The organism is Acinetobacter sp. YH12043, from assembly GCF_013419915.1.
In the GTDB taxonomy this organism is placed as follows: Bacteria; Pseudomonadota; Gammaproteobacteria; order Pseudomonadales; family Moraxellaceae; genus Acinetobacter.
In genome coordinates this window covers 1-57,168 of sequence record NZ_VOZD01000009.1, presented here as the reverse complement: position 1 = coordinate 57,168, position 57,168 = coordinate 1, and the positions used below count along the sequence as shown (strand labels likewise).

Here is a 57,168-nt window from a genome sequence, read left to right as displayed (position 1 = left end):
CGTTTTAGCTCGTGCTTTTACTTCGACAAAGACCAGTTCCTGCTCACGCTGCATGACCAGATCAAGTTCACCATAGCGGCTATGCCAGTTTCTGGCAATGAGCTGAAAGTCTTGTTGCTGCATCAGTTGGGCAGCCTGTTGTTCTGCCCATGCACCTAATTGTTTCTGCATCACTGACCCTTATAGTGCCTTAAGACCTTTGGCACTCTGCTGAAAACAGGATGGTGTACGTTGTATGCCCTGATCCGATACCCGAATCATTCCAGTACGACCCTGGAATTCAATATTGCGTATTTTTTTATTGTTCAAATAATACTGGGTGATTTGCCAGGCATCGCCACCAAAAGCAATCAAGCGCTGATAGGCCATATTCACCGGTGCATGATGATAAGCCTGCATCACATCAGGCCAGTTAGCAAAATAAAGTACCGGCACATCGCAGAACTTGATGCCTCTTGGCGGAGCATGCTGCTCATTAATTGCATTCGCGACTGTATAAATCCGTTTATGTCCCAAACCCTGTAAGGATGCCAGCCAGTCCGCATTGCCAAGCAATAATATCCCCTGCTTGCTCTTCAGAAAAAATGGTGGCTTCTGGATCATTTCCAGTTGCAGCTCACTCTGACTAAGTAGTGACATTAGCAGAAGTTCATGTTCTGACTCACTACCCGGTTGGCGCATCACAAACAGTTGCTGAATCCCATCTTGCGCAATCTGCTTCTGTAAGGCAGCCGCATCTTCTTTTTTCGACAGACTAAATTGCCAGATATTTGGCGCTGTAAGACTACTTTCATTCAAACTCAGTGTACGAATCTTGGGTTTAGTTTGCACCAGTTGCTCTACATCCTGACGTGCCAAAGGACCAATCACCATTTGCGTCTTTTTACTGACATGTTGTTTGAGTAGTTGAGAGATTTTTTTCTGATCTGAATTGACCCATTTCAATGGTACTTTCTGTCCGGACGCTGTATATGCACTGAGAAATCCTTGCTTGATACTCGAAGCGGCTCGCGCCAAGGGGCCGCTTTCAGGTAGAATAATCAGCACTTCTGCTTGTACGCTGCTGACGCAGGCCAGTAACCCCAAGCCCAAAATTTTATTTTGAATCTTCCATTTTTTATTATTCGATTTATTCCACATGGAGAAACCTATGAGTGCTCAGTTATTTGTTGTTGCGACTCCAATCGGGCACTTAGATGATATTAGTTATCGTGCAATTAATGTATTGAAATCGGTGAGTCTTATTGCAGCTGAGGATACACGAACTTCTGCACAATTACTTAAACACTTTAATATTCAAACACCTTTGACAGCCTGTCATGAACATAATGAAAGCAACAAGATTGATCAGTTGATTCAACGCCTGCTCAATGGTGAAGATATGGCATTGATCAGTGATGCAGGCACGCCACTGATTAGCGATCCAGGATTCAAGTTTGTCCGTGCTGCCCAAGAACATAATATTCATGTGGTTCCTGTACCGGGTGCATGTGCTGCAATTGCCGCTTTAAGCGCAGTAGGTTTACCAAGTGACCGTTTCAGCTTTGAAGGTTTTTTGCCGTCTAAACAAAGCCAGCGGCTCTTGACTCTGGAAAAACTGAAAGATGAAACCCAGACCTTAATTTTCTATGAAGCGCCGCACCGCATTTTGGAATGTGTCAAAGATCTGGCAGCGGTATTCGGTGCAGAGCGTCCTGTCGGTTTTGCCCGTGAAATTACCAAGACCTTTGAAACCATCAAGAAAATGACACTGGGTGAACTGGTTGAATTTGTTGCCAATGATCATAACCAGCAAAAAGGTGAAATCGTACTGGTGATTGGCGGTTCTATCGAAGAAAAAGATCTGGATCAGGAAAAACTGGATAAATTGTTACTGCGTTTATTACAAGACCTGTCTGTCAAAGCAGCTTCACAGCTGGCTGCTGATTTGACCGGGATTAAGAAAAAAATCGCCTATCAACGTGCTTTGGAACTAACCTCTGCCAACGATTAATTTTTCTTTACCCATAAAAAACACCACAATCAATGTGGTGTTTTTTTATTTAATAATATTGAGTGCAATTATTCTCTTGCAACGGATTCATCAGCTGGAACTTCAGTAATACGGCCACCGCTTGCCAGGAAAGCCGCAATTTCATCTTCAAGTGCCTGACGTTTTTTCTGCTTAGCAGTTACAGTTAAAGTTTCAGCTTCTAATACGTCTGTATCATTCACAACTTCTTCGCTACTTGCAGCACCTTTTTCTGCTGCTTTTGCTTCATCGTCGTCGATTACAGGATCTTCTACATCATCATAATCATTTACGTCTGTCATTTTGCTCTCCCCACAAATGGCTTCGCTTTTATCTATTAAACCAAGCTTTAAATTAACTGAAATTTAGCAATCTCTTTGGTCTTCGCCTAGCCCTAATTTTCAAAAAATCGTATCTTTTTTAAACAAAATGGTTACTCTTTATAGATGTTTGTTTAAAAAATTTACATTCGGCCGCTAGGCTGAATAACGTGTATCTTTGAGTAAACTTAAACCATTCGCCTGAGCCATAAATGCATCTTTCAGGACTGTCTGTTGCTCGACCTGTTTCAGCCCGAAATTACGTGCCCACACCACTGGGAAAAGCTCTGTAGTTTCCATCCAGCCAATCGCCGACATGCTATGCATCATCGCATCATTCTGGCCTTTACGGCGATGCTCATAACGTTTCAAGGTCTGTTCATGGGCCCACACTCCACGCGCTTTGTCATGCAGCAACACGTCACAGAGTACGGCAGCATCCAGACAGCCGATATTAACCCCTTGTCCAGCGAGCGGATGAATCACATGCGCAGCGTCACCAATTAGTGCCAAGCCATCTTGTACATACTGCTGTGCAGCACGAGCTTTGAGTGGGAATTTCGCTCGTGCTGTCGCTTCCAGCACTTCACCCAGCATATGATAGCTTTCACGGGTCAATAGTTGAGTGAAGTCAGCATCTGATAGCGCTGCATACTCATCGGCATAATCATCAGGTAATGTCCAGACTATGGATTGCCAGTGGCCTTGCTCTTCTTCTTTAAGACTCGCCATTGGCAGATAAGCCAAAGGACCAGTTTCCAGAAAAATCTGACGGGCCACATGCTGATGTGGCTGGGCTGTTCTAATTGCGCAGCTGATTCCGGCCTGTTTATAGTCCAGTACATCGATATCGATAAAGGCTTGCTCGCGCACAAAGGAGTTCGCGCCATCTGCGCCAATGACCAACTTAGTTTTGAGCTGGGTGCCATCTGCCAGATGAATGATCCAAACATCTACTCCACGTTCAACCCGGTTAACTTTGACCTGTGTGCGGTAATCTTGCACCTCTTCAAGCATCTTTTGCTGGATGGCCAGATTCAGAATACTCGGTTCCACCATTGAGCCTAGCGCCTGCTCTACAGAAGGTGTTCTTTCTGAAGAATGACCAAAGTTAATTTCACCATAGCCATTTTTATTCCAGACCTGCATTCCAGTATATGGCTGCTGGCGTGCAAGTTTTTCCCACACACCTACGGTTTTTAATAAATGAATAGTCGCCTGACTTAGCGCCAAAACCCGCGGATTGGCTACACTTAAAGTTTTGTCTGCATCCAGAATAGGCGCAGCATCCAGAACAGTCGCTTGCACACCACCTTGAGCGAGTAATAAAGCCGTTAGACCGCCTACCAGACCGCCACCAACAATCACGACATCTAATACATCAGAACTTGGATTCAGACTCATGCTTTTAACCCCATGGCATAGTTAGCGACCAGTGGCTTGATACCAGGAATGGTATCAAAAGCAATCAGTCCGGTATTACGGATCAGTTTCAAGAATGGATTCTGGTTACTAAATCCACGTACGACTGAATCACAGAACTTAATCACTCTTTGCTGGTCATTCAAACGGGATTTTTCATAATCCTGTAATACTGCTGCATCACCTAAGTCTGCACCTTGTGACTGCTGTTCTTTCAGGTAGCGCACCAATACATGCGCATCTCGCATACACAGGTTAAAACCCTGACCCGCTACTGGATGAATTGTATGTGCAGCATTACCCATCAAGACCACGCGGCCCACAGCCTGTTTTTCTGCTAATACTTGGGACAATGGAAAACTGAAGCGCTTACCTGTTTTCTGGAATTTACCGGCACGATCGCCATAGGTTTCTTGTAAGGCGTTCAGGAAATGCTGGTCATTTTCTTCACCCAGCCATTCTCCTTCCGTTCCTTTTTTCACAGGCCAGACTACAGAACGACGATATTCACCTGGAAGTGGTAATAAGGCTAATGGGCCTAAGTGGCTAAACCGTTCAAAGCCAACATGATTATGTGGCTTAGAAGTTTGAACGGTAGTGACAATGGCGACCTGATCATAGTCATGTTCTGAAGCCTCAATACCGAGCGCTTTACGACAGAAAGAATCACGCCCATCAGCAGCAATCACCAGTTTGGATTGGAGTTTCAATAAAGCATCACCACGTTGTGCTTCAAGATAAGCAAACTCAGCATCTTGAGTCAGAGAGCTGACCTGAACCTCATCAATCAGTTCAATTAAAGGTTCTTTTTTGACTTGAGTTAATAGCACACGACCTAGCCAGGCATTTTCAATGACCTGACCAAAACTTTCGACTTTTTCCTGTTCTGCAATTAAGCGCGCCTTACCAAAACTGCCCTGCTCAGTAATATTCACTTCAAGAATCGGAGTTGCATGTTCCTGCAAGGCATCCCAAAGCCCAAGTTCCTGATAAATCTGTACACTACGGCGTGATAAGGCACTATTACGTGCATCAAAACTGGAATGATAGGGTGCAAGATTTACATCATCATAATCTGGATATTTGATCGCTTCCAAAAGTTTGACTGCAATATTGGTTTTGGCCAACATCAGCGCGAGACTCAAGCCGACCATACCACCACCGACAATGATGACTTCTTGTTGCATGCTGTAATCCTTTCAATGGCGTACCTATATATAGATACTTATAATCATGATGAATTTTATATTAGCCTAAAAAATTTCTTTTTTATAATAAATTAGGTTGCGGTTTCGAAGCGAAGTCTGCTTGTGGTTAATTTATAGCTCACCTCAACGTCCTACTTAAATTTTTCAAAATACAGAAGTATCATCTGCCTGATAAAAAGCAGAAGAATTTTGGCACTGATTGTTAGGTTTAAAAGCTTGGCTTGGTATGAAATGATGAAGATGGGATCTGGATATAATTTTTTGAATTAACAATATTTATGTTTTTGAATTTATATAATATTTTTTATTTAACTTATTTAAAGTAAATACTCATTTTAAAAAATCATGCGATACGTAGCTTTAGCTTATATCGCATGATGATGTAAGGATTAACTTGCTTTCAATGTATAGGCATGGTCATTCAAACTTGCCAATATCTGTATAAATTGAGGAATGGTCTCGGCATTCAAGGTATAAGGATTGAATTCATCCAGATTATGTTCGGCAAAGAATCCAAGAATATCCTGATGGATATTGGCATATTTCATATGCCAGTCTGAGAAGAGACGGTCATTCACATCTTCAAAATACAGAACTTCACAATTTTTATGTCGAGGATCTTTCAAGATTTTTTTATAGAACAGATCTTCAATCTTGTTCCTATCTCCTTCCAGACATTGAACAAAGTAACCATTTCCATAATACAGAGCCCCAAAAATCGCATTACGTGAATTGAAATTCAACGCTTCTGTCAGAATATTGAATAGATCATTCATTGGATCTTCGCAATCATACAACTTACTAACATATAAAAGTCTTGCGTCGCTCATTGTCTACCTCAATATTTTAGATTATGTACATTACTCAATATTTTTCTGTTTAATATATATAACTGATTTTATAAAAATTTTCTATGATTAGATACAAAATAATTTATCGAATAGTAAAATAACTTGAAAAATAAAATAAATTTTTATATAAATTCAGCTACTTGCTTTTAACACGCATTTTCCAAATATTTCTATATTAAAAAGCTTCAAAATTTTGCTATTTGAGATCTGCCATCAAGTATCAGTTTTTTACTTTCTAAATGCTCATGTAATTTGAGCACCAGTTATCTTTGCCAGAACATCAGCAAGCCAGCAAAAATGTAAATCAGCGATTTGTTCTCAATCAATAGTGCAAGTGCTACGAATACGATAGCAAAGATGAAGGAACGGATTAAAGTCGCGATGTTTAATTTAGAAACGACAGTCTAAGTCGAGCTCAAGCAACTTATTAAGTATGTACTTTCTTACACCTCTCTTCTTATAATATTTTTAAAAGGTAATTGTTTTTAATTTGGCGGATTCAAGCGGCAAGTGCAACAGTATAAAAACCAGCCATAACTTCACTCGGTGTATACCAACCTAGTGTTTTTCTAGGACGATGGTTGAGTGCAAATTCTATCTGCTCTATTTGTTCGTTTGACACGCCATCAAACGATGATGATTTTGGTAGATATTGACGGATTAAACCATTCGTATTTTCATTTCTAGCTCGCTGAATAGACTTGTAAGGATCAGCAAAATACGTCTCTATGCCAGCATCAGTAATTCTTTTGTGTTCGGAAAATTCTTTGCCATTATCAAATGTCACACTATAAGCATGGCTCATTTGTAAACGATCTAATGCACAAGTAATCGTTTGAGAGGATGCTCTTATTGGCCCTAAATGAACAATATGTACATACAGGCTCTTTCGATCAACGAGAGTCAATAAAGCACCTTTATGATGTTTACCAATCACCGTGTCACCTTCGAAATCTCCTAAACGTTGTCGTTGATCAATGACCTAGTCTCGGCAGTGAATACTTGTTTTATCAATGATTTGACCCCTACGATCCGTGTTTTTGTAACCGCGTTTTCGATATTTCTTCTGATGCCTTAAATGTAGATGAAGTTTACCGCCTTTTGATTTATCTTGATAAATGTACTGGTAAATCCACTCATGTGAAGGTACATCCAGCCAACCGCGTTGTGTTAAAGCACCTGAAATTTGTTCGGGTGACCAGTCCAAACCAATCAAATAATCAATATAAGCGAAGGCAAATGCTGTCATTGATGATGAAGGACGGTACTGTCTTTGACTTGCAAATTTAGCTGCCTGTTGAGCTCTATATCCACGTTGCCCAGTATTTCTTTTTAATTCACGGTAGATGGTTGATCGTGAACGTCCTAATTCCCGAGCAAGGGTAGCGATTGAACTTTTACTTTTCAAAGTAGCATAAATTTCGTATCTTTCATCTTGAGAAAGTTGGGTGTATTTCTTCATTGTGTGCTTTCCAATTGCGAGTTGAAAAAGTCTAATGATTCTATGAATACACCTAACTTTTTCAACTAACTACAAATGTGTTGCACTTGGGATTTGAATCTGCGTTTCTAAATGATACAAAAACATGCTTATTTAATAATCAATCTTGTACTCTTTGACTTACAGCTATTCAAGTCCTTTACCCCTATTTTAGTTAAATGAATTTTCATATGATGATTACATCAGGAACAGGGAGTTCCACATAAGAATAACAATAGATAAGCACAAGGACAGTAAGGTACGACAGGAGTTATACCAAGCTAACCAATACGAAAAACCCCGGCAGGATGCCGGGGTTTTTTATTATTTAATGATTAAAAATTTGAAGATGATACTGAAGTTTCTAAACAGAAATCTTAGCAATCACTACTACCTATATCTTTCATCTACTTATAGAAAATTCCCAAATTTTGGTGTGAAGTTAATAATGTATACGTGATCTTTGAATTAATTCATCAATGGTTTCTGGAATTTCTTTTATTAAGCTGAGTACTTTTACTTTTTATTAAAATTTTGAAACATATTTTAAGCCGGTTAATAAATAATAATAATTAATAAAAAATTCATTTTTTACCAGTTTCTAAACTCTAGTGAATATTTGAGTTCCCATAAAATACGGCTACTTTTATATAAAACCAACCGTAATGATTTTAGATTAAATAATTAGTAATATTCACGGTCTTTCACTAGGTATATTTGTTAGACAAACATTGAGTATGGTAGTTTAAATTAAATACTTTAATAAAATAATAACTATGCTTTATTCAGTGCAATTTCTTAGGGGGATTGCTGCCTTAATGGTAGTTATAAGTCATACCTCCTTTAAAGGACAACAATACAGTGTTGATACGCTTCAGTGGTATCACATAGGTGGTTCTGGCGTTGATTTATTTTTCATAATATCTGGCTTTATTATGTGTTATACAACATATAATAAAAAAGTTAATTTTCTAAATTTCATGAGAAACCGATTCATCCGAATCATTCCTCTTTATTGGGTTCTCAGTTTTTTTGCTTTAATCGTATTTCTGATTTCTCCAAATCTTATAAATTCATCCGGTGGTGAAACAGGAATTTTCGAATCTTTCTTTTTAATTCCGAATGGCAGTAAATTTTTAATTAATAATGGATGGACTTTAAGCTACGAATTTTATTATTATTTTATATTTTCTTTTTTCCTAATCTTTTTATTAAAAGACTTATATAAATATCTTTTTATCATTCTATATTTTTCAGTTGTTGTGGCTATAGGTTTAATACTCCAACCAAAATCTGAATTTCTGATGTTTTTAACCCATAATCTTTTGCTTGAATTCGCTTTAGGCGTTCTGGCATTTATCATTATAAAAAATACTAGTCTTTCCCGATTAATGTCTTTATTTATGATTCTTGTCGGTGCTTCCCTATTAGCCTATCAAAACTTTTATAAACTACCTGATTTCATCACCTTGAGATCATTAAAAATCGGGATCCCAATGTTTTTCATTTTTGTTGGATGCGTAGCTTTAGAAGACTTAATCACAGAAACTAAATCACTAATTTTAAGATTCTTTAATCATCTTGGAGATTCATCTTACTCTTTATATTTGATTCATCCTTTTACTTTAAGCCCAGTTGCTATGGTTTTAAATAAACTCAATATATTAAACCCTTACCTATTTAGCTCTATACTTATTACCTCTTCGATCTTGGCAGGCTCTATTACGTATCTAGTTTTAGAAAAAAGGTTAATTAAATTAGGCAAAGAACCATTTAACTTCTTTAGGTATTTTTATCCGGTCGATAGAAAAAACTTATAGATATTTTTTGATCTCTTTAGGCATTATCAAAAATTTAAATACTAAAAACGGAGCTTAAGCTCCGTTTCTGTTAAATGTCCTTTATATCTTTTAGATTAACTAATCTGTTATAGAAATCAGTTAATTAAAAAAATATCAATGACTTCAATTAATTTTTAGTCAGTTAACGTACTACTCGAGCTTGAGACTCATGATGTACATCGCGTCGACCCAATTTTGTACCAGTATAGATCAGATACAAGGCAGACAAACCAACCAATACATAGATAATTCGAGATAGTGCACTCATTTCACCAAAGATGGCAGCGACTAAATCAAAGTTAAATGCACCAACCAGACCCCAGTTGATGCCACCAATAATCGCTAAAGCATAAGCAATCCAGTCAAGCGTATTTAGTCTCATCATTTTTCTCCTGCTCTTCTTTGAGTTTATTTAAGGAACAGGTCAAGTATGAGAACGAAATCGGAATTAATATGTTGCTTTGATGCTAAAAACTCAATTGCTGTGTTGAATTCCTGTCATCTTATAATTCTCAATTTTAACAAAGTTAATTTTATTTGAATAAGTCGCGATTAACGTAAGTAAAAGTCTTGCATGTTTCTTGATAGTATCTTTGTTTTATGTAGCCATTGGATAACTTATTGCCTAAGAAATTAATCCATTTTTTCTTAAAATTTTATAAATATTCATTTTAATATCAATAAATTAAAAAATTACTATCATTCACGAATACATTTTTAACTTTCTACTATATAAAAAAGCCGGTGAGATCACCGGCTTTTTTATATCTTTCATTTAAGCAGCATGGGCTTTGGCCATTAAGGCTTCAATATCTTCCACGGTTTTCACAACTTTTGCAGTTAGCACTAGTGGGCCATTTTTGGTAGCAACCACATCATCTTCAATCCGGATTCCGATACCACGCCATTTAACATCTACAGTTTCATCATCTGGCGCAATATAAAGACCCGGCTCAACTGTCACGACCATACCTTCTTCATATGCACGCCATTCACCGTTGGCTTTATAAGTACCTACATCATGTACATCCATACCCAGCCAATGTCCAGTACCGTGCATATAGAACTGGCGGAAACTTTCCGTCTGGATAATTTCTTCAAGATCTCCCTGCATAATCCCCAGATCAAGTAAACCTTGAACCAGAATGCGAACCGCCACATTATGCGGCTCTTTATAAGAGTTCCCGATTTGAACTGCATTGATGGCAGCAATCTGTGCATCCAGTACGACATTATATAAAGCTTTTTGTTCCGGACTGAATTTACCATTCACCGGGAAAGTACGGGTAATGTCCGAAGCATAAAACTGATATTCACATGCAGCATCAATCAGAACCAGATCACCATCTTTCAGTTCTTTGTCATTCTCTACATAATGCAGAATACAGGCATTTTCACCGCCACCAACAATACTGTTGTACGATGGTACACAGCCATTTTTACCAAAAACATAATTTAATTCTGCTTCTAAAGCATATTCCATCATGCCTGGACGAACTTTCTGCATAGCCAGTGTATGCGCTTCTGCAGAAATATCTGATGCAAGCTGCATCAGTTCAATTTCATTTTCATCTTTATGCAGACGCATTTCATCAATGATACGATCCAGCTGCATGATCTGTGCCGGTGCAGAAGTACCACGGCGGCTTTCACCACTGGCTGTTACGATCCATTTGGCTACACGTGCATCAAATTCGGAATTGTGTCCAATCCGGTAGAAAAGCTTGTCTTTGTTCTGAAGCTTGGTGAGGATTTCCTCATCCAGTAGATCAATCGCATAAGCTTCGTCTGCTTCATAATCATCAACGGCGCCATCTACTCCGGCACGGTAGCCGTTCCAGATTTCCATTTCACGATCACGTTCACGGCAGAACAGGCTATAGGTATAGCCTTCTTCTTCAGTATCGAAAGTTTCAATGACTGCAACTGCTTCAGGCTCAGCAAATCCGGTCAGGTAAAAGAAACTGCTGTCCGCGCGGTATTTATAATCTGCATCACGGTTACGCAGGGCAACCGGGCTGGTGGCAATAATCGCGATACTACGTAATCCCATTTCCCCTGCGAGGATGTCACGACGTTCCTGAAAATCGGCTTGAGTCAGTTTCTTCATTACACCTTACTTCTTATCAATTGCTACTGTTATTTAAAATTTGTTCCTGAAAACAGGTCAGATTAATTTACTATCATCATGAGAAGGATCAGCAAAAAATATGCCGGTTTTCAGAACCGTTTTTTAATTTGTGTTTAGAACCGCTTGAACTTAACTCGGACGTTTCGGCGAGAAAATTTCAACTACAGATTGCGCTTCAGTTGCAGAAGCTGGAGTAGGTGCTTTTTGCGTGAATTTCTGCAATAAAGGTGTTTCTTCAACTTCTAATTTCTTACGGCCGACGGACAGGCTTACCGGAATCAGACGAACAAACTCATACAGCTCCTGATAGCTTTCTTCGCCTTCGGCATCGTCATCAGAATCTTCAAACTCGACTGCTGCAACATCTTGTAAATGTTCAATCAGTTCCATTTCATCATTGCGGATATGCCCTGAAGCCAGACCGAAACCAAGCACTACGCCTGCACACCAGTCAGCCAATGCCTGAACGCGTTCAGCCAAGCTATGCTCATCATCTGGTAGTAATGGCAGATAATCCAGCTCATCTTCAGACAGCGCATGAAATATGTCTTCTGCCTCACCCGTTAACAATTCTAATGTTTCAGGGTTCAGTTCAGGAACATCTAGCGTTTTTAGAATCTGTACCCATTCATCATTTGAAGGTGCCTGAGTGACACAGACAATTCCGGTAAGCAAACCATGCAGTTCGCTTGGGCTAGAAATTTCTTCAATTGAGGAAAAATTGCGGTACCATTCTGACCAACCTGAAATATCGTCTTGCATTCGTTTATCCAATCTCTATACTGCTTTATATATTACCTTTGTTTGCAACACTGTGCGACCTCGATATGTTAGAAGAATTACAGCGTCTACAAGTGCATATTGGCGTTTTAAAAACGCGACTTGCACAACTTGAAAGTGAGAATACCAGTTTACGGGAGAAGCAAGAGGCTTCAAGCGTGCAACATGAAACTCAAATTGAACAAAAAAATAGCTTTATTGCGCAAAAACAACAAGAAATCCAGAATCTCAATCAGCAACTGACAGAATCACGTAACCAGTTTCAGCATTTAAACCAGGATGCTACAGCACTGGCAGATCGTTATAGCCGTCTGGAAAAAAGTTGTACTGATCTAAAGAACCGTTTTCAGGAAATTCTGGCTGAACGCAATGAGTTACGCGTGCTGAAAGAAAAGTTATTGCTGGAACAGCGTCATGCCCAGCAGGAAATTCAGCGGCTGAATCAGGAATCTGAACGTCTTACCCAGAAAAATGAAAATGCCAAAGCTAAAGTTGAAGCCATTATTCAACGTCTGGCAATTTTGGGAACAGCCCAGGATCAAAATGCACAGGAAATTCAGCAATTGGCCCATCCTACTGAAGTGACTGAGGAAGCTTCATCATGAGTGAACAAATCGCAATCGACTTAAAGGTATTGGGTCACAGTTTCCGTCTGGCCTCCACTGCGGATCAGCAGGATGAACTACAACGTGCAGCGCAATTACTCAATGAAAAATACGATGAATTTCGCCGTAAAGCACCTCGTATGGAACCAAGTAAACTGATCATTATGGTGGCACTGGAACTGATGCAGGAAGTATTGACGATGAATAAATCCCTGCAACAATATGCACACTGCGAACGTTTGTTACAAACTATTTTGGAAGAAGTTGAAGAACTAACTGAATAATCGAGTTTTTTGTTTAAACTTCGGTCGTTCGACTAAACTGTTTACAGTTCACGAACAGCATAGAGTTGCCACATCAACATTATCGTTTATACTTAGTCTAACTCTGAGATGTTCGCCAGCGGGTCAGATTCCCCTGAGCCGATATTTAAATCTTAGGATTGAGTTCTGCATATTTAGAGTGTATGCCCATCCGGTATGGGAAACCCAGCAAGTATGCGTCTCGTCCACCTTGAACTTTAGGGTTCAAGGGTAATGACATGCAGCGGCATCCTCGGAGTGCTTCTATTTTTCTCAAAATATTTCATCATTTATCTTCTTTTCTAAATCTTAAATTCATTGCATTTTTCTTGGTTTAGCGTCCTATACTCGTACCTTTTTCGTCTTTTAAAAAATTGCCTAGATCTAAATATAGTTCGATTAATTCATCATAAATGTTTCATTATTTTTAAAATTTAATCAAAAATTCATACTGATGCCTATAATACTCGCTATGTTGCTACCCTCTATTTAAGCTATGGCATTTTATTAATCTAATGCCCTAAAATCCTGAAGACCATATTTATGACGACGATGAATCTTTCCGAACTTCGCAAACAGCTACGTAAACAGCGCCGTCAACTCTCTCGATTTACCCAGAAACAGACTCAACAACGTATCCTGAATATGATTCGGACTTTGCCAGAATTTCATGCAAGCAAATCTGTTGGGGTTTATCTGGATGCTTTCGGTGAGGTTCGGACTCAGGCGCTGATTGAATACTGCTTTAAGCATCATAAACGGGTTTATCTCCCCAATATTTGCAATATGAACCAGCAACTCACTTGGGTAGAAATCAGCCAGAATCAATATCGTTCCCAGCGTTTTGCTCATCATCGGTTGGGAATGCGTGAACCCATGGCTACACGTGGTCTGCATGTCTCAAAACTAGATCTTTTAGTTATGCCACTATTAGCCTGTGATCAATATGGCACCCGAATTGGTATGGGTGGTGGCTATTATGATCGTACGCTGGCAACAGCACCGCACCGTCCTTTTCGTCTGGGGTTAGCACATGACTTTCAGCTGATCCCACAGCCTTTAACCCGAGAAGTTTGGGACCAGCCTCTAGATGCCCTGCTTACGCCTACACTTTTACAACGTTTTAAGCGTTAAACAATGTATTTCCAAATACATAAGTACTTTAAAATCACATAATTAGTCATTTTTTATACAATTTAGTCGCTATAGCCCTTGTAATTTTTAAATTACCCATCACTATTAAAAACATGGCAACACCGTTGTCACTCATTAGGAGTGCCCATGTCTGAAATTATTATGAATCAAGAAACCTTAGAGCCTCAGGTTCCAAGTGTATTACCACTTTTGGCGCTACGTGATGTGGTGGTGTACCCACACATGCAAATTGCGCTATTTGTCGGTCGTGAAAAATCGATCAATGCAGTTGATGTGGCTCGTAACAGTGACAATCTAGTATTTGTAGTTGCGCAAAAAGATTCGCTTACAGAAGAAATTGATCACGACAACTTATATCAATACGGTACTGTCGCGAAGATTGTGCAAGTTGTGAATCACGAAAATGATGAAAACTGTATTAAAGTCCTGATTGAGGGACTGTATCGTGCCAAGCTCAAAACCATCATTGATGAAAATGAGTATTTGACTGCTGAGCATGAACTTAGTCCAATGACTGTATCAGTCGATGAAACAACTCAAGCTACGCGCTTGCAGGAGCTGCGTGCCCTGTTCGCTCAGTATGCTGAAGCAAAACTTCGTAATGCTCGTGAGCTGATTTCAGCTGCGAATAAAATCGAAGACTTGTTGCAATTGTTATTCTTCGTAGCGACCCGTGTTCCTTTGAATATCGAAGTGAAACAGAAATTCCTGGAATACGACGAGTTCGATGCACATTTAACTGAGTTGATGACTTATTTATTGCAACAGTCTGAAGAACAGCAGATCGAACAGACTTTGCATGACTCTGTTAAACGCCAGATGGAAAAAAACCAGCGTGAATACTTCCTGAATGAAAAAATGAAAGTCATTCAGCGCGAGCTTTCCGATATGAATGGCGGTGCGGAAGATGACGTTGCGGAAATCGAAAAACGTCTGGCTGAAGCTGATCTGCCTGAGCATGTGCGTAAAAAAGCGGAATCTGAGTTCCGTAAACTCAAAGCAATGCAACCAGCCTCTAGCGAAGCTGCGGTAGTTCGCAACTATCTAGAAGTGATTCTAGATACGCCATGGAACAAAGCCAGCAAAGTTAGCATTAACTTGAATAAAGCTCAGGAAATCCTGGATGCCGATCACTATGGTCTGGACGATGTCAAAGACCGTATTGTGGAATATCTGGCGGTTCAGTCTCGCGTGAAAAAATTACGCGGTCCAATCCTGTGTCTAGTTGGTCCTCCAGGTGTAGGTAAAACTTCCTTGGGTGAATCGATTGCCAAAGCGACTGGCCGTGAGTTTGTCCGTATGGCCCTAGGTGGTGTACGTGACGAAGCAGAAATTCGTGGTCACCGTCGTACCTACATTGGTGCGATGCCAGGTAAGATCGTGCAGTCATTGACCAAAGTTGGCGTGAAAAATCCGCTGTTCTTGCTCGATGAGATTGACAAGATGGCTCAAGACTACCGCGGTGATCCAGCTTCTGCGATGCTTGAAGTACTTGATCCATCACAGAACAACAAGTTCAATGATCACTATCTTGATTTGGACCTTGACCTGTCAGAAGTGATGTTCATCTGTACTGCCAACAGCATGAATATTCCTGAAGCCCTCTTGGACCGTATGGAAGTGATTCGTCTGCCTGGCTATACCGAAGAAGAGAAAGTTAACATTGCTGACCGTTACCTTGTTCCTAAAGCAATCAAGAACAATGGTTTACGTGCTAAAGAGTTGACTGTGCATGAAGAAGCGATTCGTGACATCGTGCGTCGTTATACTCGTGAAGCCGGTGTTCGTAACCTTGAACGTGAAGTGTCTAAAATTGCACGTAAGGTAGTGAAAGAAGCAGTTAGCAAGAAAGCTAAAAATCTTCAGGTTGAAGTGAATGCGGGTAATCTTCCAGATTACTTAGGTCCACACAAATTTGACTACGGTATGGCGGAAGAAGAGGCTCAAATCGGCCGTGTAAATGGCTTGGCTTGGACTTCAGTGGGTGGCGAGTTACTGACTATTGAAGTTGCAGCAGTACCCGGTAAAGGTAAATTCATTACCACCGGTTCACTTGGTGATGTAATGAAAGAATCAATTACCGCTGCCATGACTGTGGTTCGTACCCGTGCGGCTGAATTAGGTATCGAAGCTTCCCGCTTTGAAGAAACTGATGTGCACGTGCATTTACCAGAAGGTGCGACTCCGAAAGATGGTCCATCTGCAGGTTTGGCACTGACCACTGCTCTAGTTTCTGCATTCACTGGTATTGCGATTCGTCCAGATATTGCGATGACAGGTGAAACCAGCTTAAGTGGCCGTGCAATGCGTATCGGTGGCCTGAAAGAGAAACTGCTTGCTGCGCACCGTGGTGGCATTAAACTGGTGTTCATTCCACAGGAAAACGTTCGCGACCTTGCGGAAATTCCTGAAAATGTAAAAGAAGGCTTAGAAATCAAAGCTGTGAAATCGATTGATGAGATTTTACCTCTGGCTTTGATCGATATGCCGAAAGCACTGGTGAAACCACCAATTGTGAAAGCAAGTGAAGAAGCTAAAGCTGCACGTCATTAAGACCTAAAGGCTTTGAAAAACACCCTGCTCTGGCAGGGTGTTTTTGTATTTAGGCGAGGATAATTTTAAAGACGAATCACCATATCGACCAAGCCATTCACGACCTGAGCCATCTTGGTCAGATCCAGTTTATCTAAGGTATCCTGCTCGGTATTGTAGTAAGGATTACGATAATGCGCTGTGTCTGTAATCAGCATAGTTGAATAGTTAAACTTGGCATAATTCAGATAACCAGAAAAATTCATGTCCTGAGCGAATGCCGGACTGACAAAACGCTGACAGTCCAGACGCTTGAAACGTTGCATGGACGCACAGTAATCTCCTGTCAAACCGGCCGATGCCAAATGTCCAATCGCAGCAATAAAGTTTCCATGTCGGGGATAGATCCATTTCAATCCTGTCGGATAGGTCTGCACCAGATTTTCATCATAATAACCAATAGAATCCAGAATAATGACACCTTTCACTTTTTGTTTCTGGGCCTTTAATGCTTTGGCATGTAGATAGCTTCCCATATGTTCAGTCTTGAAATAGGGTGGCTCCTCCAGTGTATAGAAAGCAAACTCGATATTATGTTTGAGTTTTGACTTTTGTAAGGCCAATAATCGAGCTGTTTCCAGTACCCCTGCTACACCGGAAGCATTGTTATCTGCTCCATACAGATCACTAAAGACATCATAATGCGCACCAATAACCAGTTTGGTTTTGGCTTTAGCATTAAGCTGACATACCACATTTCTATAGCTTAGGCTATTTACGATATAATTTTGGAACTGACATGGGATGCCAAGCAGATGCATCTGTTCTTTGAGCCATGCTGAGACCCGGTTTAATTCACTGGTATTTTTAAAATTCCGGTATTCATCTACACTGATAATTTGTTTGATAAACAGTTCCAGATGTTCTGTCTGTGCCTGTTTGGAGGAAAAATTTGCAGGTGCAGCAAAGCTCATGCCTGAACTGGTTAAACCGAGAATAATTAGTAGAAAAGTACAATATCTTTTAATAATGAGACTGGTCCGCATTTCTTATTATCCATTCCTTTATTATCAAGCGGATACTTGAATTATGGATATTAAAGCAACATTAAATTCATGATTTCAATTTCAATTTGTTTCCCTAGCTCAACTTCGTGTTGTTTGATCGTTATAATGAAGTATCTAATTATTGATCCAGTTCTATGAAAATCCGTATCTTAACCATCGGCCAGAAAATGCCGGCTTGGGTGCTGACAGGCTTTGAAGACTATTTCAAACGTATTCAGCCTTTTGTACAGACTCAGGTGGTTGAATTGCCAATGGCAAAACGGGGCAAAAACGATTCTGAAGCCGATATTCTGAAATACCGAAATATTGAAGGTGACAGTATTTTAAATGCCTTAAAACAGAATGAAGTCCTGATTGCACTAGAAGTCGGTGGCCGTGAGTTTAGTACAGAAAAATTGGCTGAAACTATGAAAGGCTGGATGTTGGAAGGTCATGATATTGCTTTGGCGATTGGTGGGCCAGATGGCCATTCTGAAGCAGTCCGAAAAGCAGCAGCCTGGCATTGGTCCCTGTCTAAACTCACCTTGCCACATCCGCTAGTCCGTGTAATGCTGATTGAACAACTGTATCGCGCTATGAGCATCAACCATAATCATCCTTATCACCGTGCAGGCTGATCTGTTGATGCGTTCTGATTATGCAACGTTTTGTTGAACAATTCCCCCTGCCTTTGCTTTCCTTTTTATTGCATGATTAAAACATTGAATTAATGTGGTTTGACTTATGAACTTACAGACTTTGCCCGGCTTATTTATTTCTCATGGTTCTCCCATGCTCGCACTCAATCCTGAGCAGGTTGGCCCGGCATTGCATCGTTTAAGCCTGAATCTGCCACGTCCAACTGCCATTATTGTTATGTCGGCACATTGGGAAAGTGAAGCTCTGGAAGTCAATACAGGTATTCGTCCTGAAACTTGGCATGATTTCCGTGGCTTTCCACCTGAGTTATATGAGTTACGCTATCCTGCTCCCGGCAATCCAGAGCTGGCTGAGCAAGTCTTGGGCTTATTGGCCAATGCCGGGTTCTCTGCACATGCCAACAGCACCCGTCCGCGTGATCATGGCGTCTGGATGCCGCTCTTACATATGTATCCGGAAGCAGATATCCCGGTAATTGAAATTTCTTTACCAATGTCGATGAGTGCAGAAGAGATTTACAAGATTGGCCAGACGTTGGCGCCACTTCGTGAGCAGCAGGTTTTCCTGATTGGGTCAGGGAGCATTACTCATAATTTGCGTGAATTGTCTTGGCAAGGAAATAGCGATGAAGTTCCGGAATGGGCATCAACCTTCCGCAACTATGTAGCCAATAAATTAACTCATAGCGATTTTGATGCCGTTCTGGACTGGCAGTCTATTCCTCAGTTAAAACGTAATCACCCAACGCTGGAACACTTTGCTCCACTGTTCTTTGCTATGGGTACCGGCAACCGTTTCAGTATCGTGCATAGCAGTTTTACGATGGGCGCTTTGGGAATGGATATTTACCGTTTTGACTGACAGTAAACTTCAACCATTTAACATCCGACTTTTTAATTTGGATACATTTTGTTAGCAAAAGCTACGATTTGTATCCATATTTTTTGTTAATCTCTTGATTATAATCACGTTGAAACTTTAGCACATAGAATATAAACCAATGAAATTCAGTATTTTTGCGCTTGCCCTGCTCCCTTTAGCTTTAACTGCATGTCAATCTTCTCATCTTCCTGCCACTTCAGGAGATCCGGCTATTTCTACTCTATCCACTACATTAAAAACGCCTACACAAATTTTGCCCGCTTATACTTGGGAACTTGATCGTGGGCTGCAACGCCCGATTGTTCTGAGCTTTGATCAGCAAGGTAGACTGAGTGTAGCTTCTGGCTGTAATGGCCTTGGCACGAGCTGGACTGTTAAAGATAATACCCTGAGTACGGGTGACATGATGGGCACCATGATGGCATGTGATGCACCATTAATGGAACAGGAACGTTTTATCAGCCAGCTTCTGCAAAAGCGTGATATTCCGTTTAGCCTGGATCTAAGTGATGCCAATCAGCCGAAACTGAGTATTACTGCAGCTGATAGTCAAAAATATGTCTTTACCGGAAAAATGACACCGGAAACCAAATACCAAGGTCAGGCAGAAACCATTTTCCTGGAAGTTTCGCCACAGACTAAAGCCTGTACGGGTGTAGCTCAGCAAACCTGCTTACAGGTGAAAGAAATCAAATATGATGAAAAAGGTTTAAAGACTCAAGTAGATAAAGACTGGACTTTATTTTACGATCAGATTGAAGGTTTTCAGCATACACCGAATGAGCGTCAGATTATTCGGGTAAAACGTTATGAAATCAAAAATCCGGCAGCTGACCAGTCTAAATATGCCTATATATTCGACATGGCTGTAGAGCGTGAAACAGTCAAAGGCACTCTTTAAAGATAAAATCTGAACATAAAAAAACCGAGGCATTCACCTCGGTTTTTTTAAGCTTAAACTAAGTCAGACTTAGAATACGCCTTGAGAAAGCATTGCATCAGCAACTTTTACGAAGCCAGCGATGTTTGCGCCGTCTACATAGTTTACAGTACCGTCTTCTTTAGTACCGTATTTCACACAGTTGCGGTGAATTTCTTTCATGATCGCATGCAGACGTTCGTCAACTTCTTCGAAAGTCCAGCCTAAACGCAATGCGTTTTGAGACATTTCAAGACCAGAAGTTGCTACACCACCGGCGTTAGATGCTTTACCTGGAGCATAAAGGATTTTCGCTTCAACGAATTTCTCAACTGCTTCAAGTGTAGAAGGCATGTTCGCGCCTTCAGCAACACAAATTACGCCGTTTGCAAGAAGCGCTGCTGCATCATTCGCATCAAGTTCGTTTTGAGTCGCACATGGAAGCGCGATATCACATTTGATACCCCAAGGACGTTGACCTTCAAGGTATTCAAAACCGTGTTTAGATGCAAATTCAGAGATACGGCCACGTTTAATGTTTTTCAGTTCCATCACTTCAGCAAGAAGCTCTTCAGTGAAACCGTCTTTAACGTGAACAGTACCCGCAGAGTCAGATAGAGAAACAACTTTAGCACCCAGGAACATTGCTTTTTCAGCAGCGTACTGGGCAACGTTACCAGAACCAGAGATTGTTACCACTTTATCTTTGAAGCTTTCGCCACGAGTTTTCAGCATCTCTTCAGCGAAATACACTGTACCGTAACCAGTTGCTTCTGGACGAGCCAGAGAACCACCGAAAGTCAGGCCTTTACCAGTGAATACACATGAAGTGTCATTGCTGAGTTTTTTCATCATACCAGCCATGTAACCAACTTCACGGCCACCCACACCGATATCACCCGCTGGGATATCTGTATTAGAACCAAGATGACGATAAAGCTCGATGATTAACGCTTGGCAGAAACGCATGATTTCGCCTTCTGATTTGCCTTTAGGGTCAAAATCAGAACCGCCTTTACCACCACCCATAGGCAATGTAGTTAGGGCATTTTTGAAAGTTTGCTCGAAACCGAGGAATTTCAAAATAGAAAGGTTCACTGACGGGTGGAAACGCATACCACCTTTGAATGGACCAATCGCTGAGTTGTACTGTACGCGGAACGCACGGTTAACCTGTGTTTGACCTTGGTCATCTACCCAAGCAACACGGAACTGGATCGCACGCTCAGGTTCAACTAGACGTTCTAGTAAACCATGTGCTGCGTATTGTGGATTCTTTTCAATGAATGGCCACAAACTGGTCATCACTTCTTCTACAGCTTGAAGAAATTCGGGTTGATGTGCATCACGTGATTTTACGTAATCTAGGAACTCATTAAGTGTGTTGTATTTCAACGCTTAATCCTCAGCAGAAAATGGATCAAAATTGGTCAAATTTACAATCAATGTTAAATTTTGGCGCAAAATATTAAATATCTTTTGTAACTAATCTACAATACTTTTTTGAAAAATAGTTTAAATTTAATTTGATAACAATTATTTATATTGATTATGAATATTTTTTCTGTGTGCTTAAATGCCAATTGAATCAATGCTTAATTGTTAATTTATGCCTGATAATAATGCACAAAGTGACCTTTAATCGTGCATAACTTAGTTCCTTAAAAACATGTTAAAATTGTTAAATTGACATATTTTGTTTCATTCACTCTAAGGCTCAGCCCGAGCAGCCTAGGTTATTCATGAATTCGCAGATCTCTCTAGTCCAGTCTATTGATGCTTTATTGCCCCAAACCCAGTGCGGTTTATGTGGTCATCGTGATGGCTGCTTGCCCTATGCTCAATCCATTGCTGAGGGCGAAGATGCCAATAAATGTGTACCGGGTGGACAGCCAGTCGCTGATGCTCTGGCAGCATTGTTAAATCGTTCTAAACTGCCCACTGAAGAAAGTGTCTGGCCAATTCAGGCTGATGGTCGTCCTCAGCGCATGAAAGCCATCATTCGTGAAGATGAATGTATTGGCTGTACCAAATGCATCAGTGCTTGCCCGGTCGATGCGATTATTGGCTCAGGCAAATTGATGCATACTGTGCTCACTGACTTGTGTACCGGCTGTGAACTCTGCATTCCGCCTTGCCCGGTAGACTGTATTGATCTGGTCGAAGATCTTCAGCCTTTGTCAACTGAATCTCAACGTATTGCTGAACAGGATGACTTGCGCAAACGTTACTACGCGCATATTCAACGCGAAGAAAAACGTCGCATCGACCGTAAGGGACCTGTCGTTCGTGCCGAGATTAATACAGCCCTATTTGCCCAGTTCTCTGCTCAGGTCGATCAGGTTCCTGTCATTGAAATCGTGCAAAAACCAGCTGATGAAGTGGTTACACTTGATGCCAAAACCACGATTGAGCTTGCCAAATTACGCACACAAATCAAAAAGTTAGAAAAACAGCTTTCGGTCCGTGAGGATGTACGCAAACGTCTGCAACTTGAAGAACTGACCCAGCAATTACAGGCTTTACAGGGATAAGATCATGACAACAGCAACAGCCAAGCCTGTAAAAAACATGACTAAAAAACAGATTCAGACTTTCTTTGAGCGCCTGCGCGAGCAGCGTCCGAATCCAAAAACTGAATTGAATTATTCAAGTCCATTTGAATTATTGGTTGCAGTGACCCTGTCTGCCCAAGCTACGGATGTGAGCGTGAATAAAGCCACCGATAAACTGTTTCCTGTCGCCAATACACCGGAAGCGATTTATGCACTCGGTGTGGATGGGCTGAAGGAATATATCAAAACGATTGGTCTGTATAATTCCAAAGCTGTGAACGTCATTAAAGCTTGTGAAATGCTCATCAAGAAGCATAACAGCGTAGTACCGGACAATCGTGCAGATCTGGAAGCTTTACCGGGTGTAGGACGCAAAACGGCGAATGTGGTGCTGAATACCGCCTTTGGTCAACCGACCATGGCTGTGGATACGCATATCTTTCGTGTTGGTAACCGTACCGGGTTGGCGGTGGGTAAAAACGTGCTTGAGGTCGAGCATCGTCTGGTCAAAGTGATTCCAAAAGAATTTATTATTGATTCACATCACTGGCTGATTTTACATGGCCGCTATTGCTGCATCGCACGTAAACCGAAGTGTCATGAATGTGTGGTCGCCGATGTCTGCAATTGGCCCGACCGTTTTGAATTTGGCGCAGGTCGCGCAATTCCGGTGAAAAATATTGAAGCTGAACGCTAGGTTCAGCTTTTTAATTTAAGTACTCGAAAAGTTTTTATTTTTTATTTTGCTCAGCCTGTTCTTGCTTGCGCTTTTGCTCAAGCTCTGCCTGTAATTTAGGATGCAGCTGACGCTCAGGCACCTTACCCGCATTTTCAGCACGTTCTTCCTGGCGTACTTTTTTTAACATCTTAAAGCTCACATAGAACAGCGCAAACAGTACTGCCAGAAATACAATCATCAATCCCAATACAGCAAATTTCACAGCAGATCCTTTTGAACAATACAATAAAAAGAGCCCTAATATGACTTAGGGCTCTTTGAAAGTCAAAATGATCGGAAACCGATTATTTTGCTTGATCCAGAATCGCGAAAAGATCTTTTTGAACTTCTTCGATTGGACGTAGACCGTTTAACTTGTCATAAGTCGGTGCATTTTCGCCTGAAGCTGCACGGCCTTGATAGAAGCCAACCAGCTGTTCAGTTTCAGTGTGGTATGAACCTAAACGGCGACGAATAGTTTCTTCCTGGTCATCTGGACGTTGTACCAGATCTTCACCAGTTTCATCATCTTTACCTTCCACTTTTGGCGGGTTGTAAACGATGTGATAAACGCGACCAGACGCCGGGTGTTGACGACGACCAGATAGACGTTGAACGATTTCTTCATCCGGCACATCAATTTCAATTACATGATCAATTGCAATGCCTTCTTTTTCCAGCGCTTCAGCTTGAGGAATCGTACGTGGGAAACCATCAAAGATACAGCCATTTGCACAGTCAGGTTGTGCAATACGCTCTTTGACCAGACCAATGATCAATTCATCAGAAACCAAACCGCCATTGTCCATGACGCTTTTAGCTTGTAGACCTAATTCAGTTCCTTCACGAATTGCAGCACGGAGCATATCACCGGTTGAAATTTGTGGGATATTGTAGCGCTTACAGATCAACTGAGCTTGTGTACCTTTACCTGCTCCAGGTGGTCCGAGTAAGATAATGCGCATATATAAACATCCTCATTTTTTAACTATGTATAAGATACCCAGCTTCACACGACCAAAACGTGTGCTGCTCTTTGGCATCTAATTATAAGAAAGCCACAAACAAATGGATTAAACCCGCAACAAAACCGGTAACTCCCCCCAGGACAATCAAGATCCATTCATCTTCCTGAAAAGCAGGACGTAATAGATTCTGAAACTCGTTAGGCGTCAAATCACGTATGCGGTCTCTAAACATTTGGTAGATCTTCTGTGCACGGCTCGCATTAAACGCAGGGTCGCTTACAGGCACCATCGTAATTTCAATCGAGCGATCGATCAAGTCTGTCTTGAGTTTTGCATACTCTTTTGGTCCTAAAGACAACTGTAAAGAGGTCCGAACCAGCGGTGTTTCCATAATTTCGTTAATATGACGTTTGACAATACGGCGGGTTTTATCTTTTTTACCACCATACATCATTTCTGTCATGATCGATTTTAGCGTAATCAGATCTTCTGTGACCACACTTGCAAATACGTCAGAAACTTCCTCCTGACGTTTCATAAATGCGCCTTGTATGTTATAGGTGCCAATTCTTGGAATCACCGGCTTGATCCAAGGGAATCTGTGATCGGCTGTACGCTTAAAGAATTGCGGGTATTTAATATAATGCGGTTCTACCGGATTAAACACCATCCAGATCGCAATCCAGTTAGTCAGGAAGCCCCAGATAGCCGCCCAGAACGGTACGGTCCAGTGCCATGGCACTACAAACCAGACCACCATCTGGAACAGGCCAAAGAACATCCCGATCAGGGCACTGATATGCCAGATAAAGTTGATTTCTTTTTGGCCAACTTTCAGGAACATGCGCACCATTAAACGGCGATCACCTTCCATTTGACTGACCACCATGTCGCGCATATCCACTAGTGACTCGACGTTCATGGTCAGTTCAGTCACCAATTCTTTTAATACCTGTGGCAGCTGTTTATGGGCTTGGGCATAAATACGGCGCTTGATTGAATAAGGCAAGTTTTCCCATAACACCGCATTTCGGTCCATCATGACTTCATCAATCAGATGTTCCAGTTCAAAACCGACCTGTTCCCCGATAATACGTGCCATATCATCCGGATCCATTGCCTGCAAAAACTCTTGGATAGAACCCAATTTAGACAAGGTATTATCCGTGATAATTCCTGAGATTCTTCCAGCTTTACGCGGCACAATACCTTGCCAACCAACAGGAACAGGCCCGACATGAAAACCCCAAAAATTAATTGGATAAAACACCATTTTTAGCGCCATCCACACGTGAGCCCATGTTACGAATGCGGTCACCGGGATAATGCTGAGCACTGCCCAAAAATCTGGGCGATTCAAGAAGGCTTGCCACAATTCATTGACGTACTCAAGCATGCATAAATTCCATATTTAATTTTTTGTTCACAGAATACAGGTATTAATAAAGTTGAATATTTTGTCTATAAACCGATACTTAAAGTATAGGAGAATTGTAGTCTGGGTTCAGTTTTGGCTACAACGCGACCATTACTGTCCTGTAATTTCTCCCCCGCCCCAATACCGATACTAAAACTGCTGATCCGTTCTGAACTAAGCAAAACATACGCCAGATCAATGCCCCCACCTAAACGGCTTTCGTATTTGCCATCAACCTGTTTGCTATCGATATGACCGGCATAAGCCCCTACATAATAACCATTTTTGTCCTTGCCGGTGAGGTGTGCAGGATAACGAAAGCCAACTTGTGCTCCAACTGTACGATCATCGTTGAGAAAAGCACCACCTTTCACATAAGCAATCCCATAAGGATTCACCCATTCAGTGTTTAGATGGATAAGTTTCTGGGTAAAACCGACCCCAACATTAAATGCTTTAGGCTCACGATCCTCAGTTCTGTTTGTCGTATTATTCACTTGATCATGTGCATATACCCCATTTGCAAAGAATGCAAATGCCAACAAAGGGTAAACTTTGTTCATTCCTTCACCATCTTCCTTAATTATAGTTTTTGGTAGAGTCCTATTTTTATTTAATTTTGACTTTATCAGAATTATTAAAACTCTTGTACACAGCACTTTACAATTTTCATGTCTGCAAAGTCAAAGTTTAAACACAGGAATTGCTACAGCCAGTTTTCCATTATCAAATCCCGTACAGTTGCGCTAGAATACTCCACTTTGATTCCTTTCCCTCTGGTCTTAAGTCGATCGCGTATGAAGCAGCACTTTCCTTTAAAAAATGCACAACAAGAAAAGCGCATCTATAGCAGTCGGGTCTGGATCTCTGTCGGTATTGTGGTTTTCTTTATGCTGCTGCTGGTCAGCCGCTATGCCTATTTGCAAATTTTTAATTTTGAAACCTTCTCTACGGCTTCTGACCAGAACCGTATTCGTCTGCAGCCTTTAGCGCCAGCACGCGGTTATATTTACGATCGTAACGGTATTTTACTTGCCGATAATTATCCTGTTTTCACAGCTACCTTAAGCCGCGCCGATGTGCAGGATATTGATGATACGCTGAAACGTCTTACACCGATTCTGGAATTAACCGAAGAAGATATTGAACGTTTTCAGGCACGAATCAAGACGGCGCGTAAAACTGAGCGGGTATCAATCAAGCTGAATCTGAATGAAAATGATATTGCCCGTTTTAGTGAGGTGAAATATCTATTTCCGGGCGTCAATATTGAAACGCAGATGACCCGTTACTATCCGCATGGTGAACTTTTCGCGCATGTGATTGGTTATGTCGGCCGTATTAATGACAAAGAACTCAAAGAAATTGATAAGGATCTCTATGCCGGGTCTAACCTGATCGGGAAAATCGGGGTAGAAAAATACTATGAAGATTTATTGCATGGTGTGCCGGGTAATGAATCTGTTGAGGCTGATGCTTTCGGTAATGTTCTGCGTCACTTAGGCCGTAAAGAGCCGGTACGCGGTAATGATCTGTATTTATCACTGGATTATGGTCTACAAACCATTGCCACTGAACAACTGGCCGGTCGTCGTGGTGCTATTGTCGCGATTGACCCACGTACAGGTGAAATTCTGGCGCTGGTTTCCAGTCCAAGTTTTAACCCTAATTTATTTGTCACTGGGATTAGTAGCAAAGATTATTCAGGTCTTCGTGACAGTTTAGATCAACCACTCTATAACCGTGCTGTTCAAGGGGCCTATCCTCCAGGTTCGACCATTAAACCGATGTTTGGCCTGGGTGGCCTTCATTATGGCCTGGTCGATTGGGATACAGCAATTTCCGATCCCGGCTATTTCACACTTCCGGGCGATTCGCATAAATTCCGCGACTGGAAAAAGTCAGGACACGGCGTAGTCAACTTGCATAAATCGCAAGTGGTCTCGTGCGATACCTTCTTCTACATTTTGTCGTTCCGTATGGGCATTGAAAAAATGAACACATGGATGCGCCAGTTTGGCTTTGGTGAAAAAACTGGTGTCGATCTGCCAAGTGAAAGCTCTGGTCTATACCCAAGTCCGGAATGGAAAATGCGTACCCGTAAATCTAAATGGTCACGTGGTGAAACCATCTCGGTGAGTATTGGTCAGGGTGCCTTTACCGCCACACCATTACAGCTCGCCATGGCAACTGCTATTACAGCAAATCAAGGCTCACATGTTACGCCTCACGTACTGCGTGAAAGTAAAGGTGCCAAACCTTTTACAGTACATAATGCCCCTAATGGTAAAATCGACTTTAATGGTCAACCAGATGACTGGATCAAAATGCGTGATGCGATGATCGATGTGGTTCAGTCAGGGACAGGTCGCGGAATCCGCACGCCGATGTATCAAATCGCAGGTAAAACCGGTACGGCACAGGTAAAAAGTATTGCCCAAGGTAAGCGCTATAATGAAGCCCTGCTGACTGAACGCCAGCTGGATCATGGTCTATTTGTTGGTTTTGCACCTGCTGAAGCCCCTGAAATTGCAGTAGTCGTTGTCTGGGAAAATGGCCGACATGGGGGTTCTGCTGCGCAACTGGCTAAACCGTTATTTGACTACTGGTTACTGTCTCGCGATAAAAATCCGATTCACCCTGCCGGTCATCAAATTAGTGGCGGTCTCATGACAGCAGGTATTAAACCGGGCGAATTGCCAAGTGGACCGAATCTGTTAAGTGCAGACCCGAATGCTACCCCAACTCAAGAAGGCAGTCAGGCGACCCATGCACAGCCAAACAATCCGCAACCTGCAACTTCTCGCTCTGCTCCTGCAGCCAATGACGATCAGGAATAATTCATGAAAAACCAACTTAGAATTATTGGTGGTGACTGGAAACGCCGTCAATTGGCTTTTGCCAATATCGAAGGATTACGTCCTACACCTGACCGTGTGCGTGAAACTTTATTTAACTGGCTAATGTGGGATGTCCAGAATGCCTGTGTCTTGGATCTGTGTACCGGTTCAGGTGCTTTATCTTTTGAGGCATTATCACGTGGTGCAGCTTCAGTGGTGATGATTGAGCCGGATCGTACTCAGGCACAATTCCTCACCCAAAATCTGGAATTACTCAAAGTCACCAAAGCACGTGCGCAACTTAAAGTTGCGACAGCACAACAAGCATTAACCAGCCTGAAACAGCAGTTTGATCTGGTCTTTCTAGACCCGCCTTATAGTTTGGATCTATGGGAAACTCTGGCTACTCAGGCTGATCCACTGATTAAAGAAGATAGTTTTATTTATGTAGAAGCCGATCGTGAACTGAGTACATTGAAGTTACCAAGTTCATGGCGTTTAGTTAAAAATACCAAAGCCGGTACAGTACGCGCAGGGCTGTATCAAAAAAAAGCAGCTTAAGACCTACTTATATTAAATACTTAAATAAAAAAGGAATCCTTAAAGGAATCCTTTTTTATAAATGGAAGGTAACGGTTAACGATTACGACGCCAGTCCCGATCGCCTCTGTCACGTTTCCAGTCACGATGATCTTTATGTTTTTTCCAGTCCTTATCACCACGATCCCGATCATAATGTCCATTACGATCATGATGACCGCGATAACCTTCATCCCAAGGATCAACCACACAGCCTGTTAGCGCTACTGCCAATACAGATGACAGTAATATCATTTTTTTCATGTTCATCACCTCTATACCGCACTCAATTAGTATCAAGTGATTTCATGAAGAGTACGCGGAGCCATTGTTGCACTCTTGTATGATTTTGTTCATTTTCCATACTTAATTAAAGGATTTGTCTCGGATTTAATAAAAATCATTTATGCATATTTACACTTAGATTCGCATAAATACAGCTAAGGATCTGCTTGGTTTTTCTAGCCATATTTTGAATACTACAAACTTTTCCAATATCCTGATTTTTATGACCTGGCTACTCTTTATTCTTGGTGCAATTATCGCAGGATTTGTACAGGGACTTACCGGTTTTGCTTTTGCATTAATTGCCATGTCATTCTGGGTATGGGGATTAAGTCCTCAACTTGCTGCGCCCTTAGTGGTTTTTGCCTCGGTGTGGAGTCACCTCATTTCATTATCCAATGAACCTAGACTTCCTCATCTGCACCGAACCTTATATCTACCTTATTTAATTGCTGGTCTGATCGGTGTCCCACTCGGCACCTGGTTACTGAATATCGTTGAGGCGAGTACTTTTCGTATTTTGCTTGGTATATTTCTCGTGATCTGGTGTCCACTGATGTTGCTTAATCCACAGGTTAAATTGATTCAGCATTCAGGCAAAACTGCGGACGTAGGCATTGGTTTGATCGGTGGTATTTTAGGAGGTTTAGGGGGATTCTGTGGTTCTGTACCCTCTGCGTGGTTAGTGCTGAAGCAGCTGCCGAAAGAACAGCAGCGCTATATATTGCGTCATTTTAATTTTGCCATACAGGTGTTTACCTTAGCCGCCTATTTACTGCAAGGAACCTTAAATCAGACTCACCTTCCCTATATGGCGGTACTCATTCTAGCTGTAAGTATTCCCGCTATTTTAGGCGCACGTCTGTTTCATCGAATTTCAGAATTACGTTTTAAACAGATTGTCTTAGGCTTGCTCTTCAGCTCGGGCTGCTTTCTCCTGATCAAGGAAGGCATTGACTCATTTGCGCGATAGAGCAGCTCTAAAACCTTACATCACTTTGCTTTCAGCCCTATTGCTGTTATGTTAGCCCGAATGATTCTCAGGCGGATATAAGCAATGCAAATTCGTGATCAAATTGTCCTTGTGACTGGTGGTGCTCGTGGATTGGGACTAGCCATTACCCAGCTCCTGATTCAGGAAGGTGCACGTGTGGTAGTAAATTACCATAGCAGCAAAACCCAAGCTGAAGCTTTGCAAAATCAGTATCCTGATCAGGTCTTTGCCTGTCAGGCAGATGTAACACAAGCTGATCAAGTACAAGCTTTATTCACTGCCAGCAAGGCCCATTTTGGAGAAGCCATCCATTCCGTCATTAATAATGCGCTGGTGCAGTTTGAGTTTAATGGTGATGAGCGACCTAAAGTTGAAGATCTGACCTGGGAAAGCATGGCCCGTCAGTTTAGTGGAGCAGTTCAAGCCTGTTTAAATACGACGCAAGCTGCATTAGAAGATATGAAACAGGCACATTTTGGTCGTATCGTGAATATTGGGACTAACCTGGTTCAAAACCCTGTCGTTCCTTATCATGATTATACGACTGGGAAAGCGGCGCTATTGGCCTTTACCCGAACTACTGCGCAAGACCTGGGTCAGTATGGGATTAACGTGAACATGCTTTCAGGCGGATTACTGCAAACTACAGATGCAAGTAAAGCAACGCCTGACTTTGTCTTTGACCTGATTGCTCAATCCACTCCTTTACGTCGCGTGATTACACCTGAAGAATTTGCGTCTGCTATTCTGATGTTCCTGTCACCTTATTCACGTGCAGTGACAGGTCAAAACCTGATTGTCGATGGCGGACTGGTTAAAGGTTAAAGATCGCCAAGGAAGAATGAGATTCTGAATTTTATTCTTCTATTTTTTGACCAGTTGTTGAATAAAACTACTTTTGCATAGCGCATTTACTTCTACAATAGTGCGCTCCCCATCAAAGTTCATCTATTTTCTATGAAACTCCTAACGGCATTGCTCAGTAGCATGTTACTGGCAGGTTGTATGTCCAATGATCTTAAAAAGTCAGAACAGCTTCTGCGAAACTTCAATTGTGCCAAGATTGATACAGCGCAAATGCCACACAGTAGTATGACGGATTATTATCAACACATGCTATACAGCAGCAAAACCAAGGTCGAATCTTATATTGAGCAATATCATCAAGGAGAAGAGCTTTTTGACCTGCCTTTATATGAAGTGGTAGAACAGCAATACAATCTTTATAAAGATGCCTGCCAGAATCTGGGGGGAATTTTATCTGAAGAGAATCAAAATTAAATTCGGTATTTATATATCGTACAGAAAAGCAGAGTCCATCCCTCTGCTTTTATTTTTCCTGAAATTAAAAATAGCGTTGATCAATACTGAATTTTTCAGGAAATTTAGGTTCAATATTGGCATAGAACGTCATGATCTCAGCCATATCCTGTTCATAATTTCCTGTTGGATAAATGATTTTACCTACGCCCGCTTCTTTTTTTGCATAATCCATATAAGCCAGCGCAATTGGCACACCCGCATTGATCGCCACATGATAAAAACCAGTTTTCCATTGTTCCTGACGGGCGCGTGTGCCTTCCGGCGTAACCAGCATAACTAGTTTAGGATGCTCTTTAAATAGACCTGTCATGACCTGAACCATGCTTGGACGTGGCTCACCCGGTTGTTTGGGACGACGGTCAATACCAATTCCACCCATTGCACGTACAAAAGGCCCAAATGGAAATTTCATATAGCTGTCTTTAATGGTCAGACGCACATTCACTTTTAATGCCTTTAAGGCCAAACGTGCATATAGTGCATCCCAGTTACTGGTATGTGGCGCTGCAATCATCACACATTGATCAAGGTCTTCGGGCCATTGGTCATCGGTTTTCCAGCCCATTAAATTTAAAGTTTTCTCAGCTAAATTTTCAAACACAGCTACATCACAATCATTATCAAAATTTCGCCACAGTCTAACAATGCAGCAGAATATAGATAGTGCATCCTGATCAATAAAACATCAATTAATATATATTTGTATTTTTAAGCTTTAGGAAGAATTTCAATTTATTGTTATTTGAATATTTCTTCTTTCACTACCTATTGCAAGCTCACTCTTTTAAGCAAATAGTGAGTTCAATTTATTTTACTGATTTATATATTTTTCCATCCTAATTTTAGGATATGTCGATTTTAGCTTTCTTTCTATACTTCGCTGACATAATAAATTTCAGGAAGATTTTCATGAAAAAGACTTTAATTTGTCTTGCCTTAGCGGGGTTACTTACAGCATGTGGCGGTTCAGATAATGATCGTACAGAGGGTTCATCACCTGTTCCACCTACAGCTCCGGTCGGGACCGAAACTGGTGTACTGACAGATGGAATTATCTCAGGGGTAACATATATCACCAGCAGCGGTGCGGAAGGGGTTACTAATGAAAAAGGTGAATTTAAATTTAATGATGGAGAAAAGGTTAAATTCCTGATTGGTGACGTACAACTAGGTCAAGAAATTGAAGCGAAAGAACGTGTTACTCCGTTAGATTTAGCACAAACTGAAAATGCACGTACCAATCTGATGGTGCTTTTACAGTCTTTAGATACAGATAGTAATCATGACAATGGGATTAGCATCAGTACTGAAGCTGCTAATGCCCTTCTTAATAAAAGTTTAGATTTTTCTAAGGCCCCTACAGCATTTGCTACAGACGTGGTATCAACAGGCGTAGTTACCACAGAAAAATTGATTACACCTGAAAAAGCTGCAGAAAACTTCCAGTCAACTTTCTATAAAGATATTGCCGGTACTTGGGAAATTGGCCGTAATGCAAACAGCGCTGTTCTAATCCATATTTTAGAAGATGGCCGTTATGCCTTAGGTCAAGCAGAAGCTGCTGATGGTGATGGAACGCCTGGCATTGAAACTGGAGAGTTAAACTGGAATGCAACTACCAGTGTAATTTCACCGCGTATTATTCAAGACAGTAATGGTGAATGGGGACTCTCACATCCTGCAGGAGGCAAACCTTATACGTTAAACTATGATGGAACGACCTTAATTCTGACAGAACCGGGGATCAATACCGAATACCGTTTAAGCCGCGTCAAACAGTCTGCTAATGGTCTGGTAGGTGCATGGAGATTTAGTGACACCCATTTATTTGCCTTCTTTGACACAAACTATTATTTCTTCCTGGACACTGAAGGCGGAGATGATTGTGGCTGGCCTGGTATTGAATATGGCAAATTTATCCTCTCAGGTAATACACTTACGACCACTGAAGTTTTATTCGATACCAATGAATGTGGCGGATTACAAGACAGTTCCGATGGCAGCAAGACCATTGCAAACATCAATGTATCGGCTGAAACTCTGATCTTGCATCCACAAGGTGAAGGTCCTGTAACATTACAGCGCGTTAGATAATGAGCACTGCCTACCTAAAGAATTATCTTTAGGTAGGTTTAATTAATATGTTCAAAATGAATCGTACATCCCATCAATAAGTGCATCAGCTCAATTTGTGAAGTGCAGTCAGTTTTTTCATAAATATTCTTAAAATAAGTGCGTACTGAACTTAAAGTGATCCCACATTTCACTGCAATTTCTTCTAATTTATAGCCATTGATTAAAAGTTCACACAAATCAAATTCACGTTTTGACAGTTGATATGCTTGCTGCAAATAAGCTCTAGATAATGAATAATGCCGGTTTTTGTCTGTCATAAATACAGCAATCTGATGCTGAGCTTCAGAAAATTGCTGCATTTTTCTCAACCTTTTAAAAGGCACAACAGTGAGCATCAATTGCTGTCCTTTAGAATCCTGCAAAGCCAAGACCCCGCCTATTTCACTCGACATACTGGTATCTTCCAGCAAAGCACTCGATAGCAATCTTTCCAGACGTTCCTGATCACCTACCGGTGTTTTCAGCCGGTTATGCATATCCATTTCCAGACATGTTGAAGCTTCAATCATGCTTTGTGCTAGTGGATTTGAATAAGATAACTTGAGATCCTGATCCAGCAAAATAATACCGATTTTTAAACAGTCTAATACGGTATATAAGCTGATATTGTCTTGTTGTACTAAACTGATTTGCCGATGAATCTGTAAAGAGCGACGTAAATGTATGCCGATCCGTTTGAGAAAATTCAGTTCAGCTACTTCAAAACCTTGAGTGTGCGGAGCACGATGTAGTCCCATGACTGCCCAGCGATAATTTCCTCTGTCCAGTAATACTCCCGCCATATATCCTATCCCTGTAGGCTTAAGGCATTTTTCATAAAAGATATACTGCTCTGTTCCAGGTTGATCTGCATAATGACGGCAGTCCTGATTAAGTGCCTCCCCCATATCAATTTTATTCCATAAAGGCATATGCAGCTTCATGTCAATGACCCGAATCCGTTCCTCCTGATAAGCAGCCAGACTTTCTTCCGGGATATTGTAAGTATAAACAAAGTCATAGGCTGGATTGAATTGATCAAGGCCGGTAAAAATTGCACTATGACTCTGGGTATATTGCACAATATCCTGAATGACCTCTAGCCATAAAGCAGGCAATAAAGCAGCATCATATATTTTCGCGATGATATTATTTTCCTGTTCTGCTTTCATGACCGCTCTTATTAATAATTATTTCTATCAAATCATAACCTTAAGGTTTATAAAATAAAACTAAAGAAAACCTATCGCTTATTTTGTATTTTAATTATCTTAGTTTCTCATCTACATATATTTAATCCGTTTCACTTAACGAATCAATTTTTAACAAGATCTCTCTGTATATTGATAGCTCATACTTTTAATGTAAATCCTAATACAGAAGAACAAGAGGATGATCTTCAATGAAAAAAATATTATGGCCTGCTTTATTGGTAGTAACAGTTACTAGTTTAAGTGCATGTTCTAAACAGAATGACCGCGATATGGTCAGTGCAGATACTCAATCTAATACCACAAATGCTCCTGTTACTACAGAGACTACAAATAGTCAAAGCAATATGAGTACTAAGATGAGCAGTAATGCCACTGCCAACTCAAACTGGGCAGGTGAATATGAAGGTGTTTTCCCGTGTGCTGACTGCGAAGGTATTAAAGTTGAACTAGATCTTAATCCTGACAAAACTTATGAATTGAGTGAGGAATATTTAGGTAAAACTGGAAATAATGAAACTGAAACCAAAGGTAGCTTCACTTTCGATCCTCAACAACCTTCTATTATCGTCCTAGATGGAAAAGCTGAAAACCGGAAGTTTTATGTAGGTGATAATTTCGTTGAAGCTCGTGATATAGAAACAGGTAGGGAAATACAGAGTAATCTGAATTATAAATTAGTTAAAAAATCACCTTAATTATTTTCTAACTTAATAAAAAATCCCCGCAAATGCGGGGATTTTTTACATCATATGATCGAACGATGAATTACATCATACCGCCCATACCACCCATGCCGCCCATATCAGGCATAGCTGGTTTTTCTTCTGGAATTTCAGTAATCATACATTCTGTTGTTAACATCAAGCCAGCAACAGAAGCTGCATGCTCAAGTGCAGAACGAGTTACTTTAGCAGGGTCAAGAATACCCATTTCCAGCATGTCACCGTATTCGCCTGTCGCAGCGTTATAGCCATAGTTACCTTCACCGTTCTTCACAGCATTGATCACTACAGATGGCTCATCACCAGCATTGGCTACGATTTGACGAAGAGGAGCTTCGATTGCACGACGAAGAATGTTGATACCTACGTTTTGGTCATCGTTAGCACCAGTCAAACCATCAAGTGCAGATGCAGCACGTACCAGTGCAACACCACCACCTGCAACAACACCTTCTTCAACTGCAGCACGAGTTGCATGAAGTGCGTCGTCTACACGGTCTTTCTTTTCTTTCATTTCAACTTCAGTTGCAGCACCGATTTTGATAACTGCTACACCGCCTGCCAATTTAGCAACGCGTTCTTGAAGTTTTTCTTTGTCGTATTCAGAAGTAGATTCTTCGATTTGTGCACGGATTTGCTGAACACGCTCAGAAATCTGATTTGCATCACCAGCACCATCAACAATCACTGTATTTTCTTTAGATACAGTTACTTTATGTGCAGTACCTAAGTGTTCAAGTGAAGTTTGATCTAACTGCATACCGATTTCTTCAGAAATTACAGTACCACCAGTCAGGATCGCGATATCTTGAAGCATCGCTTTACGACGGTCACCGAAGCCAGGTGCTTTAACCGCACATACTTTGATAATGCCGCGCATGTTGTTCACTACAAGTGTAGCCAATGCTTCGCCTTCAACATCTTCAGCGATGATAAGAAGAGGCTTACCAGTTTTCGCAACAGCTTCTAGAACAGTGATCAATTCACGGATGTTACTGATTTTCTTGTCAACCAACAGGATGTATGGGTTTTCAAGTTCAGCAGTCAACGTGTCTTGTTTATTTGCAAAGTATGGAGAGATATAACCGCGGTCAAACTGCATACCTTCTACCACATCAAGCGAGTCTTCGAAGCCTGAACCTTCTTCAACAGTGATTACGCCTTCTTTGCCCACTTTTTCCATTGCTTGTGCAATCAGAGAACCAACAGTGGTGTCAGAGTTTGCAGAGATCGAACCGACTTGCTCAATCGCTTTAGAATCAGAAGCTGGTTTTGCAGTTTGTTTAATATTTTCAACAACAGTTTTCACTGCAAGGTCGATACCGCGTTTCAGATCCATTGGGTTCATACCCGCAGTTACTGACTTGATCCCTTCGTTCAGGATTGCTTGAGCCAATACAGTTGCAGTTGTTGTACCGTCACCTGCGATATCATTGGTTTTTGAAGAAACTTCACGAACCAGTTGCGCACCCATGTTTTCGAATTTGTCTTTCAGGGTAATTTCTTTCGCAACAGATACACCATCTTTAGTAATGTGCGGTGCACCGAAAGAACGGTCGATTACAACGTTACGGCCTTTAGGACCTAAAGTCACTTTCACCGCATCTGCAAGGATGTTCACACCAGCGATCATTTTTGAACGAGCTGAATCACCAAATTTTACGTCTTTAGCTGACATATTTGACTCCGAATATTGTTATATCTTTACAAAATCTGAATTGGAATGAGTAAAACGATCTGGCGCAGATTAAGCTTCTAATACTGCCAGAATGTCAGACTCTTTCATGATTAAAAGTTCTTCGCCGTTTACTTTTACAGTTGTACCTGCATAAGTACCGAACAATACTTTGTCGCCAACTTTTACGTCTAACGCGCGTACGCCATTGTCAGTGATTTGACCATTACCAACTGCAATGATTTCACCTTGTGCAGGTTTTTCAGCAGCAGAACCTGGAAGTAAGATGCCCCCAGCTGTTTTTGTTTCTTCTTCAACACGACGAATAACAACGCGGTCATGTAATGGACGAATGTTGCTCATAAATAACTCCATCAGACTAAGTCTTTTTTAGATCACCGATGACGACTTATTTATTCCATTGGTCATCATCAAAATTTTTTGATGTCCTTTTTATGGAGATGGAATAAAACGCTTCAAGGGCAAAAATGAAAAAAAATTGGTTTTTTTTTAATTTTTTGGTGGATTGCGTATTTTTTGTCTATTTATTTACGGGATCAGGCTGTTGAACAAAGGTTTTTAACTGTTCATCAAAACAATATTGCGTAATTTTTCCTGTTGCATCAATTGCATTAAAGCTATTCGGCTGATTCTTATGGAGTCGATGCGACGCAGAAGTCCCAGCATGTACATCATAAACTGGATGATCTCCTCCCAATTCGAATATACGGTTCAAATCATAGACTGCGATACGATGCAAATGCCCATGCAATACAGCAAACAGACCATGTTGCGACCAAGACTCCAATGCAATTTTGGCCATCAGGGGAATATCCTTAAACCCCCGCCTATTCTGAAATGGCACATAAAAAGGTTGATGACTGACAATAATCTTAATTTTGGAAGCAGGTGCCTGCTGTAGTTTTAGGTCAATCCTTTGAATCTGCTCAAGGGATAAATGGCCTTTGGTATGATATCGACGTCTAATCGAATTTACCCCAATCAGATAAAAATGTTCAGTTTCTAAAACAGGCTCGAGTTCACCGAAAAATAATTGATAACGGGTAAATGGAGTAAATAGCCGATTCCATAAATGATAAAGCGGAATGTCATGATTCCCCGGGATCACCAGATAAGGCGTATTCAACTGATCCAGAAACCGTTTACATGCAAAGAACTGCCCTAAACGTGCTCGCTGGGTGAGATCGCCGCTGACTACCACCGCTTCCAGTGCATGATCCCGACAAAATTGCTGGATGGCTTCCAAACATTCAGGTCTTTCTGTACCAAAATGTAGATCAGAGAGATGCAGAATCATGCGGCACCATTACACTTAAACTATTTTTTAAAACTGAAATATTTAACGGTGGTGTCATTTCTACCGTTTCCCCATCTATGGCAACCATTAATTTTTTGCGTTTAGACTCAATTCGCACCTGATCTGCAGCAAAACTATAGACATCGGAGGCTTCATCAATTTTGCCCCGAATTAACTGATATACCAGCTTGAATAACGTCAGCTTGTCACTTTTAGAGACCACAACCCCAGCCACCTTCCCTTGCTCAGCAGCTTGGGCAATCCGCATTTTCATGTCTGCTAACTGTAGTGGATTATTGCCAAAGAAAATCAGTGGAGTTTTGACCGGATATTTCTTCTGATCTACCCAGATTTCCAGTTTTAATTCTTTACGGTCACGAATCAACACATCGAGTGCTGAGGTATAGGCATGTAAAGGGAAACGGCCAAATATGCGATTATAGTCTTCACGTTTTTTAATAAATAAGGGATATAAGCCCAGACTAGCATTGTTCAGGTAGATTTCCTGATTGATGCGTGCCACATGGATACGTTTGGTTTGACCCGTTGCAATGACTTGTGCGGCTTCAACCAAATCTAAGGGAATATCCAGCAATCTTGCCGCATAGTTAAAAGTACCTAGAGGCAATATTCCGACTGGAATATCAGTTTCAAGCAGGTGTTTGGCGACTGAATTGAGCGTTCCATCTCCTCTTGCTGCCACGACCACACCATGATCCGGCGATTGTTGATGCCGTTGCAGCACTTCAGCAATGACTTTTTTGAACTGTTCTGGATCGTTGATTTCAAAGGCTTTAGTCTCAAAATCATGCGCTGCAAAAATATCTAGTAATTGCTCATATTTTTCTTGTTGGTCGAATAGACGGAAACCAGAATTATGATTATAAATAATGGATAAGGGTTTAGATTGATTAGACATTTTTTACACAGATTGATGCACACCTATTGGCATTTTGTCCAATTCATAAACAATTAATAGTTGCTTTATGTAAAATTCGAATGGCGACCATTTATTTAATCAATAACAAATATAACTGAACAATTTTATTTAAAGGTTTGATTTAAATAAAAATAATTAAAATAAATACCACACATAAAGCTAATAAATACATATTTAAGATTTTGAATTTATTTATATCTTATTGTTTTATATAAATTTAAACAGAAAATAGCATAATATTCCAAATAAAATCCAGCACTTCTTTAGTCTTATTTTTTTGATGATTTTATGCTTTAATACAGCCACTTTTTTTCATATTTCATCTGGCCAGTATTTTATTGACCAGATTGTACTTTGTACAAAATTTTGTACACATTTGAGATAGGCCTCACCATGACCCAAGTGAACGCACCAGAATTCGTTCGTCACCCTAAGCTTATTGCATGGGTGGAAGAAATTGCTAAATTAACAAAACCAGCAAAAATTGAATGGTGTGACGGTAGCGCAGAAGAATATCAACGTTATATCGACTTGATGATCGCTAACGGCACAATGCAAGCGCTTAACCAAGAGAAACATCCTGGTTCTTATCTTGCAAATTCTGATCCTTCTGACGTTGCTCGTGTTGAAGACCGTACTTTTATCTGTTCTGCAAATAAAGAAGACGCTGGCGCGACCAATAACTGGGAAGATCCAGCAGTTATGCGCGAAAAATTGAATGGTCTGTTTGACGGTTCAATGAAAGGTCGTACCCTGTATGTGGTTCCATTCTCTATGGGTCCTTTGGGTTCACACATTGCGCACATCGGTATCGAATTAACTGACTCTCCTTATGTGGCAGTCAGCATGTCTAAAATGGCTCGTATGGGTAAAGCTGTTTATGACGTTCTAGGTACAGATGGCGAATTTGTCCCTTGCGTACACACTGTGGGTGCACCACTTGAAGAAGGTCAAAAAGATGTTGCTTGGCCTTGCAACAAAGAAAAATACATCGTGCACTACCCAGAAACTCGTGAAATCTGGTCATTTGGTTCTGGTTACGGCGGTAACGCATTGTTAGGTAAAAAATGCCTGGCTTTACGTATTGCATCTTATATGGGTCGTCAACAAGGCTGGTTAGCTGAACATATGCTAATCCTTGGCGTGACTAGCCCTAAAGGCGAAAAACACTACATCGCAGCTGCATTCCCATCTGCTTGTGGTAAAACAAACTTCGCGATGCTGATTCCACCAGCAGGTTATGAAGGCTGGAAAATTGAAACTGTAGGTGACGATATTGCCTGGATCAAACCAGGTGAAGATGGTCGCTTATATGCAATCAACCCTGAAGCTGGTTTCTTCGGTGTAGCTCCTGGTACAAATACCAAAACTAACCCGAACTGTATGGCAACTCTTCATAAAGACGTAATCTATACAAACGTTGCTGTGACTGACAACGGTGAAGTTTGGTGGGAAGGTCTGACTAAAGAAGCACCTGCGAATCTGACTAACTGGAAAGGTCAACCACACACTGGCGAAGAAAAAGCGGCTCATCCGAACGCTCGTTTCACAGTTTCTGCTGGTCAATGCCCTTCTATCGATGCGGATTGGGAAAATCCAGCAGGTGTTCCAATTTCTGCGTTCATCTTCGGTGGTCGCCGTGCAGACACAGTGCCTCTGATTTCAGAAGCATTTGACTGGGTTGATGGTGTTTATAAAGCTGCAACCATGGGTTCTGAAACGACTGCTGCTGCTGTTGGTCAACAAGGTATCGTTCGTCGCGACCCATTTGCGATGCTTCCATTTGCTGGCTACAACATGGCTGACTACTTCACTCACTGGTTAGAAATGGGTGAGAAAGTTGGCGAAAAAGCTGCTGCTGCTGGTAACAAACTTCCTGGTATCTACAACGTGAACTGGTTCCGTCGTGATGCTGAAGGTAACTTCGTATGGCCTGGTTTCGGTCAAAACATGCGTGTTCTTGAGTGGATCATCGATCGTTGTGAAGGTCGTGCTGATGCTGTTGAAACTCCAATCGGCCGTGTACCTACTTACGAACAGCTAAACTGGACTGGTTCTGATTTCACTAAAGAACAATTTGACCTTGTAACTTCTCAAGACAAAGATCAATGGATCAAAGAACTTGAAAGCCACACTGAATTGTTCAACAAATTGGGTGATCGTCTGCCAGAAGCGTTGAAAAAACGCCAAGCTGAACTTCTTGAAGCGGTTAAATCTGCTTAATTGCTGATTTAATTTTAAAAAGGTCGCGTAAGCGGCCTTTTTTATTACCTTAAGATAAGGTTAAAGCCAATCGTTTAATCTGTTTTACATCTAAATAAAAACCACATTTACTGTTCATTAATCTCCTTAAAGAACAGCATTTAACCAGTTAATACAATATAAAAATCAAGCAATTACTCTAAACAAATGGTAAATTTATGTTTTATAAAAATATTTAAAAACTACATTATTTATTAAGACTAAAGTCCTATAAAAAGAGAAAACTTGGAGGCGTATAAGTATATGAAATCTCCTCACTTTCTCTCTCACTAAAACATAACTTTTTAGATTTTATAGCAATGAAAATTTAAAAAAGATGTGTTTTACAGCATTCCTTTGGAGCAATGTTGTGAATCAGCCACTTCCTGAAGCTGCTACACCGCAGCTTGATCGTAAAACACGGGTTAAATCTATTCTCGGTGGTTCTGCAGGTAACCTGGTCGAATGGTACGACTGGTATGTTTATGCAGCCTTTACCTTATATTTCGCTTCACAGTTCTTCCCTGATGGCGACAATACCGTCAAACTTCTTCAGGCTGCTGCTGTATTCGCACTTGGTTTCTTGATGCGTCCGATTGGCGCATGGATTATGGGAATTTACGCTGACCGCAAAGGTCGTAAAGCAGGTTTGACCCTATCCGTTTCTCTAATGTGTGTAGGTTCCTTGATTATTGCCTGTGCACCCACCTATGATTCAGTGGGCATGCTCGCCCCTGCGCTGCTGTTATTTGCTCGTTTATTACAAGGTTTGAGTGTAGGTGGTGAATACGGTTCAAGTGCCACTTACTTGACTGAAATGGCAGGTAAAAATCATCGTGGTTTCTACTCAAGCTTCCAGTATGTGACCCTGATCTCAGGTCAACTATTGGCACTCTGTGTCTTGATCTTCCTACAACGCACTTTGACTGAAGCACAACTCACTGAATGGGGCTGGCGTATTCCCTTCCTGATTGGTGCATTCTTAGCGATTGTGGTGTTCTGGATCCGTCGCGGTCTGGTAGAAACACAATCTTCAAAACAGGCTGTTGAACAGGCGAAAAAAGGTGGCCCTAAATCCGGTGCCTTAGCTTTATTCACTAAATATCCTAAACAGGCATTTACCGTGATCATGCTAACTGCAGGTGGTACTTTAGCTTTCAATACTTTCACTACTTATTTGCAGAAATATCTGGTGAACACCTCAGGATTTGAAAAAACCACAGCGACTGAAATCACGACTCTTGCGATCTTTGTATTCATGCTCTTGCAACCTGTGATTGGTGCACTTTCTGACAAGATCGGCCGTAAGCCAATCATGATTGCTTTTGGTGTGCTTGGTGTACTATTTACCATTCCTATCTTTAATGGCTTAGGCTCAACTACCAACCCAACTACAGCATTCATGCTGTGTATGAGTGGTATGGTGATTGTGACTGGTTACACAGCGATTAATGCCGTAGTGAAAGCTGAGCTATTCCCTGCCCATATCCGTGCCTTAGGCGTAGCTTTGCCTTATGCGATTGCCAATACACTATTTGGCGGTACAGCAGAACTGGTGGCTTTAAGCTTTAAAAATGCCGGCCATGAAAACTACTTCTTCTATTACATTACTTTTATGATTGGCCTGTCACTGCTGACTTATGTCTTTATGAAAGACACTAAAAAGCACAGCATGATTACTGATGACTAAGTAACTGTATTGCTTTAGGAGCTTTCCGGATGGAAACATTCGGAAAGCTTTTTTATTGGAATTTTATGTTTACTGCCATTCCGCTATTTCGTTGCTATGGCATACTTGTCTGATAAAAATACGGGAAATCATCATGATGAAAAAAACAGTTTTTTTACTCGGCTTAACTATCGGCACTTTAGGCCTGACAGCATGTCAGACGGCACCTCAACAATTCAACGGTCAGACCGGATATGAAATTCTGGAACGTTCAGAAAATTCTGCAACCTTAAGCTATACATTAGCAGGACGACCAAGTCAGGATGAAAACAGGTTACAGGCTGCTTGCAGACAAGTTCTTGGAACTTCTAAAAACTATAATATCCAGATTATCAACAGTCAGGAAATAGTTAACCCAACTCCTGAACAGGCTCAGTATGGCCGTCAACTCGGGGATAGCCGCACCCAGATCAGCTTGAGTAATACACCTGATTTATATAACAGTGAAAATCCGGGTGCCCGAGAGGCATTAGAAGCTCGCCCTACCACTGTACGTGTGATTCGTTATACTTGCTCATAAAACAGAGCATAAAAAAGGGCTTGATGCCCTTTTTTTCTTTTTCAATTCTTGGATGTTATTTAGTTCGATAGAAGCTGACATTACGGAATTCTGGTGATTCATCCAGATCTGGCCAGGTAGTCGCACTACGTTCATCCAGTTTGAGATATTGCGGATGACTAAAATTTTTCACCCGACTATCTGCGACCCAGACTTCTGGTGCAAATTTCAGGAATTCATCCAGGAAGAAACGGTTACACTGATCATAAAGCACATCTGCCGCTAGCAGTATATCCACCTGTTCTGCTTTATAGAGATCATCCAGATATTCCAGCTCAACATCATTTAACTCAGCATTGGCACGACAGGCATTCAGACTGACCTGATCGATATCACAACAGATCACACGTTTGGCTCCTGCCATTTTCGCTGCAATAGCAACAACACCTGATCCTGCACCAAAATCTAGTACCACTTTGTCTTTGACATGATGCGGTTCAGCCAGCAACCACTGTGCCATGGCCAATCCTGATGCCCAGCAGAAGATCCAGTACGGCGTATCATTCCAGATACGACGAATCACTTCATCATCTAGTTTGTCTGTCGGAAAGACTGGTGGAATCAGCCAGAGTGAAATCGGTGTTTCTGGTAGCTGCTGTGCCATCAGTTCACAATTAGGAATAACTTGGTGTAAGGCTTGAAGTAAATGCTCAGGGGCTTTAGGAAATTGGAAAGTACAGCTCATGAAGAAAGCCTTGATGCGAAAATATCTTTATTGGAATTTATACATTAATCGGATACATGACCACGTCATTCGCAGCTGTTCGAGGCAGACTGAAATCTAATTCGTCCTGTTTTTGCGACACATCAACCACGCAAAAGAAATATGACGAGTTCTGCGAATGACAAATGGTTTTGGTTACTTTTGCCGAAACAAAAGTAACGAATGAGCTTCTTACATCTATAGTCACAACGATACAACTCCGCCGTAACTAATTAAAATTTCAATTAACCCAAAGCCTTCTCAGCAGCTTCTACAGTTTGACGAATCAGCGTAGTGATTGTCATAGGACCTACACCACCCGGAACTGGGGTATAAGCAGAAGCGATTTCTTCGATACCGACTAATTGAATATCACCCACACCACCGCCATCACGTGGGTGGAAGCCAGCATCAACAACCACTGCACCTGGTTTAATCCAGTCTTTCTGGATCAGTTCAGCTTTACCCACAGCACCTACAACGATGTCAGCCTGTTTTACAAATTCAGGCAAGTTTTGAGTACGTGAATGGCAAATGGTCACTGTAGCATTCGCTTCAAGCAACATTGCTGCCATTGGTTTACCTAGAATCGCAGAACGACCAACCACTACCGCATGTTTACCTGCGATTTCAATATTGTTTTCTTTCAGGATGGTCATGATACCTGCAGGAGTAGCAGAACCATAAGCTGCTTCACCCATCGCCATACGACCATAACCCAGGCAAGTCACACCATCTACATCTTTTTCAAGCGAGATTGCATCGAAACAAGCACGTTCATCAATTTGTGCAGGAACCGGATGTTGTAACAGAATACCGTGAACATCCGGATTTGCATTCAATTTTTCAATTTCAGCCAGCAATTCTTCAGTAGTCGTTTCTTTTGGAAGCTCAACTTTTAATGAATCCATACCAACACGGCGGCAAGCATTACCTTTCATACGTACATAAGTTGCAGATGCGCCATCGTCACCCACCAAAATAGTCGCAAGAATTGGAGTACGACCTGACTTTGCTTTCAGCGCTTCTACGCGAGTTAACAAGTCAGCTTCAATTTGCTTCGCTAATGCACGACCGTCTAGAACTAATGCCACGGCACTTCTCCCAAGTGTTGATATGAATCAATTTTGCACATTCTACATGATAATTCTGAATATTTTCCGCCATATGCTGTTTTTATGCGCATACAAATGAATATCCTATTGTTTTTTTTTCAGAGCTTGATAATATACGCATCAACAAGACGCGGCGGGGTGGCAGAGTGGTCATGCAGCGGACTGCAACTCCGTGGACGCCGGTTCGATTCCGACCTCCGCCTCCAATCTTGTTAAAGCCCGAGTGGTGAAATCGGTAGACACAGGGGATTTAAAATCCCCCGCCCACAAAGCGTGCCAGTTCGAGTCTGGCCTCGGGCACCATTCTTCTACTACTGAAGATGGTGCAAATAAAGAACCCAGCGAAAGCTGGTTTTTTTATGCCTGTAATTTGCTAAATCTAATTCTCAATAGAATTCTATAAGCATTCGCCAACCTGCTCTGCTTTCAAAATATTATCCAGCAGAGCGTAAATAACCTTCCAGATCCTGTTCCAGTTTTTCCTGAAAATGAATCGGCTCAATGATCTTTACATACGGTAGCCAGTAACGTACCAGTGGCAATAACTGCATTTCATGACGAATCTGACAACTAATTAACAATTCTCCAGACTCTGATTCCTGTTCGATCTGCTGTTCCGGAAATAAATGGCGCTCTTTAAAAAACACCGTGACTTCAGGTTGCACCTTCATCAAAACCTGCTGTTTTTGCTGGCCAAACCAGATGCTGTCTTCATCTGCCAGCATTTTCAAAACTTCAGGATCATGCTCAAAGCTTTCATTTTCAAAAACCAGTTTGACTTCCTGCAACTGACTTAAACGATAGGTTTTGAGCTCAGCTTCAGTGACACCGGCCAGATACCAGATGCCATGATGATGAATCAACCGGTATGGCTGGATGATCCGTGTTTGTTCGGAATATTGCAGCTCAATCTGCTGCCGTTTATAGATCGCCCCTGCAAGCAGCTTGAAATGCTCGGCAAACTGTTTGGCATCTTCAAAATAATAACCTTTTGCCGAAAATACCTGATTTGCCCGCTCATCCAGCAATTCACGAATAAAAGACATATCCAGTGCCGGATACAAGTCACTGATTCCAGACAACTGTGCAAAATTCTGGATATCCTGTAACTTGAAACGCCCTAAATATGAAGGTTCAAGATAATAGCGTTTGGTATTTTCATCCTGTATGAGCGGTAAATACGCATTCAGACGAACAAAATCACGCTCAATGGTACGGGTGCTGACCTGAAATTCTCGTGCCAGCTCCTGTACACTTAACTGATGCCCTATATTAAGTTTGGTTAAAATATTTGCCAAACGGTCTGCGAGGCGCTCATGCGTTGACGCATTGCCCTTCATAAATACCCTCTTCGTGCCGCTTGTGCAGCACAATGAATCATTTGCTTAGAATTTTTAAATTATGGGAAAATTATACAGCCAAATAAAAACAAGATTAGAGTTATTCACTTCAACTTAAGGCTAATAGGCAAGATATTTTTTAAGATTTTTTACGACGTTTGTAGTGAGGTTTTGGTGCTGAGTGGCTCAGCCGTTCCATATAGCGTTCCAGATGCAACATGGCTTGATACAGCTTGTGTAAATCGGAACGAAGTAACTGATTACGGATAATCGCTTTATGCAAACGCTTCAATGCACGAAAGCCATGTTCATGCGTATAAGGGGCCGACACTATCTTCATAATATACTTCCTTTTAATACGTGACATTTCATCAAATACCAAACAATTTAGTCAGATTATATTTAAGCGCTAATTTACTCCTCAGTTTTGACAGGTTGTGTCGAACAATCGACACTTTTTACCGTTTTTTAAAATTTATACTCCTATTTCAAGCAATTAATTTAAATTATTTATCGTTTTTTATGCAAAATAAAAGCCAACAAAAGTTGGCTTTTAGTATTTCTATCACAAGAATAATTAGATGATTTCCACCACAATCTTACCGATATGTTCACCTGTATCCATCGCTGCATGCGCATCCTGAATCTGGTCAAACTTGAAGGTTTTATAGATCATCGGTAAACATTCACCTTTTGCCCAGAGTGGTGCCACATGCTCTTTCAGGCCCTGGGCAATTTCAGCTTTCTCAGCCGTATTGCGTGCACGCATGGTGGAACCGGTAATGGTCAAACGCTTCATCATGATTTGACCCAGTTTTACCTCCTTAGCCTTAGCACCGCCCAAGAATGCGATATACACCAGGCGGCCATCGCGACGCAGCAGATTCAGGTTTTTCTCCAGGTACGGCGCACCCACCATATCCAGAATCACATCTACACCGGCATTATCTGTAGCTTCATTGATAACCTGTTCAAAGTCCTGGGTCTTGTAATTGATTCCTGTCGTCAGATGTGAAATTGCCTGGATTTTTTCATCACTACCTACTGTCGCAAAGGTTTTGATGCCTAATGATTTGCACAGCATTAAGGCCGTGGTTCCGATTCCGCTAGTTCCGCCATGAATCAGTACAGTCTCTCCTGCCTTAGCCTTACCCATCTGGAACACATTTGCCCAAACAGTGAAAAAGGTTTCCGGAATCGCCGCAGCCTGTACAAAACTCACACCTTCAGGAATGTTTAAAGTCTGGCTTTCAGGCACGACGCAATATTCTGCATAACCACCGCCATTGGTCAGACCACAGACTTTGTCACCTACTTTAAACTGGCTTACTTCACTCCCGACTGCAACAACTTCACCGGCAACTTCCAGACCCGGTACAGGAGTCACGCCCTTAGGCATTGGATACAAGCCCTGACGCTGCAAGATATCCGGACGGTTAATCCCGAAAGCATGTACCTTAACCAGCACTTCGTCTGCTTTAGGTTCAGGGATGGCAACCGTTTCATAAGCGAGTTTCTCTACACCACCCGGTTCTGTAATGATGACTTGTTGCATGCTTTGTTGCGTCATGGATTCTTTCCCTAATATTCACGTTTCATATTTTTCGAACTTATTTGAACATAGAAATGCTATGGATTGAAGCAGCATGGACTTATGTATAATCAGCTGCCTATTTAGTAAATTGATATAAGACCACTGATGACAATAATTACAAAAGCGAAAACCGAGGATATCGACGCTATTCTTGAAATCTGGTTCCAGGCTTCTTTAAAGGCGCATGATTTTATTCCTGCTAGTTATTGGGAAAATCAGCTACTTCCAATGCGAGATGTATATTTACCCTTAGCAGAAAACTATGTCCTTAAAGAAAATCATACGGTACTTGGCTTTGTTTCATTATTAAAATCAGAAAATGTATTAGCTGCACTTTTCATTGATCCTGAGCAGCAAGGTGCTGGCTATGGTCGCCGTTTAGTTGACTTCTTAAAACAGCAATGTAATCAGCTGCATTTAAATGTCTATGCTGCAAATACATCAGCAGTTCATTTTTACCAAAAGCAGGGTTTTAAGATGATCAATCAAGGAATCGATGAGAATACCGGTCAGGCTGAACTCACTATGAGCTGGTTTAAATCTTAATTTTGAAATGATGAGAGCAAATTCATGTCAGCAGTCATCCCCTACAATGAAGATAATTACAGTGACTTCGAATGGTTTGAAGGCTTTGCTGTGATCCGTTTCTATGCTGACTGGTGCAAGCCCTGCGTACAGAATTTTTCAGTTTTTGAGGAACTGGCAACACAATATGCTGGGCATGATCCAGAAATTAAGTTCGGTAAAATCAATGTCGATCAATCACCGATTCTGACCTTACGCTATAACGTCTATGGCCTGCCTACTACTCTTATCTTTAAAAATGGGCAGATCATTCATCGTATTGCGGGTGTGAAAAGCCTGACTGAAATGAAATCTATTTTGTCTCAAGTTCTGAATAAGTCATCCGATTCCGACTGATTCGAATAAGCAATTTCTTATTTAGCAGATTGATCTGACATCTGCACAAACTGCATCAGAAATTTGCGTACCAGCGGCAATACAAGCAGAATCAGTGGAAATGCCACCAGCCATGACAGCCCCCAAGCATGTAACCATAGCGAGATAAACGCATCGCTCCAACCTTTATTCAGCAGCATATTAAAGCAGGAAATCGCGCCACTCATAATGCCAGATAGAATCAGTGGCATCAGCCAATTCAGATGTTTCGGGTGGAATTTTGGGAGATTATTGCTCATAGATGACCTTCTTACTTACTTCTCTTCTTTAAGTTGATTTTGTGCTTTCACGGTTTGCTTCATATCGCACTTTTATAAATGGATGATCTTAGCTGCAGCCTGTTCGATCTGATCGGCGATTTCTTTGATCTGTTCAACACTCATGTTTGTTTGCAGTTTTAAACGTAGAGACGCTTTCAGGCTCTCCATCGCTTGGTTGATATCACTATAACGCTCATCAGTCTGAATACGTCGACGGGTTTCAAAGCGACTCAGGATCAGCTCAATAGCGTCTTTATGAGCTGCGAGATGTTCAATGCCTTGAGAGGAAATGCTGTAGCGTTTACGTTCATCTGTCGTGATTTTTGAGGTGATGAACTGCTGTTCTTCCAGATAATTAATAGTTGGGCAAATCGTACCTGTACTCGGCTTATAGTTTCCGCCTACGAGCGCTGCCACGTCTTTGATAATGTCATAGCTATATTTAGGGTTCTGCGCCACAAAATGCAGTACCAATAGCTTCATCTGCCCTGCTTCAAAGAGGCGTTTACGTGGCTTGGGAGAGTTTTCTCGTTCTTCTGAAATGACAGAATCAGGAATACTTGACATAACAAAGATATATCTTAAATTTAATTAAGATATATCTTATCACCATTAAAATAATTATCAAATCATGTAACATTCAATCATATTTTCTTTTTGAGTTGTTTTTATGGGGAAAATAAGAGACATGCTCCTAACAGGCATGACACAAGCAGAGCGTAAAGAAGTACAACAAGCACTTGGACAATTAAGTGAATTACATAGAAAACTTTCAACCACTTATACACTAGCAGATAATTTAGAACATATTACTGATGGACGTGATGCAGCTGCAAAATTAATTAAAGGTGAAATTGATTTACTGCAGCTAGAAATTCAAATCTTAATTAACAAATTCTAAATCTACCCTCTTTCTGTTGTGCTCCAGATTTGTATTTATACATCCTCGCTTATATACCTCTGTCATATTCAAGCTACTATATTTTCTCATTATAGATGTGATATCAGTGTCTTTTGTTTCCAACATATAATTGATAGCTTCACTGAATCCATAGTTAAAACCTTTCATCCGGCTTTCTTCTTCTTTTCTAATTTCCACTTGCTCTTCTGCGGTTAAATCGCCCTGCTCAAGTTTATTTCTTGATGTAAAACTACGCCCAAACGTTTCATACAAATCTAAATTTGGCTCAGTTATGCCTTTTTTAATTGAAGCGACTGCACCATACCACCCCCAAAAAGCAGCGTCTGAGAAGTCAAAACAATGCGATTCAACATCCCTATTGAGTTCATCTAATACTTGCTGTTTTGTTTTACCACAAGATACCAATACACAGAATATTAGTAAAAATATAACCATTTTCATTTTATTCTCAATTTTTAAACTTATATTTTGTCTTTAATATTTAAATTATCACTTTAGACTCATTCAAAAACCCTATCAACATAATTTTCTTTTAATGCATTGAAAAACCCGCCTTTCAGCGGGTTTTTCTTAAAATCAGCCAGTCTTATAGACGAACCAATTCCACAATTTTCTCAGCCAGTTCTTCAACTGCATCGGCTGTGTAAGTTACATCTGTACCTTCTGCAAGGTCAGTAATCACCACCACACCTGTTTCACGTACAAGTGCAACCTGTACATCAGTCAGACCCGCTTTCGCAATTGCAACTACACCTTGCTGAATCAACAGGCTTTCAAGTGCTTGAGCATTTTCCAGTGCTTTCGCAGTTACAGTGACCGCAGCAGGTTTTTGACCTAAACGTGCAGCACGTGCTTCGGCAGTCACAGGCTCGTTGTGTGCAGTCCATTCCACTGCAGCTTCAACCATACCCGCACCAACAGTCACGTTGCTTAGACGGTCGATGAAGATGAATGAACCTGTGTAACGGCTATCTTGGTAACGGTCGAATACCACTGGCGCATCAAATTCAATCGTTACGTCAGCAATCGCATTCAGATCAAGCTGCTCAACCTGCATTTTTTCCAATGTATTTACATTGGTACGGTAGTTAATTTTCGCAACTTTCGCAGGAATGGTTTGCGTACCAAACTTCACGTTATAAAGTTTGCCAACCACTAATGGCTGATCGTTCATCCAGACCACAGATGCGCGAGCAGAACGTGAAATCAGCGGTTGTTCGCCAGCTTTCACCAACACGTTACCACGTGAAATATCGATCTCATCGTTCAGTGTTAAAGTAACAGCTTGACCCGCAACAGCATGATCCAGATTACCGTCAAAAGTGACAATTTCTTTCACTGTTGATTTCTTGCCAGATGGCAGAGCAATAATTTCATCGCCAACTTTCACTTCACCCAATGCGATGGTGCCGCAGAAACCACGGAAGTCGAGGTTAGGACGGTTAACGTACTGAACTGGGAAACGGAATTCGTCTTTGCTGGTATTACGTGTAATTTCTACAGTTTCCAAAGTCTCCATTAAGGTCTGACCTTGGTACCACGGCGTATTTGGTGATTTGTTTACAACATTATCACCGTTCAATGCAGAAATTGGCGTGAACACAATATTTTCAGGTTTACGATCGCCCAACTGGTTCACGAACTCGTTGTATTCAGCCTGAATTCCATTGAAGCGTGCTTCAGAGAATTCAACCAGGTCCATTTTGTTCACTGCAACCACGATATTACGAATACCTAATAGGCTCGCAATAAATGAGTGACGACGTGTTTGAGTCTGAACACCGTAACGCGCATCGATCAGGATAATTGCAAGATCCGCAGTAGACGCACCAGTTGCCATGTTACGAGTGTACTGTTCGTGCCCTGGGGTGTCGGCAATGATGAACTTACGTTTTTCAGTAGAGAAATAACGGTAAGCTACGTCAATGGTAATACCCTGCTCACGTTCAGCTTGCAGACCATCGACAAGCAGTGCCAAGTCAGGAGCATCACCAGTAGTACCGACTTTTTTAGAGTCACGGGTAACCGCTTGCAGCTGATCTTCATAAATCAGTTTTGAATCATAAAGCAGACGGCCGATCAGGGTTGATTTACCATCATCCACGTTACCGCAAGTCAGGAAACGCAATAAGTCTTTATTTTCGTGCTGTTTCAAATAAGCCAAAATATCTTGGCTAATAAGTTCTGATTGGTGAGACATCGCTCATAGCTCCACAAATACGTTGAAATCGGTTTCTTTTAATCCCTCTAAATCTCCCTTTGTTAAGGGAGACTTTTTTCTCCCCTCTTTGAAAAAGAGGGGCCGGGGGAGATTTCTCTTAGAAGTAACCTTCCTGCTTTTTCTTTTCCATCGAACCTGCTTCGTCATGGTCGATCATACGGCCTTGACGTTCAGATGTGGTCGCTAAAAGCATTTCCTGGATAATTTCCGGTAAAGTTGTTGCAGTTGATTCAACCGCACCTGTTAATGGGTAACAACCTAAAGTACGGAAACGAACCGATTTCATTTGTGGCACTTCGCCTGGATTCAGGCGCATACGCTCATCATCAACCATGATTAGCGTACCATTACGCTCAACGACTGGACGTTCAGCAGCTAAGTACAATGGAACAAGTTTGATATTTTCAAGGTAGATATATTGCCAGATGTCTAGCTCAGTCCAGTTAGACAATGGAAATACACGAATACTTTCGCCTTTGTTCACTTTACCGTTATAAAGATTCCAAAGTTCTGGACGCTGGTTTTTCGGATCCCAACGGTGTTTAGAGTCACGGAATGAATAAACACGTTCTTTGGCACGTGATTTTTCTTCGTCACGACGTGCACCACCGAAAGCAGCATCAAACTGATATTTATCCAGTGCCTGTTTCAGACCTTGGGTTTTCATAATGTCAGTATATTTAGAGCTACCATAGTCGAATGGGTTTACGCCCGCATCACGACCTTCTTTGTTCTGATGCACGATCAGATCAAAGCCATGTTCTTTGGCCATGTTATCACGGAACTTGATCATGTCTTTGAATTTCCAGCCGGTATCTACATGAAGTAGCGGGAATGGAAGTTTTGCAGGATAAAACGCTTTCAGTGCTAAATGCAGCATAACTGCTGAATCTTTACCGATTGAATAAAGCATAACCGGATTTTCAAACTCGGCAGCAACTTCGCGAATGATGTGAATACTCTCAGCTTCAAGCTGTTTAAGATGAGTAAGTCTTTCCTCATTTAATGACATGGACAACCTGCGTATTACACGTGTACTTATTACACTTTATAAAATTTATATTCATTATAGTGATTAACTTTTCATAACGATTGCTTGTTTTGTGATATTCATATATTAAAACGTCATATAAAAATTCACTAATATCAACTATCAGTTTTTATGAATCTGATAGCTTAGCTAAATAAAGACAATTGATTGTTTAGTCAAAGCACTCTGGAAGATTACTTTTAGCAATGAAATGATATATTAATCATCTAAACGGACAGTTCACATCGTGGTGAAAAAAAATTAGAGTAGGATTAGTTCTTCCAATTTATAAACTATGTATGCCTTATAACGAATTTGATTTAGATACTTTAAAATCCCGTCTGGAACAGGCAAAACTTGCCGGTTTTATTTACCAGCACCAGCAACATATTTTGGTTCTTCAGGAACCCTATACTGAAGATGGCAGTCCTTTAAACATTTATATCCAGCATGAATTGACCGCGGATCAGATTGGCATGCAGTTTGGCCTGCGTAAGCTGAACGGTCAATGGGAATACCTGCTCGGTATGACTTATAGCAACCAGCAGGCAGGTTACGAAATAGGTGCCGGCAATCTGAGAAGTGATCAAAAAGCTTTCAATCTGCTTTATGCTTTCTATAACTATCCTAAAGCCTTTTTCTTGGTGGCCCTTCCTTTGTCTGCAAATACTCAGGCATTGGAACAGGCTCTCGACGAACAACTATTTAATCAGCCTGAACTTAAATTTCTGGAGACTGCAGTAAAAACCAATCCAATGGGCGAACAGGTGCAATGGATGAAGAACTATATCCTGCAACAAGCCCTAGAAATGAAAGTCCGTATCCAGACCGCCATCCTTTAATTCTTTTATACATCTACCTAGGGACAGAAAAGCAAATGTACACAATTGCTTTTCTATTCTTGAGATAAAACCTCAGATTCGCCCACCTATAAAATAGTCGACATTTATTTGCAGCTAAGAAAAGCTCATCACATATTGTTAAATTTTGGATTTTATCAAGCTATCCCGATTGGGATTTTTGTTGTTTTTTGCTTACAATTTTATTAATAACTGTTATCTTTAACAGGGTCATAAAATTTCTATAAAACCATAATTAGAGACAGAAACTCATGTGGGAACTGTTCATTCATCCTTCCAACATTGTATTTAGTATCAGTTTAAGCCTGATGCTGATGTTTGCTGCCTTGGAATGTGTCTTGCTGATGCTAGGAGGTGGTTCCCAGAATATGTTCGAACAATTTCTGCCTGAAGAACCGCTTCATCCGGAAGTAGGTATTGATCAGCAGACCGGCCTGTTCAATAAAGTATTCGACTGGCTTTATCTGGGTCGCCTGCCTCTCTTTATCTGGCTCATTATTTTCCTGACCAGTTATGGTCTGAGCGGTTTATTGATCCAAGGCCTGTTCGAACGATTTACCAGTCAGCTTTTAAATGCATGGATTATTTCCCCTGCCTGTTTATTTTTATGCATGCCGATTGTACGTGGGCTGTCCGTGCTTGCTGCCAAAATTCTGCCTCAGGATGAAACCATCGCGATCTATAGCGATGAACTGATCGGACGAACCGCCACGATTATTCTGGGAGATGCCAAAGCTAACTCCCCTGCTCAGGCCAAAGTTCAGGATCAGCATGGTAAGACCCATTATGTGCTGGTCGAACCTGAACGCAATGAAATATTTAATCAAGGTCAGACAGTGGTTTTGACTCAAAAAACTAAAAATGGCTTTCAGGCTATTGAACTTTAATTAAACCAATTTCCTATAAAAATCAAGCTTGCCCAAAGAGACTTTATAACAATGCTAAATTTTGATTTATATAATGTTTTGATTATTGCGGGGATTATATTCGTTGGCCTAGTCACCTTCGGATTAATCATTGCGCGTTTATACCGTCGTTCCAGTAAAGAGATTTCCTTTGTACGTACCGGTTGGGGTGGTGAAAAAGTGATTTTAGGCGGCGGGGCTTTGGTGCTACCGGTGCTACATGAAATCATTCCAGTCAATATGAATACCTTGCGTCTGGAAGTCCGTCGTGCCGATGATCAGGCGCTGATTACCCGTGATCGCATGCGTGTCGATGTCATGGCTGAATTCTATGTACGTGTGAAACCAACGGCTGATTCGATTGCTACGGCAGCACAAACTCTTGGTCAAAAGACCATGTCGCCAAATGAATTAAAGAATCTGGTTGAAGGCAAACACACTACACCAAAAATATGGAATGAAGAACATAAATTATTATTAAATATGTATTTTTTAAAAAAACCATTAAATTCCACATTTACTTGTTAAGTATGGAATGAACCTTAAATGTAAGCGTCCGCTGAATCCCATACCAATTTTAATTCGATTTAGGTTTCCAGCAGTGTGGCAGTAACTCTTCAATCTGGGTCACTTTATGTGTCGGCAGCCTTTTCAGCACATCACTTAAATAGGCATACGGATCCAAGCCATTCAGCTTTGCTGACTGGATTAACGTCATGATGTTTGCCGCTCGCTGACCACTGCGCAGCGAACCTGCAAACAGCCAGTTCTTGCGCCCCAACGCCCAGGGACGTATCTGATTCTCGACCCAATTATTGCAAATAGGTAGATTGCCATCATCCAGATAGCGGCTTAAAGCTGGCCAACGCTTCAGAGTGTAATTGATGGCCTTGGCGGTGGGAGAACTCGATGGCACTGTCA

The 57,168-nt window shown here is 41.2% G+C and carries 59 protein-coding genes, 2 tRNA genes, 1 other RNA gene and 2 pseudogenes (1 of these 64 only partly in view); 30 read left to right on the top strand and 34 right to left on the bottom strand.

The genetic code is table 11. The annotated features are described in order from the left end of the window. A protein-coding gene (locus tag FTU01_RS06075) for a YraN family protein (RefSeq protein WP_034703744.1) crosses the window boundary here: on the bottom strand, positions 1–171 show its start. Its footprint begins 243 nt before the window's first position; only the first 171 of its 414 coding nucleotides appear in the window; it begins with the start codon at positions 169–171; its stop codon lies beyond the left edge, outside the window. A gap of 9 nt (positions 172–180) precedes the next feature. After that, a complete protein-coding gene (locus FTU01_RS06070; protein ID WP_180138508.1) occupies positions 181–1,140 on the bottom strand; it encodes a penicillin-binding protein activator in 960 nt (319 codons plus the stop codon). A 10-nt stretch (positions 1,141–1,150) separates the two neighbouring features. Here FTU01_RS06070 and rsmI point away from each other — a divergent pair, with 10 nt between their 5' ends. Next, positions 1,151–1,993 carry a 16S rRNA (cytidine(1402)-2'-O)-methyltransferase gene (gene rsmI, locus FTU01_RS06065; protein ID WP_180016844.1) on the top strand — a complete coding sequence of 281 codons (843 nt, stop codon included), beginning with the start codon at positions 1,151–1,153 and terminating at the stop codon, positions 1,991–1,993. A gap of 68 nt (positions 1,994–2,061) precedes the next feature. Here rsmI and FTU01_RS06060 read toward each other — a convergent pair whose 3' ends face one another. From FTU01_RS06060 to FTU01_RS06040, 5 genes and pseudogenes are all read right to left on the bottom strand, one after another. Further along, positions 2,062–2,313 (bottom strand): hypothetical protein, encoded by a 252-nt coding sequence (locus FTU01_RS06060; protein ID WP_004782870.1) that lies wholly within the window; start codon positions 2,311–2,313, stop codon positions 2,062–2,064. A gap of 174 nt (positions 2,314–2,487) precedes the next feature. After that, positions 2,488–3,735 (bottom strand): FAD-dependent monooxygenase, encoded by a 1,248-nt coding sequence (locus FTU01_RS06055; protein ID WP_166138271.1) that lies wholly within the window; start codon positions 3,733–3,735, stop codon positions 2,488–2,490. Next, positions 3,732–4,940: a 2-octaprenyl-6-methoxyphenyl hydroxylase gene (gene ubiH, locus FTU01_RS06050; RefSeq protein WP_180138506.1), complete on the bottom strand. Its 1,209-nt coding sequence runs from the start codon at positions 4,938–4,940 to the stop codon at positions 3,732–3,734. The genes FTU01_RS06055 and ubiH overlap by 4 nt, the downstream gene beginning before the upstream one ends. Before the next feature lie 410 nt (positions 4,941–5,350). Then, positions 5,351–5,791, bottom strand: a complete 441-nt coding sequence (locus FTU01_RS06045; protein WP_004782875.1) for a BLUF domain-containing protein — start codon at positions 5,789–5,791, stop codon at positions 5,351–5,353. Positions 5,792–6,311: 520 nt separating this feature from the next. Next, positions 6,312–7,274, bottom strand: a pseudogene (locus tag FTU01_RS06040) (IS30 family transposase). A gap of 794 nt (positions 7,275–8,068) precedes the next feature. Here FTU01_RS06040 and FTU01_RS06035 point away from each other — a divergent pair. Then, positions 8,069–9,112, top strand: a complete 1,044-nt coding sequence (locus tag FTU01_RS06035; protein WP_257220283.1) for an acyltransferase — start codon at positions 8,069–8,071, stop codon at positions 9,110–9,112. Between the two features lie 163 nt (positions 9,113–9,275). Here FTU01_RS06035 and FTU01_RS06030 read toward each other — a convergent pair whose 3' ends face one another. The 3 genes from FTU01_RS06030 to FTU01_RS06020 all read right to left on the bottom strand — a co-directional run bounded on the left by FTU01_RS06030 (position 9,276) and on the right by FTU01_RS06020 (position 12,026). After that, complete coding sequence (locus FTU01_RS06030; protein WP_034703714.1) at positions 9,276–9,515, bottom strand: DUF378 domain-containing protein; 240 nt, start codon at positions 9,513–9,515, stop codon at positions 9,276–9,278. 393 nt (positions 9,516–9,908) lie between these two features. Continuing rightward, complete coding sequence (pepP, locus tag FTU01_RS06025; protein WP_180138505.1) at positions 9,909–11,243, bottom strand: Xaa-Pro aminopeptidase; 1,335 nt, start codon at positions 11,241–11,243, stop codon at positions 9,909–9,911. A 150-nt stretch (positions 11,244–11,393) separates the two neighbouring features. After that, positions 11,394–12,026, bottom strand: a complete 633-nt coding sequence (locus tag FTU01_RS06020; RefSeq protein ID WP_179992083.1) for a UPF0149 family protein — start codon at positions 12,024–12,026, stop codon at positions 11,394–11,396. A gap of 65 nt (positions 12,027–12,091) precedes the next feature. Between FTU01_RS06020 and FTU01_RS06015 the strand changes: the two genes are divergently transcribed. The 5 genes from FTU01_RS06015 to lon all read left to right on the top strand — a co-directional run bounded on the left by FTU01_RS06015 (position 12,092) and on the right by lon (position 16,659). Further along, on the top strand, positions 12,092–12,649 hold the full coding sequence (locus FTU01_RS06015) for a hypothetical protein (protein ID WP_004782884.1): 558 nt from the start codon (positions 12,092–12,094) through the stop codon (positions 12,647–12,649). Continuing rightward, positions 12,646–12,933 (top strand): cell division protein ZapA, encoded by a 288-nt coding sequence (locus FTU01_RS06010; protein WP_005234746.1) that lies wholly within the window; start codon positions 12,646–12,648, stop codon positions 12,931–12,933. Before FTU01_RS06015 ends, FTU01_RS06010 begins: the two co-directional genes overlap by 4 nt. Positions 12,934–13,030: 97 nt before the next feature. Beyond that, a non-coding RNA gene (gene ssrS, locus FTU01_RS06005) (6S RNA) lies at positions 13,031–13,215 on the top strand. A gap of 288 nt (positions 13,216–13,503) precedes the next feature. Continuing rightward, entirely contained in the window at positions 13,504–14,085 is a 582-nt protein-coding gene (locus FTU01_RS06000) for a 5-formyltetrahydrofolate cyclo-ligase (RefSeq protein ID WP_159123362.1), read from the top strand. A 147-nt stretch (positions 14,086–14,232) separates the two neighbouring features. Beyond that, positions 14,233–16,659, top strand: a complete 2,427-nt coding sequence (gene lon, locus FTU01_RS05995) for an endopeptidase La (protein WP_180138504.1) — start codon at positions 14,233–14,235, stop codon at positions 16,657–16,659. A gap of 65 nt (positions 16,660–16,724) precedes the next feature. On the opposite strand, the gene FTU01_RS05990 is transcribed toward lon, so the two are convergent. Next, the gene (locus FTU01_RS05990; RefSeq protein WP_180138503.1) at positions 16,725–17,684 is read right to left on the bottom strand and encodes a M28 family peptidase; all 960 of its coding nucleotides are present in this window, start codon (positions 17,682–17,684) and stop codon (positions 16,725–16,727) included. A gap of 155 nt (positions 17,685–17,839) precedes the next feature. On the opposite strand from FTU01_RS05990, the gene rlmH reads away from it, so the two are divergent. The 3 genes from rlmH to FTU01_RS05975 all read left to right on the top strand — a co-directional run bounded on the left by rlmH (position 17,840) and on the right by FTU01_RS05975 (position 20,127). Beyond that, entirely contained in the window at positions 17,840–18,322 is a 483-nt protein-coding gene (gene rlmH / locus FTU01_RS05985) for a 23S rRNA (pseudouridine(1915)-N(3))-methyltransferase RlmH (protein ID WP_004782895.1), read from the top strand. A 106-nt stretch (positions 18,323–18,428) separates the two neighbouring features. Beyond that, positions 18,429–19,205, top strand: coding sequence for a dioxygenase (locus tag FTU01_RS05980; RefSeq protein WP_180016832.1), 777 nt, complete (start codon positions 18,429–18,431; stop codon positions 19,203–19,205). A 139-nt stretch (positions 19,206–19,344) separates the two neighbouring features. Next, positions 19,345–20,127 (top strand): META and DUF4377 domain-containing protein, encoded by a 783-nt coding sequence (locus FTU01_RS05975; protein ID WP_180053174.1) that lies wholly within the window; start codon positions 19,345–19,347, stop codon positions 20,125–20,127. A 69-nt stretch (positions 20,128–20,196) separates the two neighbouring features. Here FTU01_RS05975 and gdhA read toward each other — a convergent pair whose 3' ends face one another. After that, a complete protein-coding gene (gene gdhA, locus FTU01_RS05970) occupies positions 20,197–21,540 on the bottom strand; it encodes an NADP-specific glutamate dehydrogenase (protein WP_004782901.1) in 1,344 nt (447 codons plus the stop codon). Between the two features lie 347 nt (positions 21,541–21,887). On the opposite strand from gdhA, the gene FTU01_RS05965 reads away from it, so the two are divergent. Then, positions 21,888–22,679 (top strand): RnfABCDGE type electron transport complex subunit B, encoded by a 792-nt coding sequence (locus FTU01_RS05965; RefSeq protein ID WP_180138502.1) that lies wholly within the window; start codon positions 21,888–21,890, stop codon positions 22,677–22,679. Positions 22,680–22,683: 4 nt separating this feature from the next. Beyond that, positions 22,684–23,397, top strand: a complete 714-nt coding sequence (gene nth / locus FTU01_RS05960) for an endonuclease III (RefSeq protein WP_180053172.1) — start codon at positions 22,684–22,686, stop codon at positions 23,395–23,397. A 34-nt stretch (positions 23,398–23,431) separates the two neighbouring features. Here the strand turns inward: nth and FTU01_RS05955 are convergent, their stop codons facing one another. From FTU01_RS05955 to FTU01_RS05940, 4 genes are all read right to left on the bottom strand, one after another. Next, positions 23,432–23,641, bottom strand: a complete 210-nt coding sequence (locus FTU01_RS05955) for a hypothetical protein (RefSeq protein WP_034170490.1) — start codon at positions 23,639–23,641, stop codon at positions 23,432–23,434. A gap of 82 nt (positions 23,642–23,723) precedes the next feature. After that, the gene (adk, locus tag FTU01_RS05950; RefSeq protein ID WP_004782907.1) at positions 23,724–24,383 is read right to left on the bottom strand and encodes an adenylate kinase; all 660 of its coding nucleotides are present in this window, start codon (positions 24,381–24,383) and stop codon (positions 23,724–23,726) included. A gap of 82 nt (positions 24,384–24,465) precedes the next feature. Next, positions 24,466–25,782: a membrane protein gene (locus FTU01_RS05945; protein WP_034170491.1), complete on the bottom strand. Its 1,317-nt coding sequence runs from the start codon at positions 25,780–25,782 to the stop codon at positions 24,466–24,468. A 65-nt stretch (positions 25,783–25,847) separates the two neighbouring features. Then, positions 25,848–26,366 (bottom strand): hypothetical protein, encoded by a 519-nt coding sequence (locus tag FTU01_RS05940; RefSeq protein WP_034170492.1) that lies wholly within the window; start codon positions 26,364–26,366, stop codon positions 25,848–25,850. Positions 26,367–26,600: 234 nt separating this feature from the next. Here FTU01_RS05940 and mrdA point away from each other — a divergent pair, with 234 nt between their 5' ends. After that, positions 26,601–28,643 carry a penicillin-binding protein 2 gene (gene mrdA, locus FTU01_RS05935; protein WP_179992089.1) on the top strand — a complete coding sequence of 681 codons (2,043 nt, stop codon included), beginning with the start codon at positions 26,601–26,603 and terminating at the stop codon, positions 28,641–28,643. A 3-nt stretch (positions 28,644–28,646) separates the two neighbouring features. Further along, the gene (gene rsmD / locus FTU01_RS05930) at positions 28,647–29,204 is read left to right on the top strand and encodes a 16S rRNA (guanine(966)-N(2))-methyltransferase RsmD (protein WP_180138501.1); all 558 of its coding nucleotides are present in this window, start codon (positions 28,647–28,649) and stop codon (positions 29,202–29,204) included. Between the two features lie 75 nt (positions 29,205–29,279). Here rsmD and FTU01_RS05925 read toward each other — a convergent pair whose 3' ends face one another. Further along, on the bottom strand, positions 29,280–29,486 hold the full coding sequence (locus FTU01_RS05925; protein WP_004782913.1) for a hypothetical protein: 207 nt from the start codon (positions 29,484–29,486) through the stop codon (positions 29,280–29,282). Between the two features lie 244 nt (positions 29,487–29,730). Here FTU01_RS05925 and FTU01_RS05920 point away from each other — a divergent pair, with 244 nt between their 5' ends. The 3 genes from FTU01_RS05920 to FTU01_RS05910 all read left to right on the top strand — a co-directional run bounded on the left by FTU01_RS05920 (position 29,731) and on the right by FTU01_RS05910 (position 31,782). Next, positions 29,731–30,480: a sulfite exporter TauE/SafE family protein gene (locus tag FTU01_RS05920; RefSeq protein WP_180048176.1), complete on the top strand. Its 750-nt coding sequence runs from the start codon at positions 29,731–29,733 to the stop codon at positions 30,478–30,480. 84 nt (positions 30,481–30,564) lie between these two features. After that, on the top strand, positions 30,565–31,326 hold the full coding sequence (locus tag FTU01_RS05915; protein WP_125278718.1) for a 3-oxoacyl-ACP reductase: 762 nt from the start codon (positions 30,565–30,567) through the stop codon (positions 31,324–31,326). Positions 31,327–31,458: 132 nt separating this feature from the next. Beyond that, entirely contained in the window at positions 31,459–31,782 is a 324-nt protein-coding gene (locus FTU01_RS05910) for a hypothetical protein (protein ID WP_125278719.1), read from the top strand. A 64-nt stretch (positions 31,783–31,846) separates the two neighbouring features. On the opposite strand, the gene FTU01_RS05905 is transcribed toward FTU01_RS05910, so the two are convergent. Continuing rightward, a complete protein-coding gene (locus tag FTU01_RS05905; protein WP_125278720.1) occupies positions 31,847–32,425 on the bottom strand; it encodes a 1-acyl-sn-glycerol-3-phosphate acyltransferase in 579 nt (192 codons plus the stop codon). 308 nt (positions 32,426–32,733) lie between these two features. Between FTU01_RS05905 and FTU01_RS05900 the strand changes: the two genes are divergently transcribed. Next, positions 32,734–33,918, top strand: a complete 1,185-nt coding sequence (locus FTU01_RS05900) for a hypothetical protein (protein ID WP_180016817.1) — start codon at positions 32,734–32,736, stop codon at positions 33,916–33,918. Between the two features lie 38 nt (positions 33,919–33,956). Here the strand turns inward: FTU01_RS05900 and FTU01_RS05895 are convergent, their stop codons facing one another. After that, entirely contained in the window at positions 33,957–35,111 is a 1,155-nt protein-coding gene (locus FTU01_RS05895; RefSeq protein WP_180016815.1) for a helix-turn-helix transcriptional regulator, read from the bottom strand. Between the two features lie 230 nt (positions 35,112–35,341). On the opposite strand from FTU01_RS05895, the gene FTU01_RS05890 reads away from it, so the two are divergent. Then, positions 35,342–35,848, top strand: a complete 507-nt coding sequence (locus tag FTU01_RS05890; RefSeq protein WP_180033409.1) for a copper resistance protein NlpE — start codon at positions 35,342–35,344, stop codon at positions 35,846–35,848. 70 nt (positions 35,849–35,918) lie between these two features. Here FTU01_RS05890 and groL read toward each other — a convergent pair whose 3' ends face one another. The 4 genes from groL to FTU01_RS05870 form a co-directional block, all read right to left on the bottom strand. Then, on the bottom strand, positions 35,919–37,553 hold the full coding sequence (gene groL, locus FTU01_RS05885) for a chaperonin GroEL (RefSeq protein ID WP_005234685.1): 1,635 nt from the start codon (positions 37,551–37,553) through the stop codon (positions 35,919–35,921). A 69-nt stretch (positions 37,554–37,622) separates the two neighbouring features. Beyond that, on the bottom strand, positions 37,623–37,913 hold the full coding sequence (groES, locus tag FTU01_RS05880; RefSeq protein ID WP_004646315.1) for a co-chaperone GroES: 291 nt from the start codon (positions 37,911–37,913) through the stop codon (positions 37,623–37,625). A gap of 178 nt (positions 37,914–38,091) precedes the next feature. Continuing rightward, positions 38,092–38,868, bottom strand: a complete 777-nt coding sequence (locus FTU01_RS05875) for a metallophosphoesterase (RefSeq protein ID WP_180138500.1) — start codon at positions 38,866–38,868, stop codon at positions 38,092–38,094. After that, positions 38,849–39,787 (bottom strand): diacylglycerol kinase family protein, encoded by a 939-nt coding sequence (locus FTU01_RS05870; RefSeq protein WP_180138499.1) that lies wholly within the window; start codon positions 39,785–39,787, stop codon positions 38,849–38,851. The genes FTU01_RS05875 and FTU01_RS05870 overlap by 20 nt, the downstream gene beginning before the upstream one ends. 414 nt (positions 39,788–40,201) lie before the next feature. On the opposite strand from FTU01_RS05870, the gene FTU01_RS05865 reads away from it, so the two are divergent. The 3 genes from FTU01_RS05865 to FTU01_RS05855 all read left to right on the top strand — a co-directional run bounded on the left by FTU01_RS05865 (position 40,202) and on the right by FTU01_RS05855 (position 44,298). Next, positions 40,202–42,031 (top strand): phosphoenolpyruvate carboxykinase (GTP), encoded by a 1,830-nt coding sequence (locus FTU01_RS05865; RefSeq protein WP_034706283.1) that lies wholly within the window; start codon positions 40,202–40,204, stop codon positions 42,029–42,031. Between the two features lie 355 nt (positions 42,032–42,386). Then, positions 42,387–43,739 (top strand): MFS transporter, encoded by a 1,353-nt coding sequence (locus tag FTU01_RS05860; RefSeq protein ID WP_171523054.1) that lies wholly within the window; start codon positions 42,387–42,389, stop codon positions 43,737–43,739. A 136-nt stretch (positions 43,740–43,875) separates the two neighbouring features. Further along, entirely contained in the window at positions 43,876–44,298 is a 423-nt protein-coding gene (locus FTU01_RS05855; protein ID WP_200230802.1) for a hypothetical protein, read from the top strand. A 55-nt stretch (positions 44,299–44,353) separates the two neighbouring features. Here FTU01_RS05855 and FTU01_RS05850 read toward each other — a convergent pair whose 3' ends face one another. Both FTU01_RS05850 and folD read right to left on the bottom strand, forming a co-directional pair. Beyond that, complete coding sequence (locus FTU01_RS05850) at positions 44,354–45,022, bottom strand: methyltransferase (RefSeq protein ID WP_034704932.1); 669 nt, start codon at positions 45,020–45,022, stop codon at positions 44,354–44,356. Between the two features lie 263 nt (positions 45,023–45,285). Then, positions 45,286–46,134: a bifunctional methylenetetrahydrofolate dehydrogenase/methenyltetrahydrofolate cyclohydrolase FolD gene (gene folD, locus FTU01_RS05845; RefSeq protein WP_180033413.1), complete on the bottom strand. Its 849-nt coding sequence runs from the start codon at positions 46,132–46,134 to the stop codon at positions 45,286–45,288. A gap of 153 nt (positions 46,135–46,287) precedes the next feature. Here folD and FTU01_RS05840 point away from each other — a divergent pair. Both FTU01_RS05840 and FTU01_RS05835 read left to right on the top strand, forming a co-directional pair. Then, a tRNA-Cys gene (locus FTU01_RS05840) sits at positions 46,288–46,361 on the top strand. Between the two features lie 11 nt (positions 46,362–46,372). Beyond that, a tRNA-Leu gene (locus FTU01_RS05835) sits at positions 46,373–46,458 on the top strand. A gap of 131 nt (positions 46,459–46,589) precedes the next feature. On the opposite strand, the gene FTU01_RS05830 is transcribed toward FTU01_RS05835, so the two are convergent. The 3 genes from FTU01_RS05830 to FTU01_RS05820 form a co-directional block, all read right to left on the bottom strand. Continuing rightward, entirely contained in the window at positions 46,590–47,495 is a 906-nt protein-coding gene (locus tag FTU01_RS05830; protein ID WP_180138498.1) for a YafY family protein, read from the bottom strand. Positions 47,496–47,634: 139 nt separating this feature from the next. After that, positions 47,635–47,835, bottom strand: a complete 201-nt coding sequence (locus tag FTU01_RS05825; RefSeq protein WP_159123322.1) for a hypothetical protein — start codon at positions 47,833–47,835, stop codon at positions 47,635–47,637. Positions 47,836–48,072: 237 nt separating this feature from the next. Beyond that, positions 48,073–49,065 carry an NAD(P)H-quinone oxidoreductase gene (locus FTU01_RS05820; RefSeq protein WP_180069403.1) on the bottom strand — a complete coding sequence of 331 codons (993 nt, stop codon included), beginning with the start codon at positions 49,063–49,065 and terminating at the stop codon, positions 48,073–48,075. A 129-nt stretch (positions 49,066–49,194) separates the two neighbouring features. Here FTU01_RS05820 and FTU01_RS05815 point away from each other — a divergent pair, with 129 nt between their 5' ends. After that, the gene (locus FTU01_RS05815; RefSeq protein ID WP_179992103.1) at positions 49,195–49,635 is read left to right on the top strand and encodes an N-acetyltransferase; all 441 of its coding nucleotides are present in this window, start codon (positions 49,195–49,197) and stop codon (positions 49,633–49,635) included. Between the two features lie 24 nt (positions 49,636–49,659). Beyond that, positions 49,660–50,010: a co-chaperone YbbN gene (locus FTU01_RS05810; RefSeq protein WP_180048191.1), complete on the top strand. Its 351-nt coding sequence runs from the start codon at positions 49,660–49,662 to the stop codon at positions 50,008–50,010. A 17-nt stretch (positions 50,011–50,027) separates the two neighbouring features. Here the strand turns inward: FTU01_RS05810 and FTU01_RS05805 are convergent, their stop codons facing one another. Together FTU01_RS05805 and FTU01_RS05800 are read right to left on the bottom strand one after the other, a co-directional pair. After that, the gene (locus tag FTU01_RS05805; RefSeq protein ID WP_166136970.1) at positions 50,028–50,288 is read right to left on the bottom strand and encodes a DUF2798 domain-containing protein; all 261 of its coding nucleotides are present in this window, start codon (positions 50,286–50,288) and stop codon (positions 50,028–50,030) included. Between the two features lie 72 nt (positions 50,289–50,360). Continuing rightward, on the bottom strand, positions 50,361–50,876 hold the full coding sequence (locus tag FTU01_RS05800; protein WP_166136973.1) for a PadR family transcriptional regulator: 516 nt from the start codon (positions 50,874–50,876) through the stop codon (positions 50,361–50,363). 121 nt (positions 50,877–50,997) lie between these two features. Between FTU01_RS05800 and FTU01_RS05795 the strand changes: the two genes are divergently transcribed. Further along, positions 50,998–51,210, top strand: a complete 213-nt coding sequence (locus FTU01_RS05795; protein WP_166136976.1) for a hypothetical protein — start codon at positions 50,998–51,000, stop codon at positions 51,208–51,210. Here the strand turns inward: FTU01_RS05795 and FTU01_RS05790 are convergent. From FTU01_RS05790 to cysD, 3 genes are all read right to left on the bottom strand, one after another. Continuing rightward, positions 51,193–51,672, bottom strand: a complete 480-nt coding sequence (locus tag FTU01_RS05790) for a hypothetical protein (RefSeq protein ID WP_166136979.1) — start codon at positions 51,670–51,672, stop codon at positions 51,193–51,195. The two genes, FTU01_RS05795 and FTU01_RS05790, sit on opposite strands and share 18 nt — an antisense overlap. A gap of 145 nt (positions 51,673–51,817) precedes the next feature. Continuing rightward, positions 51,818–53,431, bottom strand: a complete 1,614-nt coding sequence (gene cysN / locus FTU01_RS05785) for a sulfate adenylyltransferase subunit CysN (protein ID WP_166136982.1) — start codon at positions 53,429–53,431, stop codon at positions 51,818–51,820. A 118-nt stretch (positions 53,432–53,549) separates the two neighbouring features. Beyond that, positions 53,550–54,464, bottom strand: coding sequence for a sulfate adenylyltransferase subunit CysD (gene cysD / locus FTU01_RS05780; protein ID WP_034170514.1), 915 nt, complete (start codon positions 54,462–54,464; stop codon positions 53,550–53,552). Positions 54,465–54,781: 317 nt separating this feature from the next. Here cysD and FTU01_RS05775 point away from each other — a divergent pair, with 317 nt between their 5' ends. The 3 genes and pseudogenes from FTU01_RS05775 to FTU01_RS05765 all read left to right on the top strand — a co-directional run. Next, positions 54,782–55,324: a hypothetical protein gene (locus FTU01_RS05775; protein ID WP_034704963.1), complete on the top strand. Its 543-nt coding sequence runs from the start codon at positions 54,782–54,784 to the stop codon at positions 55,322–55,324. A gap of 269 nt (positions 55,325–55,593) precedes the next feature. Beyond that, on the top strand, positions 55,594–56,229 hold the full coding sequence (locus FTU01_RS05770; protein ID WP_004782965.1) for a YqiJ family protein: 636 nt from the start codon (positions 55,594–55,596) through the stop codon (positions 56,227–56,229). A gap of 51 nt (positions 56,230–56,280) precedes the next feature. Beyond that, positions 56,281–56,682 (top strand): annotated as a pseudogene (locus tag FTU01_RS05765) (SPFH domain-containing protein); the annotation flags it as partial. Positions 56,683–56,824: 142 nt separating this feature from the next. Here the strand turns inward: FTU01_RS05765 and FTU01_RS05760 are convergent. Beyond that, the coding region (locus FTU01_RS05760; RefSeq protein WP_180138497.1) for a transposase at positions 56,825–57,168 on the bottom strand (344 nt) is incomplete at its 5' end.

Coding starts and splice junctions, on each gene's coding strand:
- FTU01_RS06070 (WP_180138508.1), bottom strand. CDS start 1,140: ATGTGGAATAAATCGAATAATAAAAAATGGAAGATTCAAAATAAAATT.
- rsmI (WP_180016844.1), top strand. CDS start 1,151: ATGAGTGCTCAGTTATTTGTTGTTGCGACTCCAATCGGGCACTTAGAT.
- FTU01_RS06060 (WP_004782870.1), bottom strand. CDS start 2,313: ATGACAGACGTAAATGATTATGATGATGTAGAAGATCCTGTAATCGAC.
- FTU01_RS06055 (WP_166138271.1), bottom strand. CDS start 3,735: ATGAGTCTGAATCCAAGTTCTGATGTATTAGATGTCGTGATTGTTGGT.
- ubiH (WP_180138506.1), bottom strand. CDS start 4,940: ATGCAACAAGAAGTCATCATTGTCGGTGGTGGTATGGTCGGCTTGAGT.
- FTU01_RS06045 (WP_004782875.1), bottom strand. CDS start 5,791: ATGAGCGACGCAAGACTTTTATATGTTAGTAAGTTGTATGATTGCGAA.
- FTU01_RS06035 (WP_257220283.1), top strand. CDS start 8,069: ATGCTTTATTCAGTGCAATTTCTTAGGGGGATTGCTGCCTTAATGGTA.
- FTU01_RS06030 (WP_034703714.1), bottom strand. CDS start 9,515: ATGAGACTAAATACGCTTGACTGGATTGCTTATGCTTTAGCGATTATT.
- pepP (WP_180138505.1), bottom strand. CDS start 11,243: ATGAAGAAACTGACTCAAGCCGATTTTCAGGAACGTCGTGACATCCTC.
- FTU01_RS06020 (WP_179992083.1), bottom strand. CDS start 12,026: ATGCAAGACGATATTTCAGGTTGGTCAGAATGGTACCGCAATTTTTCC.
- FTU01_RS06015 (WP_004782884.1), top strand. CDS start 12,092: ATGTTAGAAGAATTACAGCGTCTACAAGTGCATATTGGCGTTTTAAAA.
- FTU01_RS06010 (WP_005234746.1), top strand. CDS start 12,646: ATGAGTGAACAAATCGCAATCGACTTAAAGGTATTGGGTCACAGTTTC.
- FTU01_RS06000 (WP_159123362.1), top strand. CDS start 13,504: ATGAATCTTTCCGAACTTCGCAAACAGCTACGTAAACAGCGCCGTCAA.
- lon (WP_180138504.1), top strand. CDS start 14,233: ATGTCTGAAATTATTATGAATCAAGAAACCTTAGAGCCTCAGGTTCCA.
- FTU01_RS05990 (WP_180138503.1), bottom strand. CDS start 17,684: ATGCGGACCAGTCTCATTATTAAAAGATATTGTACTTTTCTACTAATT.
- rlmH (WP_004782895.1), top strand. CDS start 17,840: ATGAAAATCCGTATCTTAACCATCGGCCAGAAAATGCCGGCTTGGGTG.
- FTU01_RS05980 (WP_180016832.1), top strand. CDS start 18,429: ATGAACTTACAGACTTTGCCCGGCTTATTTATTTCTCATGGTTCTCCC.
- FTU01_RS05975 (WP_180053174.1), top strand. CDS start 19,345: ATGAAATTCAGTATTTTTGCGCTTGCCCTGCTCCCTTTAGCTTTAACT.
- FTU01_RS05965 (WP_180138502.1), top strand. CDS start 21,888: ATGAATTCGCAGATCTCTCTAGTCCAGTCTATTGATGCTTTATTGCCC.
- nth (WP_180053172.1), top strand. CDS start 22,684: ATGACAACAGCAACAGCCAAGCCTGTAAAAAACATGACTAAAAAACAG.
- adk (WP_004782907.1), bottom strand. CDS start 24,383: ATGCGCATTATCTTACTCGGACCACCTGGAGCAGGTAAAGGTACACAA.
- FTU01_RS05945 (WP_034170491.1), bottom strand. CDS start 25,782: ATGCTTGAGTACGTCAATGAATTGTGGCAAGCCTTCTTGAATCGCCCA.
- FTU01_RS05940 (WP_034170492.1), bottom strand. CDS start 26,366: ATGAACAAAGTTTACCCTTTGTTGGCATTTGCATTCTTTGCAAATGGG.
- mrdA (WP_179992089.1), top strand. CDS start 26,601: ATGAAGCAGCACTTTCCTTTAAAAAATGCACAACAAGAAAAGCGCATC.
- rsmD (WP_180138501.1), top strand. CDS start 28,647: ATGAAAAACCAACTTAGAATTATTGGTGGTGACTGGAAACGCCGTCAA.
- FTU01_RS05925 (WP_004782913.1), bottom strand. CDS start 29,486: ATGAAAAAAATGATATTACTGTCATCTGTATTGGCAGTAGCGCTAACA.
- FTU01_RS05920 (WP_180048176.1), top strand. CDS start 29,731: ATGACCTGGCTACTCTTTATTCTTGGTGCAATTATCGCAGGATTTGTA.
- FTU01_RS05915 (WP_125278718.1), top strand. CDS start 30,565: ATGCAAATTCGTGATCAAATTGTCCTTGTGACTGGTGGTGCTCGTGGA.
- FTU01_RS05910 (WP_125278719.1), top strand. CDS start 31,459: ATGAAACTCCTAACGGCATTGCTCAGTAGCATGTTACTGGCAGGTTGT.
- FTU01_RS05900 (WP_180016817.1), top strand. CDS start 32,734: ATGAAAAAGACTTTAATTTGTCTTGCCTTAGCGGGGTTACTTACAGCA.
- FTU01_RS05895 (WP_180016815.1), bottom strand. CDS start 35,111: ATGAAAGCAGAACAGGAAAATAATATCATCGCGAAAATATATGATGCT.
- FTU01_RS05890 (WP_180033409.1), top strand. CDS start 35,342: ATGAAAAAAATATTATGGCCTGCTTTATTGGTAGTAACAGTTACTAGT.
- groL (WP_005234685.1), bottom strand. CDS start 37,553: ATGTCAGCTAAAGACGTAAAATTTGGTGATTCAGCTCGTTCAAAAATG.
- groES (WP_004646315.1), bottom strand. CDS start 37,913: ATGAGCAACATTCGTCCATTACATGACCGCGTTGTTATTCGTCGTGTT.
- FTU01_RS05875 (WP_180138500.1), bottom strand. CDS start 38,868: ATGATTCTGCATCTCTCTGATCTACATTTTGGTACAGAAAGACCTGAA.
- FTU01_RS05870 (WP_180138499.1), bottom strand. CDS start 39,787: ATGTCTAATCAATCTAAACCCTTATCCATTATTTATAATCATAATTCT.
- FTU01_RS05865 (WP_034706283.1), top strand. CDS start 40,202: ATGACCCAAGTGAACGCACCAGAATTCGTTCGTCACCCTAAGCTTATT.
- FTU01_RS05860 (WP_171523054.1), top strand. CDS start 42,387: ATGTGTTTTACAGCATTCCTTTGGAGCAATGTTGTGAATCAGCCACTT.
- FTU01_RS05855 (WP_200230802.1), top strand. CDS start 43,876: ATGAAAAAAACAGTTTTTTTACTCGGCTTAACTATCGGCACTTTAGGC.
- FTU01_RS05850 (WP_034704932.1), bottom strand. CDS start 45,022: ATGAGCTGTACTTTCCAATTTCCTAAAGCCCCTGAGCATTTACTTCAA.
- FTU01_RS05830 (WP_180138498.1), bottom strand. CDS start 47,495: ATGAAGGGCAATGCGTCAACGCATGAGCGCCTCGCAGACCGTTTGGCA.
- FTU01_RS05825 (WP_159123322.1), bottom strand. CDS start 47,835: ATGAAGATAGTGTCGGCCCCTTATACGCATGAACATGGCTTTCGTGCA.
- FTU01_RS05820 (WP_180069403.1), bottom strand. CDS start 49,065: ATGACGCAACAAAGCATGCAACAAGTCATCATTACAGAACCGGGTGGT.
- FTU01_RS05815 (WP_179992103.1), top strand. CDS start 49,195: ATGACAATAATTACAAAAGCGAAAACCGAGGATATCGACGCTATTCTT.
- FTU01_RS05810 (WP_180048191.1), top strand. CDS start 49,660: ATGTCAGCAGTCATCCCCTACAATGAAGATAATTACAGTGACTTCGAA.
- FTU01_RS05805 (WP_166136970.1), bottom strand. CDS start 50,288: ATGAGCAATAATCTCCCAAAATTCCACCCGAAACATCTGAATTGGCTG.
- FTU01_RS05800 (WP_166136973.1), bottom strand. CDS start 50,876: ATGTCAAGTATTCCTGATTCTGTCATTTCAGAAGAACGAGAAAACTCT.
- FTU01_RS05795 (WP_166136976.1), top strand. CDS start 50,998: ATGCTCCTAACAGGCATGACACAAGCAGAGCGTAAAGAAGTACAACAA.
- FTU01_RS05790 (WP_166136979.1), bottom strand. CDS start 51,672: ATGAAAATGGTTATATTTTTACTAATATTCTGTGTATTGGTATCTTGT.
- cysN (WP_166136982.1), bottom strand. CDS start 53,431: ATGTCTCACCAATCAGAACTTATTAGCCAAGATATTTTGGCTTATTTG.
- cysD (WP_034170514.1), bottom strand. CDS start 54,464: ATGTCATTAAATGAGGAAAGACTTACTCATCTTAAACAGCTTGAAGCT.
- FTU01_RS05775 (WP_034704963.1), top strand. CDS start 54,782: ATGCCTTATAACGAATTTGATTTAGATACTTTAAAATCCCGTCTGGAA.
- FTU01_RS05770 (WP_004782965.1), top strand. CDS start 55,594: ATGTGGGAACTGTTCATTCATCCTTCCAACATTGTATTTAGTATCAGT.